The organism is Acidovorax sp. GW823-FHT01C06 (assembly GCF_058798375.1).
Genome location: NZ_JBXAKN010000005.1, coordinates 1 through 55,464, shown reverse-complemented (window position 1 = coordinate 55,464; position 55,464 = coordinate 1). Strand labels below are relative to the sequence as shown.

Annotated in this window: 55 protein-coding genes and 1 pseudogene (1 of these 56 only partly in view); 28 read left to right on the top strand and 28 right to left on the bottom strand. The window is 65.7% G+C overall.

Features of this window, described 5'->3' with window-relative positions; all coding sequences use genetic code 11:
* Window positions 1-117, bottom strand: the start of a protein-coding gene (locus tag AC1RCS_RS12500) for a DMT family transporter (RefSeq protein WP_218341816.1). The gene continues 798 nt to the left of window position 1, outside the view; only the first 117 of its 915 coding nucleotides appear in the window; its start codon is at window positions 115-117; its stop codon lies off the left edge, out of view.
* Window positions 114-728 (bottom strand): LysE family translocator, encoded by a 615-nt coding sequence (locus tag AC1RCS_RS12495; protein WP_369643505.1) that lies wholly within the window; start codon window positions 726-728, stop codon window positions 114-116. The genes AC1RCS_RS12500 and AC1RCS_RS12495 overlap by 4 nt, the downstream gene beginning before the upstream one ends.
* Before the next feature lie 148 nt (window positions 729-876).
* Between AC1RCS_RS12495 and AC1RCS_RS12490 the strand changes: the two genes are divergently transcribed.
* Entirely contained in the window at window positions 877-2,364 is a 1,488-nt protein-coding gene (locus tag AC1RCS_RS12490; protein WP_218296941.1) for an aminotransferase-like domain-containing protein, read from the top strand.
* Window positions 2,365-2,573: 209 nt separating this feature from the next.
* Here the strand turns inward: AC1RCS_RS12490 and AC1RCS_RS12485 are convergent, their stop codons facing one another.
* From AC1RCS_RS12485 to flgB, 12 genes are all read right to left on the bottom strand, one after another.
* The gene (locus AC1RCS_RS12485; RefSeq protein WP_218296942.1) at window positions 2,574-3,803 is read right to left on the bottom strand and encodes an HDOD domain-containing protein; all 1,230 of its coding nucleotides are present in this window, start codon (window positions 3,801-3,803) and stop codon (window positions 2,574-2,576) included.
* A 69-nt stretch (window positions 3,804-3,872) separates the two neighbouring features.
* Entirely contained in the window at window positions 3,873-5,126 is a 1,254-nt protein-coding gene (flgL, locus tag AC1RCS_RS12480) for a flagellar hook-associated protein FlgL (protein ID WP_218296943.1), read from the bottom strand.
* A gap of 26 nt (window positions 5,127-5,152) precedes the next feature.
* The gene (gene flgK / locus AC1RCS_RS12475; protein WP_218296944.1) at window positions 5,153-7,129 is read right to left on the bottom strand and encodes a flagellar hook-associated protein FlgK; all 1,977 of its coding nucleotides are present in this window, start codon (window positions 7,127-7,129) and stop codon (window positions 5,153-5,155) included.
* Window positions 7,130-7,149: 20 nt separating this feature from the next.
* Window positions 7,150-8,073 carry a flagellar assembly peptidoglycan hydrolase FlgJ gene (flgJ, locus tag AC1RCS_RS12470; protein ID WP_369643503.1) on the bottom strand — a complete coding sequence of 308 codons (924 nt, stop codon included), beginning with the start codon at window positions 8,071-8,073 and terminating at the stop codon, window positions 7,150-7,152.
* 140 nt (window positions 8,074-8,213) lie between these two features.
* Window positions 8,214-9,356 (bottom strand): flagellar basal body P-ring protein FlgI, encoded by a 1,143-nt coding sequence (locus AC1RCS_RS12465; protein ID WP_218341819.1) that lies wholly within the window; start codon window positions 9,354-9,356, stop codon window positions 8,214-8,216.
* Between the two features lie 411 nt (window positions 9,357-9,767).
* Window positions 9,768-10,457, bottom strand: a complete 690-nt coding sequence (locus AC1RCS_RS12460; protein WP_218296947.1) for a flagellar basal body L-ring protein FlgH — start codon at window positions 10,455-10,457, stop codon at window positions 9,768-9,770.
* Window positions 10,458-10,477: 20 nt separating this feature from the next.
* Window positions 10,478-11,260: a flagellar basal-body rod protein FlgG gene (gene flgG / locus AC1RCS_RS12455; RefSeq protein WP_218296948.1), complete on the bottom strand. Its 783-nt coding sequence runs from the start codon at window positions 11,258-11,260 to the stop codon at window positions 10,478-10,480.
* 45 nt (window positions 11,261-11,305) lie between these two features.
* The gene (flgF, locus tag AC1RCS_RS12450; protein WP_218296949.1) at window positions 11,306-12,046 is read right to left on the bottom strand and encodes a flagellar basal-body rod protein FlgF; all 741 of its coding nucleotides are present in this window, start codon (window positions 12,044-12,046) and stop codon (window positions 11,306-11,308) included.
* A gap of 179 nt (window positions 12,047-12,225) precedes the next feature.
* Complete coding sequence (flgE, locus tag AC1RCS_RS12445) at window positions 12,226-13,506, bottom strand: flagellar hook protein FlgE (RefSeq protein ID WP_492245116.1); 1,281 nt, start codon at window positions 13,504-13,506, stop codon at window positions 12,226-12,228.
* Between the two features lie 42 nt (window positions 13,507-13,548).
* A complete protein-coding gene (locus tag AC1RCS_RS12440; protein WP_218296951.1) occupies window positions 13,549-14,202 on the bottom strand; it encodes a flagellar hook assembly protein FlgD in 654 nt (217 codons plus the stop codon).
* Window positions 14,203-14,220: 18 nt separating this feature from the next.
* Window positions 14,221-14,625: a flagellar basal body rod protein FlgC gene (flgC, locus tag AC1RCS_RS12435; RefSeq protein ID WP_218296952.1), complete on the bottom strand. Its 405-nt coding sequence runs from the start codon at window positions 14,623-14,625 to the stop codon at window positions 14,221-14,223.
* A gap of 37 nt (window positions 14,626-14,662) precedes the next feature.
* Window positions 14,663-15,121, bottom strand: a complete 459-nt coding sequence (gene flgB, locus AC1RCS_RS12430) for a flagellar basal body rod protein FlgB (protein ID WP_218296953.1) — start codon at window positions 15,119-15,121, stop codon at window positions 14,663-14,665.
* A gap of 213 nt (window positions 15,122-15,334) precedes the next feature.
* Here flgB and flgA point away from each other — a divergent pair, with 213 nt between their 5' ends.
* The 3 genes from flgA (at window position 15,335) to AC1RCS_RS12415 (ending at window position 16,963) form a co-directional block, all read left to right on the top strand.
* Window positions 15,335-16,126: a flagellar basal body P-ring formation chaperone FlgA gene (gene flgA / locus AC1RCS_RS12425; protein WP_218296954.1), complete on the top strand. Its 792-nt coding sequence runs from the start codon at window positions 15,335-15,337 to the stop codon at window positions 16,124-16,126.
* A 93-nt stretch (window positions 16,127-16,219) separates the two neighbouring features.
* Window positions 16,220-16,540, top strand: a complete 321-nt coding sequence (gene flgM, locus AC1RCS_RS12420; protein WP_218341822.1) for a flagellar biosynthesis anti-sigma factor FlgM — start codon at window positions 16,220-16,222, stop codon at window positions 16,538-16,540.
* A gap of 24 nt (window positions 16,541-16,564) precedes the next feature.
* On the top strand, window positions 16,565-16,963 hold the full coding sequence (locus AC1RCS_RS12415; protein WP_369643500.1) for a hypothetical protein: 399 nt from the start codon (window positions 16,565-16,567) through the stop codon (window positions 16,961-16,963).
* 282 nt (window positions 16,964-17,245) lie between these two features.
* On the opposite strand, the gene AC1RCS_RS12410 is transcribed toward AC1RCS_RS12415, so the two are convergent.
* The 10 genes from AC1RCS_RS12410 to AC1RCS_RS12365 form a co-directional block, all read right to left on the bottom strand.
* Window positions 17,246-17,962, bottom strand: a complete 717-nt coding sequence (locus tag AC1RCS_RS12410; RefSeq protein WP_218296956.1) for an RNA polymerase sigma factor FliA — start codon at window positions 17,960-17,962, stop codon at window positions 17,246-17,248.
* 4 nt (window positions 17,963-17,966) lie between these two features.
* Complete coding sequence (locus AC1RCS_RS12405) at window positions 17,967-18,764, bottom strand: hypothetical protein (RefSeq protein WP_218341823.1); 798 nt, start codon at window positions 18,762-18,764, stop codon at window positions 17,967-17,969.
* The gene (gene flhF / locus AC1RCS_RS12400; protein ID WP_492245117.1) at window positions 18,757-20,262 is read right to left on the bottom strand and encodes a flagellar biosynthesis GTPase FlhF; all 1,506 of its coding nucleotides are present in this window, start codon (window positions 20,260-20,262) and stop codon (window positions 18,757-18,759) included. The genes AC1RCS_RS12405 and flhF overlap by 8 nt, the downstream gene beginning before the upstream one ends.
* On the bottom strand, window positions 20,259-22,340 hold the full coding sequence (gene flhA / locus AC1RCS_RS12395) for a flagellar biosynthesis protein FlhA (protein ID WP_218296959.1): 2,082 nt from the start codon (window positions 22,338-22,340) through the stop codon (window positions 20,259-20,261). Before flhA ends, flhF begins: the two co-directional genes overlap by 4 nt.
* Window positions 22,337-23,491, bottom strand: a complete 1,155-nt coding sequence (locus tag AC1RCS_RS12390) for an EscU/YscU/HrcU family type III secretion system export apparatus switch protein (RefSeq protein WP_218296960.1) — start codon at window positions 23,489-23,491, stop codon at window positions 22,337-22,339. The genes flhA and AC1RCS_RS12390 overlap by 4 nt, the downstream gene beginning before the upstream one ends.
* A 159-nt stretch (window positions 23,492-23,650) precedes the next feature.
* A complete protein-coding gene (locus tag AC1RCS_RS12385) occupies window positions 23,651-24,277 on the bottom strand; it encodes a protein phosphatase CheZ (RefSeq protein WP_218296961.1) in 627 nt (208 codons plus the stop codon).
* Window positions 24,278-24,281: 4 nt separating this feature from the next.
* Entirely contained in the window at window positions 24,282-24,668 is a 387-nt protein-coding gene (cheY, locus tag AC1RCS_RS12380; protein ID WP_010466076.1) for a chemotaxis response regulator CheY, read from the bottom strand.
* Window positions 24,669-24,740: 72 nt separating this feature from the next.
* Window positions 24,741-25,673 carry a flagellar motor protein MotB gene (motB, locus tag AC1RCS_RS12375; RefSeq protein ID WP_369643498.1) on the bottom strand — a complete coding sequence of 311 codons (933 nt, stop codon included), beginning with the start codon at window positions 25,671-25,673 and terminating at the stop codon, window positions 24,741-24,743.
* A gap of 148 nt (window positions 25,674-25,821) precedes the next feature.
* Window positions 25,822-26,682 carry a flagellar motor stator protein MotA gene (gene motA / locus AC1RCS_RS12370; RefSeq protein ID WP_218296963.1) on the bottom strand — a complete coding sequence of 287 codons (861 nt, stop codon included), beginning with the start codon at window positions 26,680-26,682 and terminating at the stop codon, window positions 25,822-25,824.
* 276 nt (window positions 26,683-26,958) lie between these two features.
* Entirely contained in the window at window positions 26,959-28,434 is a 1,476-nt protein-coding gene (locus tag AC1RCS_RS12365; RefSeq protein ID WP_369643497.1) for a flagellin N-terminal helical domain-containing protein, read from the bottom strand.
* Between the two features lie 325 nt (window positions 28,435-28,759).
* Here AC1RCS_RS12365 and AC1RCS_RS12360 point away from each other — a divergent pair.
* From AC1RCS_RS12360 to AC1RCS_RS12345, 4 genes and pseudogenes are all read left to right on the top strand, one after another.
* Window positions 28,760-30,206, top strand: a pseudogene (locus AC1RCS_RS12360) (flagellin N-terminal helical domain-containing protein).
* Window positions 30,207-30,428: 222 nt separating this feature from the next.
* Window positions 30,429-31,871 (top strand): flagellar filament capping protein FliD, encoded by a 1,443-nt coding sequence (gene fliD, locus AC1RCS_RS12355; RefSeq protein WP_218296966.1) that lies wholly within the window; start codon window positions 30,429-30,431, stop codon window positions 31,869-31,871.
* A 61-nt stretch (window positions 31,872-31,932) separates the two neighbouring features.
* Complete coding sequence (gene fliS, locus AC1RCS_RS12350; protein ID WP_218296967.1) at window positions 31,933-32,379, top strand: flagellar export chaperone FliS; 447 nt, start codon at window positions 31,933-31,935, stop codon at window positions 32,377-32,379.
* Between the two features lie 3 nt (window positions 32,380-32,382).
* Complete coding sequence (locus AC1RCS_RS12345) at window positions 32,383-32,682, top strand: flagellar protein FliT (RefSeq protein ID WP_063461658.1); 300 nt, start codon at window positions 32,383-32,385, stop codon at window positions 32,680-32,682.
* 412 nt (window positions 32,683-33,094) lie between these two features.
* On the opposite strand, the gene fliE is transcribed toward AC1RCS_RS12345, so the two are convergent.
* Window positions 33,095-33,406 carry a flagellar hook-basal body complex protein FliE gene (gene fliE, locus AC1RCS_RS12340; RefSeq protein ID WP_218296968.1) on the bottom strand — a complete coding sequence of 104 codons (312 nt, stop codon included), beginning with the start codon at window positions 33,404-33,406 and terminating at the stop codon, window positions 33,095-33,097.
* A 173-nt stretch (window positions 33,407-33,579) separates the two neighbouring features.
* Here fliE and fliF point away from each other — a divergent pair, with 173 nt between their 5' ends.
* From fliF to fliR, 13 genes are all read left to right on the top strand, one after another.
* The gene (gene fliF / locus AC1RCS_RS12335) at window positions 33,580-35,271 is read left to right on the top strand and encodes a flagellar basal-body MS-ring/collar protein FliF (RefSeq protein WP_218341828.1); all 1,692 of its coding nucleotides are present in this window, start codon (window positions 33,580-33,582) and stop codon (window positions 35,269-35,271) included.
* Between the two features lie 27 nt (window positions 35,272-35,298).
* Window positions 35,299-36,294 carry a flagellar motor switch protein FliG gene (gene fliG, locus AC1RCS_RS12330; protein WP_218296970.1) on the top strand — a complete coding sequence of 332 codons (996 nt, stop codon included), beginning with the start codon at window positions 35,299-35,301 and terminating at the stop codon, window positions 36,292-36,294.
* Window positions 36,278-37,000 carry a FliH/SctL family protein gene (locus AC1RCS_RS12325; RefSeq protein WP_492245118.1) on the top strand — a complete coding sequence of 241 codons (723 nt, stop codon included), beginning with the start codon at window positions 36,278-36,280 and terminating at the stop codon, window positions 36,998-37,000. The genes fliG and AC1RCS_RS12325 overlap by 17 nt, the downstream gene beginning before the upstream one ends.
* Window positions 36,990-38,384: a flagellar protein export ATPase FliI gene (gene fliI, locus AC1RCS_RS12320; RefSeq protein WP_492245119.1), complete on the top strand. Its 1,395-nt coding sequence runs from the start codon at window positions 36,990-36,992 to the stop codon at window positions 38,382-38,384. The genes AC1RCS_RS12325 and fliI overlap by 11 nt, the downstream gene beginning before the upstream one ends.
* Before the next feature lie 19 nt (window positions 38,385-38,403).
* Window positions 38,404-38,865 (top strand): flagellar export protein FliJ, encoded by a 462-nt coding sequence (gene fliJ, locus AC1RCS_RS12315; RefSeq protein ID WP_218296973.1) that lies wholly within the window; start codon window positions 38,404-38,406, stop codon window positions 38,863-38,865.
* Between the two features lie 5 nt (window positions 38,866-38,870).
* Window positions 38,871-40,232 carry a flagellar hook-length control protein FliK gene (locus AC1RCS_RS12310; protein ID WP_492245120.1) on the top strand — a complete coding sequence of 454 codons (1,362 nt, stop codon included), beginning with the start codon at window positions 38,871-38,873 and terminating at the stop codon, window positions 40,230-40,232.
* A 236-nt stretch (window positions 40,233-40,468) separates the two neighbouring features.
* Window positions 40,469-41,044 (top strand): flagellar basal body-associated FliL family protein, encoded by a 576-nt coding sequence (locus AC1RCS_RS12305; protein ID WP_218296974.1) that lies wholly within the window; start codon window positions 40,469-40,471, stop codon window positions 41,042-41,044.
* A gap of 18 nt (window positions 41,045-41,062) precedes the next feature.
* Complete coding sequence (gene fliM, locus AC1RCS_RS12300; protein ID WP_010466026.1) at window positions 41,063-42,067, top strand: flagellar motor switch protein FliM; 1,005 nt, start codon at window positions 41,063-41,065, stop codon at window positions 42,065-42,067.
* A complete protein-coding gene (gene fliN, locus AC1RCS_RS12295; protein WP_218296975.1) occupies window positions 42,057-42,494 on the top strand; it encodes a flagellar motor switch protein FliN in 438 nt (145 codons plus the stop codon). Before fliM ends, fliN begins: the two co-directional genes overlap by 11 nt.
* Window positions 42,495-42,501: 7 nt before the next feature.
* Window positions 42,502-42,858, top strand: a complete 357-nt coding sequence (locus tag AC1RCS_RS12290) for a FliO/MopB family protein (RefSeq protein WP_369643493.1) — start codon at window positions 42,502-42,504, stop codon at window positions 42,856-42,858.
* Entirely contained in the window at window positions 42,851-43,621 is a 771-nt protein-coding gene (fliP, locus tag AC1RCS_RS12285) for a flagellar type III secretion system pore protein FliP (protein WP_369643492.1), read from the top strand. The genes AC1RCS_RS12290 and fliP overlap by 8 nt, the downstream gene beginning before the upstream one ends.
* 11 nt (window positions 43,622-43,632) lie before the next feature.
* On the top strand, window positions 43,633-43,902 hold the full coding sequence (gene fliQ / locus AC1RCS_RS12280) for a flagellar biosynthesis protein FliQ (protein ID WP_218296978.1): 270 nt from the start codon (window positions 43,633-43,635) through the stop codon (window positions 43,900-43,902).
* 76 nt (window positions 43,903-43,978) lie between these two features.
* On the top strand, window positions 43,979-44,749 hold the full coding sequence (fliR, locus tag AC1RCS_RS12275) for a flagellar biosynthetic protein FliR (RefSeq protein WP_218296979.1): 771 nt from the start codon (window positions 43,979-43,981) through the stop codon (window positions 44,747-44,749).
* A 29-nt stretch (window positions 44,750-44,778) separates the two neighbouring features.
* Here the strand turns inward: fliR and AC1RCS_RS12270 are convergent, their stop codons facing one another.
* Window positions 44,779-45,408 (bottom strand): response regulator, encoded by a 630-nt coding sequence (locus AC1RCS_RS12270; RefSeq protein ID WP_218296980.1) that lies wholly within the window; start codon window positions 45,406-45,408, stop codon window positions 44,779-44,781.
* Complete coding sequence (locus AC1RCS_RS12265) at window positions 45,405-46,514, bottom strand: hybrid sensor histidine kinase/response regulator (protein ID WP_218296981.1); 1,110 nt, start codon at window positions 46,512-46,514, stop codon at window positions 45,405-45,407. The genes AC1RCS_RS12270 and AC1RCS_RS12265 overlap by 4 nt, the downstream gene beginning before the upstream one ends.
* Window positions 46,515-46,701: 187 nt before the next feature.
* Here AC1RCS_RS12265 and AC1RCS_RS12260 point away from each other — a divergent pair, with 187 nt between their 5' ends.
* The 7 genes from AC1RCS_RS12260 (at window position 46,702) to AC1RCS_RS12230 (ending at window position 53,198) form a co-directional block, all read left to right on the top strand.
* Window positions 46,702-47,148, top strand: coding sequence for a hypothetical protein (locus AC1RCS_RS12260; protein WP_218296982.1), 447 nt, complete (start codon window positions 46,702-46,704; stop codon window positions 47,146-47,148).
* A 49-nt stretch (window positions 47,149-47,197) separates the two neighbouring features.
* Window positions 47,198-47,560, top strand: coding sequence for a response regulator (locus AC1RCS_RS12255; RefSeq protein WP_056173069.1), 363 nt, complete (start codon window positions 47,198-47,200; stop codon window positions 47,558-47,560).
* Window positions 47,561-47,605: 45 nt separating this feature from the next.
* On the top strand, window positions 47,606-49,735 hold the full coding sequence (locus AC1RCS_RS12250) for a chemotaxis protein CheA (protein WP_218296983.1): 2,130 nt from the start codon (window positions 47,606-47,608) through the stop codon (window positions 49,733-49,735).
* A gap of 54 nt (window positions 49,736-49,789) precedes the next feature.
* Complete coding sequence (locus AC1RCS_RS12245; RefSeq protein ID WP_218296984.1) at window positions 49,790-50,278, top strand: chemotaxis protein CheW; 489 nt, start codon at window positions 49,790-49,792, stop codon at window positions 50,276-50,278.
* A gap of 113 nt (window positions 50,279-50,391) precedes the next feature.
* Window positions 50,392-51,297 carry a CheR family methyltransferase gene (locus AC1RCS_RS12240; protein WP_255594838.1) on the top strand — a complete coding sequence of 302 codons (906 nt, stop codon included), beginning with the start codon at window positions 50,392-50,394 and terminating at the stop codon, window positions 51,295-51,297.
* A gap of 29 nt (window positions 51,298-51,326) precedes the next feature.
* Window positions 51,327-52,076, top strand: a complete 750-nt coding sequence (gene cheD, locus AC1RCS_RS12235) for a chemoreceptor glutamine deamidase CheD (RefSeq protein ID WP_218296985.1) — start codon at window positions 51,327-51,329, stop codon at window positions 52,074-52,076.
* 15 nt (window positions 52,077-52,091) lie between these two features.
* Complete coding sequence (locus tag AC1RCS_RS12230; protein ID WP_218296986.1) at window positions 52,092-53,198, top strand: protein-glutamate methylesterase/protein-glutamine glutaminase; 1,107 nt, start codon at window positions 52,092-52,094, stop codon at window positions 53,196-53,198.
* 83 nt (window positions 53,199-53,281) lie between these two features.
* On the opposite strand, the gene AC1RCS_RS12225 is transcribed toward AC1RCS_RS12230, so the two are convergent.
* On the bottom strand, window positions 53,282-55,180 hold the full coding sequence (locus AC1RCS_RS12225; protein WP_218296987.1) for an ATP-binding cassette domain-containing protein: 1,899 nt from the start codon (window positions 55,178-55,180) through the stop codon (window positions 53,282-53,284).
* Window positions 55,181-55,464: the final 284 nt, after the last annotated feature.

Below are 55,464 nucleotides of genomic sequence, written 5' to 3'. Positions count from 1 at the left end.
AAGCTGGGGGGCGTCCACGGGGCCCACCGCCAGGCGGGTCATCGGCAGGGTGGCGGCAAACAAGGTGACGCCCACCAGGCCCCAGACCAGCGCTTCGCGTTCCTGTGCGCGGTTCATAGGGTGAGCATCCACACGGCCGTGGCCACCAGCACCAGGGCCAGCGCGCGGTTGAACCAGAGCAGGCGGCTGCCCTGCGCCAGCCACTGGCGCAGCAGCGAGCCGACCAGCGCATAGACGAAATTGCTCGTGAACGCGAACACCATCATCACGGCGCAGATGATCGCCAGGCGCTCGCCGGGGTTGGCCGCCGGCTGCCCGGCCGCATTCACCACCCAGCCCGCGCTGAGCGTGAGCGCCAGCATCCAGGCCTTGATGTTCACGAACTGCAGGCCCACGCCCTGCCAGAAGGTCACGGAGAGGCGGGTGCTGTCCACTTCGGCCAGCTGGCCTGCGCGGCTGAGCTTCCAGGCCAGCCAGAGCATGTAGGCCACGCCCAGCAGGGTCACCGCCCAGCGCAGGGCCGGCACGCCCGTGATCAGCGCGCCCAGGCCCAGGCCGCTGCCCAGCATCAGCAGCGTCCAGCCCGCCGGAACCGCCAGGCAAAAGCGCAGGGCGCGCCGCAGGCCCAGGTTGGCGGCCAGCGCGGTGGACAAGGTGGTGTTGGGCCCCGGCGAGAAACTCATCGCGGTGCAGAACAGCAGCAGGGCAGTCAGTTCGGGGGCGCTCATGGTGCGGGGATAGGCGGGGCTCAGTGGGGGGAACTTGTCAACGCTGAGGCTTCAATGTAATCTTCCAGCCCAGTACACAACCAATACAGTTCAGCAGCGCAGTTCGTGATCTGTATTGGCCGCGATAACAGTACACAAGGACACCGCCATGCTGATGAAAACCTCCACCCAGTCGCTGACCGAGCAGCTGTCGGCGCGTTTTGGCGAGCGCATCCGCAACCGGCTGCTGGCGCCGGGCGCGCGCCTGCCGTCGGTGCGGCAGTGCGCGCAGCAGCACGGCGTGAGCCCCTCCACCGTGGTGGCCGCCTATGACCAGCTGCTGGCGCAGGGCCTGGTGGAGGCGCGCAAGAACCGGGGTTTCTTCGTGCGGGAGATGGCCACCGCGCTGCTGGAGCGGGCGCCGGAGGACGACGCGGCCGCGCAAGAGGTCGAGCGCGGCATGGGCAACTGGAGCACGGCGCACTGGTTCGCGGCCCGGGGCGCTGGGCGCGGCGCGGCGCGCGGGGCGCCGCCCGTCAATGCCACGGCGCTCATCCGCGGCATGTTCCACAAGGTGAGCGACAAGCCGCAGCCCGGCATGGGCGTGTTTCCGCCCGACTGGCTGGAGTCCACCTTCATGCCCGCCGCCGTGCGCAAGGTGACCAACACGCGCGCGCTGCAGGACTTCTCGCTGCAATACGGCGAGCCGCTGGGCGACACGGGGCTGCGCCGGGTGTTGTCCAAGAAGCTGGCCACGCTCAGCGTGCACGCGGCGCCCGAGAACATCATCACCACCGTGGGCGCCACGCACGCGCTCGACATCGTGAGCCGCACGCTGCTGCGCCCGGGCGACCCGGTGATGGTGGAGGAGCCGGGCTGGGCCGTGGAGTTCGCGCGCCTGGCCGCCCTGGGCATGCACATCCTGCCGGTGCCGCGCCGCGCCGACGGGCCCGACCTGGAGGTCATGGCGAAGTACTGCGAGGTGCACCAGCCCAAGCTCTACGTGAGCGTGAGCGTGTTCCACAACCCCACGGGCTACTGCCTGTCGCCCGGCAGTGCCCACCGCATCCTGCAGCTGGCCAACCAGTACAACTTCCACGTGGTGGAGGACGACACCTACAGCCACATCGCGCCCGAGCATGCCACGCGGCTCACGGCGCTGGACGGGCTGCAGCGCACCATCTACGTGAGCGGCTTCGCCAAGATCCTCGCTCCCAACTGGCGCATCGGCTTCCTCGCAGCGCACCCCTCGCTGATCGAGCAGCTGCTGGACACCAAGCTGCTCGCGACCCTCACCACGCCCGCGCTGCTGGAGAAGGCGCTGGCACTGTGCATCGAGCAGGGCCAGCTGCGCCGCCACGCCGAGCGCATCCGCACGCGGCTCGACGCGGCACGCGCGCGCAGCGTGAAGCTGGCGCTCGGGGCCGGCTGCACCTTCGCGGCCGAGCCCGTGGGACTGTTCGGCTGGGTGGAGACGGGCGTGGATACCGACGCGCTGGCGCAGCGCATGCTGGACGAGGGCTATCTGCTGGCGCCCGGGGCGCTGTTCCACGCCGAGCGCAAGCCCAGCACCCTCATGCGCATCAACTTCGCCACCACGCAGGAGGCGGCGTTCTGGAAGACTTTCGCGCGCGTGCGCGATGAGCAAGGGCGGTAGGCAGATACCGTCTGGCTCCAGACCGGGGTTGCTCCCACTGGACGCGTCTTCGTCGCGCCGTCAGCGGCCCCCGCGCACCTCACCCCAGCTGGCCGTTGCGCAGTGCGCGGCCCCGCCAGCGCCACCGTGGAGCCGGCTTTGCCGGGCCGCGGGTGGCGTCCCCCTGGGGGGAAGACGCGCAGCGGCTCAGGGGGGCTTCCGTGGGAGGTTTACTTCCTGTCGACCACCAGGTCTGACAGCACGCGCAGCAGGGCGCGGTTGACCTCTTCCAGGTCGAGCTCATAGGTCTCGCACAGCTGGCGGATGGCGCTGGCGTCGTCCGTCTCCAGCGCGCAGGCCATCTGCAGGCCTTCGGTGTAGGGCCCGGTGCGCAGCACCGTGGCATCGTAGATGCGCTCGGACAGGGGCAGGCGCCGCAGGATCGTGCCCAGGGATTCACCCAGCAGCTCGTCGATCTGCGAGAGCAGGCCGCACAGGTAGATCTCGCGGCGCAAATCGTTTTCCACGCCCGCGTCCAGCAACTGCGCGGTCAGGCGGGCGCGCATCACCATGGCCTCGCGCACCGGGTGCATGTTGGGGTCCGTGCTCGCGTGGGGCAGCTGGTCGGACAGCCAGCGCTTGATGGAGCCGTAGCCCATCATCACCAGGCCCCGGCGCAGCGAGTCGATGCCGGTGCGCAGGCCGAGCGCGGCCGAGTTGGTGTACACCATGAAGCGGTAGGCCAGCAGCGGGTCCTCGCCCATGATGGCCTCGAAGGTCTCGAGCGATTGCTCGTCGTCGATGGCCTTCATGAGCTTGAAGATCACCGCGTGCGAGGGTTGCTGGGGGTGGTGGCGCAGGCTGTAGAGCACGTCCTCCGACGGCCAGCCGGCCAGCGCCAGCGCGTTGTTCTGGTCCAGGCAATGCTCCATGAGCGCGCGGCTGGCGACGTTTTCGTACATCTGCCCGGCCAGCACCGGGCTGGCGGCGCGCAGCGGCTGCGCGGGCGCGCCGGGACGGGCGGGTGCGGCCTGCAGCGCCGCCACGGCGTCTTCGGGGCGCAGGGTGAGCAGGCTGTTGTCGAAGCACTGGGCTATGTCGGGTTCTGGCAGCTTGCCCAGTTCACCCCGCCACACCAGCTTGAGGCCCCGCTGGTGCGCGGACCTGACGCGCGTGTAGATGGCGGAATCGGCCAGCCAGCCGCCCCGCACCTCGATCCACGGGGTGCCGCGCGGCGCGTGCTCGAGCATGTCGCACAGCAGCTGGCGGCTCTGGGGCGACAGCAGGATCGGCGGGGAACTGGCCGACCAGAGCTCCTGCAGCGTGCGCAGCAGATGGGCGGCATCGACCAGGGCCGTTGCCTCGCTGTGCACGTAGAGCTGGATGCCGGCGAGTTTGCGGGCGCGGCTCCACAAGGGGCGATAGCCCAGAATCAGGCTGCCAAGGACAGATTGGACCATGTGCTCTCAGGCAAATGTACGGGGGCCTGTTCCCGGGTGGGGGCATCCCCTCCACCGCGTGAGCAGGTCCTAGCTAATGAAGTTGAACAGAGACAGCTTCTGGACCTGGGCATAGGACTTGAGCGCAGCCTCATAGCCCACCTGCTGGTTCTGGAAGTCCGAAATTCCCTGGATCATATCGAGATCCTCGGCGCGTGAGCGGTCGCTTTCGAGCTGGATGGAGCGCTTTTCCTGGTCGCCCGTGATGCGGTCCGCGCGGTTGAGCAATTCACCCGCATAGCCGCGCATGTTGTGCATGCGCTCCAGGCCGATGTCCATGTTGCCCAGCGCCTGCCCCACGGCCTGCGCCGCCGCATTGCTGTTGGGTGCGTTGCGGATGCCGTTGATCGCGCTGTCCATGGTGCTGAACATGCTGGGGCTGGGCTGCAGGGTGATGGTGTCCCCGTTGGCCGGATTGCCCTTGATGTCGAAGGTCAGCCCCGGAATGCCGGTGACGGCAATGGTCACCGGCTTGTCCGATGGAAAGTCGGGCACCACCACGGCAGGGGAGACGGCGCCGGTGGTGGTGTTGGTGAGGGTGTAGGTGGCGGTCGTGGTGCCGGGCGTGGCTCCGGGGCCGACGGCGCTGAACGTGATGGTGTAGTTGTCGCCGGTCACCAGGCTCGGGTCCACGGGCGTGATGGCCGTGGTGTTGAGGATGCGCCCGGTGGGAATGGCGCTGATGCCGGCGGTGTAGACGCCGTCGCGCTGCGGATCGAACATGAAGGCGGCTTCGCCGTCCAGCGCGCCGGGAATGGTCACGCCGGAGCTGGCCGCCTGCCCGGGCAGCCCGTCGAAGCTGTAGTCCGGCGAGCTGCTCAGCGGGCCGAGGAACGGCGCGAGCGCGCTGCCCAGCGCGCCCAGCAGCGGAATGCCGTTGGTGTCCTTGCGGTTGGCCACTTCCACCAGCTGTTCGCGCAGGCCCTGCAGCTGGTTGGCGATGGTGGTGCGCTCGTTGGGGGTGAGGGCGGCATTGCCGGCGCTCACCACCAGTTCGCGGAAGTTCTGTACCAGATTCACGGCATCGCCCAGGGCCGATTCGGCCTGCGCGATGGCGTTGCGCTGGGTTTCCAGCGCGCGCTGCTCGGTCTGGATGCGGGCCAGGCGGTTGATGGCGCGCTCGGCCTGCGCGGCCGACACCGGGTCGTCGCTCGCCCGCACCACGCGCTTGCCCGAGGTCAGGTTTTCCTGCAGGTTCGACAGGCTGGTCTGCCGCGTGCCCAGATTGCGCAGGGCGTTGTCATACATGTTGGCGGTGCCAAGGCGGTAGATGCTATTGCTCATGTCGAACTCCTAACTCCTGTCCGCATTCAGCGGCCCAGGCCCTGCAGCAGCGAGTCAAAGATGTTTTGCGCGATCTGGATCATCTTGGAAGATGCCTGGTAGGCCTGCTGGTATTGGATCAGCCTTGCGGCCTCTTCGTCCAGATTCACCCCCGAGATCGCGGTGCGGTCCCGCTCCAGGTTGGACGCGATGGTGGTGGACAGCTCGGCGGCGAACAGCGCGCTCTGCGTGCGGGTGCCCACCTGGGCGATGGCGCCCGCGTAGCCGTCGCTGAGCGTGGAGTCGTCGAACATCTTCACGTCGCGCAGGCCCATGAGGGCGCTGGCGTTGCCCGAGTTGCGGGTGAACGTGTCGCCGTACTGGGGGTCGGCGGCGTTGCCGATGACGACCGTGTCGCCGGTGTTCGGCGAGCCCTGCAGCTTGATCTCCCAGCCGTTGATGGAGATGGCCGCGCCGGGCGTGTAGGGCTGTGCGGCGGCGATCGTCGTGGGGGGCGCCGTGCCGCGGTCCAGCACGTCGTAGGTGGTCGGCGGGCCGGCGGTGAAGCGCAGCTGCACCCCGCCCAGGATCGGCGGCACCGCGGCCGGGTTCGCATTGGCCGGCAGCACCAGCCCCGGCGGGTTGGGCAGGCCCGTGGCCTTGAGCCCCGACAGCTGCAGCGTTCCGCCGTTGGACGTGCCCATGGCCGCGTTGACCGGATTGGCCACCGCCAGGTCGCGTGGCGAGTACACCAGGGACTGGATGTTGGCCGCCGCCGTGCTGAACGGTTTGAACAGCATGCGCTCGCCGGGGTTGCCGGGCGTGGTCAGGTTGAAGTTCAGGCCGTCGATCTGCAGCGTGGCGAGGTTGGCCGCGTCGGTGAAGGGGGTGGACTTGCCGTCCGACAGCCGCACCACCTGCCCGGCCGTGCCGGTGGTGAAGCGGATCTCGTAGTCCGACGCCGCGAACTGCGTGGGGCCGGTGAACGACACCGTGCCGACGCCCGCGCCGTTGGTGTGGCCCGGCATGCTGGTGGGTACCGCGAACAGGTCCTTGCCCAGCGCGCCGTCGAGCGTGAGGCCCAGGTTGTGCTGGTCGTTCATGGTCATGCCGATGGCCATCGCCATGCGGCCCAGCAGGTTGCGGCCTTCGCTCAGGTCGTTGTTGTTGAAGCGCAGCAGGCCGGACATCGACCCGCCGCCCAGCACGTTCTCGTCCATTTCCACGGCCGGTGCGCCGGGCCGGTTGAAGAACAGCTTGAGCTGACCGCTGCCGGGAAAGGCCGTCGCATCCCCGACCGACAGGCTGGTCGCCGTGGTGCCCAGCACCAGGGGCTGGCTGCCCGCCACGAACAGGCCCACGGTGCCGTCGTCGGCCGGGATCTGCGTGGTCTGCACGTACTGGTTGATGTCGCGGATGATCTGGTCGCGCTGGTCCAGCAGGTCGTTGGGCGTCTGGCCGTTGCCCTTGGCGCGCGCGATCTGCTCGTTCACGCTGGCCATCTGCTGGGCCAGGCTGTTGACGGCCGTCACGCTGCTCTGCAGCTGTTCGGTGACGGTGTACTGGATCTCGTTGATGCGGTCGGCGGCCGAGCGCATGCGCGAGGCCGTTTCGTCCATGCGCGTGAGCACCACGGTGCGCGCCGTGATGTCGGTGGGGGCGCTCACCACGTCCGAGAACGCATTCATCATGTCGTTGATGGCGGCACCCAGCCCCGCCGTGCCGCCGCTGAAGACCTCCTGCAACTGGCGCAGGCGCTCGGCCCGCACGATGTCGGACGACTGCACCGAGCCCGCCGTGGCCGACTGGCGCGTGAGCAGCTCGCTCTGGTTGCGCAGGATAGTCTGCACGTCCACGCCCTGGCCGATGTAGCCGCCGCCGGTGAACTGGCCCTGCACGGTCTGCAGCACCACCGTCTGGCGCGAATAGCCAGGCGTATTGACGTTGGCGATGTTGTGGCCCGCCGTCTGCAGGGCCACCTGGTTGGCCAGCAGGGCGCGGGCGCCGACGTTGAGAAGACTCATGGCTTACCTCGGCTTTCTCATCACGCCTGGGCGCGCTGTACGCGCAATGCGCTGTTGATGGCGCCGCTGAGCTTTCGGGCGTATTCGGGGTCGGTGGCGTAGCCCGCCTTTTGCAGTTCGGCCGCATAGGCCACGGCGGAGCCGCTCTTGGCGGTGGCCTGCGCCTTTTCGTAGCGGGGGTTGTCCGTGATCAGGCGGGCGTAGTCCCGGAACGAATCCTCGTACGAGTCGTAGGCGCGGAATTTGGCCGTCACCTTCTGGGGCTTGCCGTTGATGTATTCGGTGGTGGTGATCTCGGCCACCTTGCCGGTCCAGCCCTTGCCGGCCTTGATGCCGAACAGGTTGAACGAGTTGGAGCCGTCCTTGTTCCGGATCTCGCTCTTGCCCCAGCCGGTTTCATGGCCGGCCTGGCCCAGCATGAAGCTGGCGGGAATGCCGCTGTCCTGGGCCACGCGCTCGGCGGTGCCCGAGAGGTGCTGCACGAAACCCTCGCGGCCCTTGGGGGCCTGCAGGGTGGCCTCCGCGGGGGCTGCCGTGGCCGGCGCGGCGGCGCGGGGCAGCGCCTGCTGCTGCAGGCTCAGGGTGGAGGGCACGGAGAAGTTGGCGTCGGCGCCCCCCATCTGGCGCGACAGCTGGCGGGCGATCGCCTCGGACAGCCCGCCCTGCATGCCGGACATGCTGACCGACAGCTGCTGGTCCAGCATGTCCTGTCCCAGGTTGGCCTGCTCACCTTCCATGAGGCCGGATTTCATCGTGGCGTCGCGCATGCTCTTGATCAGCTCGCGCATGAACAGCGACTCGAACTGCTTGGCCACCTCGCGCGTGGTCTGGGCGCTGCTGGCCGTGCCCGCGTCGTACTTGAGGGAATTGAGCGAGCGGATGTCCACCGCCAGCGCGTTCGACGTGCTGGTGGTGCTACCGGACGAAGGGAGTGTGAGGGCCATGGTCAAGCCTCCTGCGCTGGGCTACCCACAGACAGTGAATTTGGCGCTGCCCAGGCCAGTGCACCTGTGGAACGGGCTTCGCCAGGCCACCGGGTGCGTCCCCCTTTGGGGGAAGGCGCGAAGCGACTCAGGGGGAGCATTTAGATCACTTCCAGCTCGGCGTTGAGCGCGCCGGCAGCCTTGATGGCCTGCAGGATGGCCAGCAGGTCTTGGGGTGTGGCGCCCAGTGTGTTGAGCGCCTTCACCACGTCCGCGAGCTGGGGCGAGGGCGGCATCTGGATGATGTTGCCCGGCTCCTGGTTGATGCGGATGTCGCTTTGCTGCGCCACCACGGTCTGCCCTTGCGAGAGCGGTGCGGGCTGGCTGATGATGGGCGTGGAGCTGATGGTGATCGACAGGTTGCCGTGCGCGATGGCGCAGGGGCCCAGCGTGACCGCCTGGTTGAGCACCACCGAGCCGGTGCGCGCATTGATGACGACCTTGGCCGAGGGCGTGGACGATTCCAGCGCCAGCTCTTCCAGGTCGGCGATGAAGCCCACGCGGGCGCCGGGGTCGAGCGGCGCGCGCACCTGTACCGTGCGGCCGTCCAGCGCCGTGGCCAGGCCGCTGCCCAGCTTGGTGTTGATGGCCTGCGCCACGCGCCGCGCGGTCTGGAAGTCGGAGGCGTTGAGCCCGAGGTTGATGGTGTCGCCCTCGTTGAGCGGCGTGGGCACGGCGCGCTCGACCTGCGCGCCCTGGGGAATGCGGCCCGCGCTCAGGTGGTTGATCTGGACCTTGCTGCCGCCGGCCGAGGCACCCGCGCCGCCGACCACCACGTTGCCCTGGGCGAGTGCATAGATCTCGCCATCGGCGCCGCGCAGCGGCGTGACGATCAGCGTGCCGCCCTTGAGCGACTTGGCGTTGCCCATGGAAGAGACGTTGATGTCGATCATCTGGCCGGGCTGGGCGAACGCGGGCAACTGCGCCGTGACGATCACCGCCGCCACGTTCTTGAGCTGCAGCTGATTGGCCGAGCCGGGTGGCAGGCTGATGCCCATCTGCTGCAGGTAGTTGGACATGGCCTGCGTGGTGTAGGGCATCTGCGTGGTCTGGTCGCCCGTCCCGTCCAGTCCCACCACTAGGCCGTAGCCCGTGAGCTGGTTGGTGCGCACGCCCTGCACCGCCGCCACTTCCTTGATGCGCAACGCGTGCACGGGCATGGCCAGGCAGGCGGCCACGAGGGCCAGCAGCAGCCACAGCGCGCGCGCGGAGCGTGGCAGGAGGGAATGGGACAAGGCTTTCATGGCATCCATTGTGGGCGGCCCCGCCAGGAACTAAAACCCAAAAAGAAGCGGGTTCACCGGCTTATTGCATGGGTTCCCGGGCGGGTGGGGAGCGGCCAGTGGTGCGTGGAAAACCAGGCAGGCGCTGGTGCCGCGCTACCGGAGAAAGTATGAATAAAAACAGCCTCTACCGCTTTATGGGTAAGCGTTAGAAGCTATAAATTATGTAGCAAACTGGGGCGAGGATTTTTCACAACGGTCAGACATCCCGAAGCCTCAAAACCCCAGGCTTGGTGCCCCCGGCGCATCCAGAAACCACACCCGTAAAAACTGGCGCGGCCAAAGGCCAGCGCCACCGCGGATCCGGCTTTGCCGGGCCGGGGGTGGCGTTCCCCCTCAGGGGGGAAGGCGCGCAGCGACTCAGGGGGGAATCTAGAACGGCGTGATGGTATTGAAGAACCGCCCCATCCAGCCCATGGCCTGGGCCTCGCCCTGCGCGCCTCGGCCACGGGATTCCACCCGCACGTTGGCCACCTGGGTCGAGTTGACGATGCTGCCCGGCTGCAGCGCGCGCGGATCGATGGTGCCCGAGAAGCGCAGCACGTCCACGTTCTGGTTGACGCCGATCTGCTTCTCGCCCGTCACGACCAGGTGGCCGTTGGGCAGCACGTCCACCACCGTGGTGGTGATCGACCCCGTGAAGGTATTGGCGCTTTCGGTGCCGCCCTTGCCGGAGAAGGTGTTTTCCGAGGCCGCGCCCAGCGTGGTGCGGTCGGCCAGCGATTTCTTCACGAAGGGCAGGTTGGTGATGCCGGCCGAGGCCTCGGAGGTGCGGTCCACCGTGGAGGAGGATTTCTGGCTGGCCGTCACGTTCTCGACGATCATGACCGTCACGTTGTCGCCCACCATGCGCGCGCGGCGGTCTTCGAAGGCGGGGCGGTAGCTGGCCTGGTGGAACAGGCCGCCCGTGACCGGTGGCGGCGTGCGCGGGGCGGCGGCCAGCGGAGGGGGCGTGGTGGGAAGGATGTCCACCGGCGGGGGCGGCGACATGGTGGCGCAGCCCGTGAGCAGCAGGGCGCCCGCGGCGGCGGCCAGGGCTGGGAGGCGTGTGGAGTGCAGCATGGCGAAAGGTCCTGTCGTCGTCACAGCTGGCTGAGCTTGGCCAGCATCTGGTCAGAGGTCTGGATGGCCTTGGAATTCATTTCGTAGGCGCGCTGGGTCTGGATCATGGTGACCAGCTCTTCCACCACGTTGACGTTCGAGGCTTCCAGGAAGCCCTGCTTGAGAATGCCCAGCCCGTTGGTGCCCGGCGTGCCCTGCTGCGGCTGGCCGGAGGCGGCCGATTCCTTGAACAGGTTCTGCCCGATGGGCTCCAGGCCAGCCGGGTTCACGAAGGCCGACATGGCCAGGTTCCCCAGCGGCTGGGGCTGGGTGTTGCCCTGCACCGTGGCGGACACCACGCCGTCGGCGCTGATGCTCACGCTCGTGGCGTTGGGAGGCACGGTGATGCCGTTGGCCACGGGCAGGCCGCTGGAGGTGACGAGGCGGCCCTGCGCATCCACCTGGAACGAGCCATCGCGTGTGTAGCCCAGGGTGCCGTCCGGCATGGTCACTTCAAAGAAGCCGTTGCCGTTGATGGCCACGTCCAGGTTGTTCTTGGACTCCTGCAGGCTGCCCTGCACGAAGTTGCGGCTGGTGGCCACCGTGCGCACGCCCAGGCCCAGGTGCAGGCCGGTGGGCAGCTGGTTCTGTTCGGTGGTGTTGGCGCCCACCTGGCGCAGGTTCTGGTAGATCAGGTCCTCGAACACCGCGTTGTTGCGCTTGTAGCCGGTGGTGGAGACGTTGGCCAGGTTGTGCGAGATGACGTCAAGCTGGGTCTGCTGGGCAGACATGCCGGTCTTGGCGATCCAGAGGGAGTTGATCATGGTGTGCTTCCTTCCTTGGGCGATGCGGGCGTGGGTGGTGCCGCGTCAACCGTTCATGCCCAGCAGCTGGCTGGCGGTCTTGTCATTGGTCTCGGCCGTCTGCAGCAGGCGCATCTGCTGTTCGAACTGGCGCGATGCGGCGATCATCCCGACCATGCTCTCGACCGGGTTCACGTTGGAGCCTTCGACGGCCCCCGCGAGCATGCGGGCGTTGGCATCGTTCGCGATGGGATCGCCGGACGTGGTGCGAAACAGGCCGTCATCGCCGCGCTTGAGCGGGTCTTCCAGCGTGGGGGTGGCGAGCTTGAGCCGGCCGATGGCCTGCGCGGGCTGGCCCGCGGCCTTGGCGGTGACCGTGCCGTCCGAGCCCAGCGTGACCTCGGCGCCCGGCGGGACGTCAATGGGCGCTCCGCCATCGGAGAGCACCGGCAGCCCGGTGGGCGTGAGCAGCTGGCCCGTGGCCGACAGCTCGAAGGTGCCCGCGCGGGTGTAGGCCTCGGTGCCGTCCAGGCCCTGCACGGCAAACCAGGCGTTGCCCGCGGCCATGGCATCGAGATTGCGGCCGGTGCGCTGCACGGGCCCGGGCGTGTTCACATGGCCGGAGGTGGCTTCGAGCGCGAACACGCGGGTCTTGGAGCCGTCGCCCTGCAGCGGCACCGAGCGGAAGGTGGAAAGCTCCGCGCGAAACCCCTGGGTGGATGCGTTGGCGAGGTTGTTGGACAGCACGGCCTGCCGGTGGGCGGCGGCGTTCGCGCCCGTCATCGAGGTGTAGATGATGCGGTCCATGGTGCGATGCTCCTTTCAGTACCCTGCAGTGCTGCGTGCCGTGCGCAGCGTGTGCAACCGGCGCGGCCCCGGCGCGGGCAGCCGCGCAAGGGCCGCCCCGCCGCGCTGGCTGCGTCCCCCTCCCGGAGCGCACAGCGCGCCGAGAGAGGGGGAAGGCGCGAAGCGACTCAGGGGGTGTTTCATCTCAGGTTCACCAGGGTGGACATCACCTGGTCTTGCGTCTTGATCGTCTGGGCGTTGGCCTGGTAGGCACGCTGCGCGGTCATCATGTTCACGAGTTCGGCCGTGAGATCGACGTTGGAGTCTTCCAGGGCGCCCGAGCGCAGGGCGCCGAAGTTGCCGTCCGTCGCGGTGCCCACCACGGGCTGGCCGGATTCAAAGGTGGCCACCCAGTTGTTGCCGCCCACAGAGGCCAGGCCCTGCGTGTTGCGGAAGCTCGACAGCGCGAGCTGCCCTTCCGCGCGGGTCACGCCGTTGGAGTAACGGGTCATGATCATCCCGTTGTTCTCGATGTTGATGCCGGTGAGCTCGCCCGTCGTGTAGCCGTCCTGGCTCAGGTTCGAGACCGCGAACTTGCTGCCGCTCTGGGAGACCTTGTCCAGGCTCACGTCAACGGTGAACGTGGGCAGGTTGTTCGGGTTGGGCGGCGTCGGATTGACGGTGAGCGGCAGCGAAAAGCCTGTGGCGGGCGGCGTGGCTGCAGGGCCGGTGATGACGCCGTTGTTGTCGAACGTGATCTGGCCGATGGGGGTGGCCACCACGGGAGGAATCGCGGTCGGATCGTCGAGCGCGTCGTACACGTCCCAGGTGTTGTCCGTCGAGGTCTTCTGGAAGTACAGGCTCACGGGCTTGGCCACGCCCTGGCTGTCGAACACGTTGATGGAGGTGCCGTAGGTGGCGCGCGGCGTGGCCGGGATGGGCGGCGTGGCGGCGGGGTCGCCGGCCGCGTCGGTGGCGGTGGCGGGCAGGTTGAAGGCCGCGGTGATCTTCGTCGTCTGCTTGGCCGGGATCGGCTCGGAGGTGGGGAAGACCATGGGGATGGGGTCGGTGCCCGAGCGCAGGCCGGTCACGGGGTCCACGGGGTAGCCCATCACGTTCGCGTTGTCGTTCGTGATCATGTTGCCCTCCTTGTCCAGCTTGAAGTTGCCGGAGCGGGTGTAGGCGGGCGTGCCGTCGGGCAGGGTCAGCGTGAAGAAGCCATTGCCGTTGATGGCCACGTCCAGGCTGTTGCCCGTGATCGTGAGGTTGCCCTGGGTGAACTGCTGCGAGACGGCGCCGACCTCGACGCCGATGCCCGCGTTGGTGCCGCCGGCCGAGCCGATGGCGGAAGCGACCATTTCAGCGAATTCCGCCCGCGAGGCCTTGAACCCGACGGTGTTGGAGTTGGCAATGTTGTGTCCGATGACGTCGAGGTTCTTGCTGGCGGCATTCAAGCCCGAGAGGCCTTGCTGAAAACTCATGGTGTTCTCCTGATAGAGGCGAAGAAAGGGTTTGGGCCGGCGTTAGACCAGGGCCTTGATCTGGCTGTAGCTGATGGTCTTGCCGTTCGCGAGCGTCAGCTTGAGCTGGCCGTCCTCGGCGCCCGCGGCGGTGACCTTGGACAGGGACAGCGGCGTGCTCGACAGCTTGGCCGAGCCGTTGACGGCGCTGACGCGGAACTGCAGCGCATCGGTGGCGCCGGTGTATTTGCTGGCATCCCACTCGAACGTGTGGCGGCCCGCGGCCTTGGCGCCCAGGTCGATGGTGTCCACCACCTGGCCGCCCGCGGTGGTGACCTCGATCTTCACGTTCGTGGCGGCCGAGGGCAGCTCGAAGCCGCCCTTGCCGACCTTGTCGGCCACGGCGACGCTCGAGCCTTCGGTCATCACGTTGCGGCCGATCAGCGCCGTGCCCTGCATCACCTGCAGCGAGTTGAACTGCTCGGACATGCTCTGCATGGTCTGGTTGAGCTGCTGGATGCCGGTCACCGTGTTGATCTGCGCGATCTGCGAGGTCATCTGCGCGTTGTCCAGCGGGTTCATCGGGTCCTGGTTGTTCAGCTGCGCGACGAGCAGCTTCAGGAACCGGTCCTGCGCGGCGGCGGGGTCGGTGGCGGCGTTGGCTTTCGTGCCGGTCGCATCCGTCACGGAAGGGGCGTTGGTGGCGCTGAGGATCATGGTGGGGTCTCCCGGAAATTACTGGCCCATCTGCAGGGTCTTGAGAAGCAGCGACTTGGCCGTGTTCATGACCTCGACGTTGTTCTGGTACGAACGGGAGGCGGAGATCATGTTGACCATTTCCTCCACGGCGTTGACGTTGGAGTGCGTCACGTAGCCCTGCTCGTCGGCCGAGGGGTGGGCGGGGTCGTGCACGCGGCGCCCGGGGGTGTTGCTTTCGCTGATGGCGCTCACCCGCACGCCGGCGGAGCTGTCGGCGCCCATCGGCGCGGTCTGGAACACCACCTGGCGCGCCTTGTACGCCTGGCCGTCGGGGCCGGCCACCGCATCGACGTTGGCCAGATTGCTGGCCACCACGTTGAGCCGCTGCGACTGCGCGCTGACGGCGCTGCCCGACACGCTGAAGATGGAGAACATGGACATGGGGTGACTCGCTTTCTGCGCTGCAATGCGGTGGGCTTTACTGGCCCTGGATCGCGCTGAGCATGGTTTTGGCGTTGCCGTTGATGAAGCGCAGCGTGGCTTCGTAGCGCACCGCGTTGTCGACAAAGTTCGCGCGTTCCCGGTCCAGGTCCACCGTGTTGTTGTCCAGGCTCGGCTGCGCCTGCACGGAATAGCCCAGTGCGCCGGGTGCGCCAGTGCCCGTGCTGGCCGCGGGCAGTGGAATGTGGCGGGGGTCTGTGGCGCCCTTGGCCCCCAGGTTGCCCGTGGTGCCCACGGAGCCTGCGGTGGCGAGGCGGGTTACGCCCGATCCGGACCCCGTGGCTTCGCGCATCGCGTCGCCAAAGCTGAAATCGCGTGCCACGTAGCCCGGGGTGTCGGCGTTGGCGATGTTGCTGGCGATGGCGCGCTGGCGCTCGGCACGCAGCGTCAGCGCGTTGCCGTGAAAGTCCAGCCGGTTGGTCATCTTGTCAAGCATGGTTGCCTCACACCCTGGGTTGCAATGGCGCCGGGCAGGGGGCTTTCCGGCGTGGCTTGATTATGGAAACCGTGGCTTTTTTCTAAAGCGCGAAGAACGAGGAAATGGGCGCGCAGTTTCGGGTTTTGCGCTGTGCCCGGCTGCCTATAGTTCCAGTCGTGAAATAGTCTTTGCCGCCCTGCGCGGGAAGACGCGCGACGCCCAGGAGGCCCCATGCCATCGATCTTTTCTTCCCGTTTCGTCCGAGCCTGCGCGCAGGCTGTGTCCTTGCGCGGGCAGGTGGCCGCGCACCGCGCCCTGGCGGGCGTGGCGCTGGCGGCCGCTGTGGCCGGCGGCAGCGGCGCCGCGTTCGCGCAGGCCGCCGCCGATCCCGCGGCCGACCTGGGGCCGCTGACCCAGCGCTGGCTGGACGATGCGATGTCGCGCAACCAGCCTGCGGGGCTCCCCTTGCGGATGGAAGTGAGCGTTGGCTCACTGGATTCCAGGCTGCGGCTGGCGCCGTGTGCGCGGGTTGAGCCCTATCTGCCGGCCGGCGCGCGGCTGTGGGGGCGTACGCGCCTGGGACTGCGCTGCGTGGAGGGGCAGACCGCATGGAACGTGTATCTTCCGGTGACCGTCAAGGCCTTTGGCCCCGCCTGGGTGCTGATCAACCCCGTGGCTCCTGGCGCCATCCTCACGGCCAACGATGCGACGCAGGCCGAGGTGGACTGGGCCGAGGAGTCGGCGGCCGTCATGGCCAATCCGGAGCTGTGGGTCGGGCAGGTGGCCGCCCGCCAGCTGGTCGCTGGGCAGACTTTGCGCCAGACCATGGTGCGGGCCCCGCATCTTTTCCGGGCAGGGGCCCAGGTCAAGGTGGTCGCGCAGGGGCCGGGCTATGCTGTGACATCGGCCGGCCAGGCAATGTCGGCAGGGGCAGCGGGGCAGATTGTTCGCATCCGCATGGACAATGGCCGCGTTGTCAGTGGAACTGTGAATGAGACTGGGACAGTGGTCGTGGCTCTTTGATGACGCTGTGGCGATAAATGGCTAAAGTCCGGGCCAAAAGGGTCGAAAACATTGCTACTGTGCCCCACATCAAGCGGGGTGGTGGAGAGAGCGATGAAGATTGGTCAAAAACCGGAACTCCCGGGCGCCTTGGCGCAGACGGGGCCTGCCAAGCAGGCCAAAAGTCCTGCCAGCGCTGCTGAAGGAGCCGCCAAGGACGCAGCGGCCGTGTCAACCGCCGGTGTGCCCGTCACGGTGTCCACCGCAGCCCGCGCACTGGACCAGACGGCCCGTTCCACGGGCGATTTCGATGCCGGCAAGGTCAAGGCCGTGCGCACGGCCATCGAAAAAGGCACGTTCTCGGTGGATGCCGAGGCCATTGCCGACAAGATGCTCACCAACGCCCAGGAAATCCTCTCCCGCTCCCGCGGCTGATCCCACAGCTCGCTTGGCAGCCAGATGCCATCCAGCGCACAATGGGCCATGTCGCTGGAAGAATCCCTCTCGGCTGTTGAACAGCTGATCGAAAAAGTCTCCGCCGCCCTTCTTGCGGCAGATCCCCCATCCCTTGAGAAAAACAGCATGGCCCTGCGGGATGCTGCGGCCCAGTTCGCGCGCGTCCTGGAGCAGGCGGCGGCCCGGGGCCTGCCTTTGCCCGCGCAGTTGCAAAAGAGGGTGGATGCCATCGGCGACATGCTCGCCAATCACCGCGAGGGCCTCGCCCGCCTGTCCGCCAACGCCGACCGCCAGGTTGCCAGCCTGCTGCCCCAGGCCGGCTCCCCCGCCACCTATGGCGACGGCCGCGGCGCCCAGCCCGGCAAGCCCGGCGTGGCACGGATCTACAAGTCGGCGGGCTGAGTCGAGTCGCAACTCAAAAAAGATAGCTACCAGCGCTTGAGCTACCTGCGTTTGAATGGCCAAACCGGCTTGATCCAACGCAAGTCAAGCGCAAGCAGCTATCCCATCGATAGCGAACCGGGGTCCGTACGTCGGAGTTCGGCCTTGCGCAATGGCCGTCGAAACGGTCGCAGCCCAATACCAGTGCCACCGTGGATCTGGCTTCGCCAGTCCAGGGGTGGCGTCCCCCTCAGGGGGAAGGCGCCGCAGGCGACTCAGGGGGAGCCATGGCCTCAGGGAGCCCTAATGCGCCCGCATCTTGGCACGCAAGCGGGCGATGGACTGGCTGTGCAGCTGGCACACCCGTGACTCGGTAACCCCCAGCACGGCCGCGATCTCTTTGAGATTCATGTCGTGCTCGTAGTACATGCCCATGATGTGCTGCTCGCGCTCGGGCAGGCTCTTGATGGCGTTGACCAGGGACATCTTGAGCCGCTGGTCGCGCAGCAATTCCATGGGGTCGGCATCGCCGTCGGCAACATGGCGGTCCAGGAAACCGTCGTCGTCCTCGTTGCCGTGTGTCATGTCTTCCAGGTACACCAGCTGCGTGCCCCGCACCTTGCCCAGCAGGTTCTGGTAGTCCGCCAGGTTCATGCCCATTTCACTGGCGATCTCGGATTCGAGCGGGCTGCGACCGAGTTTCTGCTCCAGCCGTTGCACGGCGTGCTCGATGTCTTTCTGGCTCTTGCGCGAGCTGCGGGACATCCAGTCGCCCTCGCGCAACTCGTCGAGCATGGCGCCGCGGATGCGCTGGGTCGCGAAGGTCTCGAACTGCACGCCCTGGGCGGCTTCGTAGCGCGAGAGTGCTTCCGCCAGGCCCATCATGCCGACCTGGATCAAATCGTCCAGCTCCACGTTGGGCGGCAGCTTGGCGATCATGTGGTGCGCAATCCTTCGCACCAGCGGGACGTGCTGGCGGATCAGCGCATCACGATCGAGCTGGCCTTTGGCGGTGTACATCAGATCAGTGGCTCCGGACAAAATGCGCAGGCATGCCTGTCAAGTTGCTGGGTGGCAGCGCAGTCAGCGATTCACTGATAGTGCCCGCATTTTCCAGTAGTTGCAAGGCCAGGCGCTGGAGGTCCTGGGGGTTCTGCGTGGCGATGGTGGTCGTGCGCACCGGGCCACCCAGGTGGCGCTCCGCGCAGTCCTGCAGGGTCAGCAGCGCGTGCTGTGTCTTGCGCCGTTCGGCGGCGGTGTCGCCGCGCAGCAAGGCCGCCACCATGCAGGGCAGGGTCGTGTGCAGGGCGATCTGCTTGAGGCTCTTGTAGCTGGTCAGCACGCCGGCCGATCCGTCGCCCATCACCACCAGCGGTATGGTGGACGTGTGCGTCAGCAGCGGCCCGAGCGTGGCCGCAGGCGCGTGCAGCACGATCAACCCGTAGGTCCGGAAATAGGGCAGCAGGCTGGGCAGGGGTGCCGTTTCATTGCGGCTGGCTTCCCGGCTGATGCGCAGAAGGCCCTTCGCCGCCGGAATCACCGCCAGCGAGGAGGCCATGGCCCCCATGTTCAGGCTGACACCCTCGTTCCAGGGCGCCTGTTGCAGCAGGTGCAGCAGCCCTGGGCTGTCGTCCGTCTCCTGGGCGGTGCCATCGAGCACCACCACCGGGTAGCCCAGGCGCTGCAGGCTCGCGCAGATCTGCCACAGCGTCTCCAGCCCGGTGCCCGCGTTGTCCTGGCTGGCGACCGCCACCACCCGCAGTTCCGATTGCGGGGTGAAGCTGTGCAGGCCTGCCGCCTGGTGAAAGCCGATATCAAGCATCGACCAGCCCCCGTTCGTTCATGGTGTCGGGCGAATGCGAGAAGAAGAAGTTCAGGTCGGTTGCCTTGGGGTCGAAAGCCGACTTGGCGGGAGCGCGCATGGAGGTGCTGATGAGCTTGTGTGCATCGGCGCGCTCCCAGTCTTCCGGCACGCGCTGGCCGTTGGTCACGCCGCGCAGCACCATCTGGTGGCGGATCAGTGCGTCGATGGCCGGGCCGAGTTTCACGGCTTCGTCCACCTTGGACAGGATGGCCTGCTGGGAGCCTTCGGTCTTGAACGCCGTGAGCACATCGTCGAGCGTGTCGCCATGGCAGCCCGCGTTGAGCACCAGCAGGCGGTTCACATGGGGCAGGTCCAGCACGTCGAGCATGTCGCGCTTGCGCGGGTCGCGCGGGGCCACGCCCGTGGTGTCGATGAGCACCATCTTCTTGCCCGACAGCAGGCCCAGCAGGTCCTGCAGCGCGGCGCGGTCGTGGGCCAGGTGGGCGACGATGCCCAGCATGCGGCCGTAGGTGCGCAGCTGCTCGTGGGCTCCCACACGGTAGGTGTCCAGCGTGATCAGGCCCACGCTGCCGGGGCCGTGGATGCGCGCGCACATCGCGGCCAGCTTGGCGGTGGTGGTGGTCTTGCCGACGCCGGTGGAGCCCACCAGCGCGAAGATGCCGCCTTGTTCGTACAGCGGGGGTTCGGCCAGGTCGGTCCTGAGGTTGCGCTCCAGCACCTCCATGAGCCAGCGCACGGATTCGGCGGCCGACAGCTCCTCGGGCATGCGCTCCAGCACGGCACGGGCGAGGGAAGGGGAGTAGCCTGCGCGGATCATCTTGAGCATGAGGTTGGACTGGATGGGGTTCTGCCGCGCCTGCCCCAGCCACGCCAGGGTGTTGAAACGGTCCTCGATCAGTTCCTTCATCGCGTGCAGCTCGCTCATCACGCTCTGCTGGTTGGCGGCCGACTGCACGGCGCTGCTCACGGCGGGCTCCTGCCGGCGGCGTGGCGGCTCGGGCGGGATGTCCATGGGGATGGTGCGCAGCGGGTTGTGGCGCGCCACGGCGGGCGCGGGCATGCGTTCGCGCTCCGGTTCCTGGTCGCGGCTGCGCTCCGACAGGGTTTGCGGTTCGGCCGGGCCATTGAGCGCCTCGTGGCGGCGGCGCAGCATGCGCTCGCGCACATAGTCCTGGAACGACAGCGTGCTCATCGCCAGCTGCTCGGTGTCTTCCTCCACCGGGTTGCGGCCCAGGGTGCTGGCGGCGGCTGCTGCTGCCTGGCTTGCGCGCTGGGGCGCGCTGCGCGCCGGTGTGGGGGCCAGCAAGGGCGGGTTGGCGGACGGGCCCGCGCCACCACCGTCCAGCGCCGAGAGCGTGTCCTCGGCCGTGGCCACGACTTCGACGCCGTTGGCCGTGGGGCGGTTGGACAGGATCAATGTGCCGTCACCAAAGGCCATGCGCGCTTTGGCCAGAGCCTCCCGGGATGTGGGAGCGTGGAAGCGTTTGATGTTCATGCTGATGCACCTCTAAGGATCGGCCCAATGCGGATGGTGTGGGTCTCGGGGATTTCACTGTGGGCAAGCACCTGCAGCCGGGGCGCGACGCGGCGCACCAGGCGGGAGATGGCATTGCGGATCTGGTCTGGCACCAGCAGGCAGGCGGGCAGGCCCATCTCTTCCTGCTTGAGGGCCACCTCGGCGGCCTTTTGCGTGAGGATGTCGGCCACGCCAGGGTCCAGGGCGGGGCCGGCCGTGTTGCCCAGCGCCTGCACCAGCAGGCGTTCGAGGCCTGGTTCGATGGCGATGACGTTGAGTTCGCGGGTGGGGCCGTAGATCTGCTGCACGATGGCGGGCGACAGCGCGATGCGCACGCGGCGGGCCAGCTCGACCGGGTCGGAGATGCCGCCGGCAAACTCGGCCAGCGTTTCGATGATGGTGCGGATATCGCGGATGTGCACAGACTCTTCCAGCAGCAGCTGGAGGACTTTCTGGAACGTTGCGATGGAGACCATTTTCGGGACCACTTCTTCGATGAGCTTGGGAGCCAGCTTGGCCACGTGCTCCACGAGTTGCTGCGTTTCCGTGCGACTGAGGAGCTTGGCGGCTTGCACTTGCATCAAGTGTGACAAATGGGTGGCCATCACGGTTTCGGAATCAACGACCGTAAAACCCGCCATTTGTGCGGCTTCCTTCTGGCGGTCGTCGATCCAGTGTGCTGGGAGGCCGAACGCGGGGTCGGTGGTGGGGGTGCCGATCAGGGGCGTGGTGATGCCGCCCGGGTTGATGGCCAGGAACATGCCGGGGAAGGCCTCGCCTTCGCCGACCACCACGCCACGCAGCGTGATGCGGTAGCCGCTGGGCTTCAATTCGAGGTTGTCGCGCACGTGCACGGCGGGCGGCAGAAAGCCGACTTCCTGCGCAAACTTGCGGCGCACGCCCTTGATGCGCGTGAGCAGGTCGCCCTGGCGGCTCTTGTCCACCAGGCTGATCAGGCGGTAGCCCAGCTCCAGGCCCAGCAGGTCCACGGGCTGCAGGTCGTCCCAGGTGGCTTCGCCGTCGCTCACGGGGGCGGGCGGGGCCTCGACTTCGGGCGGCACCTTCTGCCGTTCATGCAGCACCCAGGCGCCATAGGCGAGCAGGCCACCCATGGTCAGAAACACCACGTGGGGCATGCCCGGAATCAGGCCCAGCAGCAGCAGGATGCCGGCGGTCACGCCCAGCACGCGGGGCGACATGAAGAGCTGCTGCACGATCTGGCGGCCCATGTCGTGGTCCTTGCCCACGCGCGAGATCACCATGGCCGCAGCCACCGAGATCAGCAGGCCGGGAATCTGCGCCACCAGCGCATCACCAATGGCCAGCAGGATGTAGCTATCAGCCGCCTGCTTGGCCGACAGGTCGTGCTGCAAGACCCCGATGGCGAAGCCGCCGATGATGTTGATCAGCAGAATCAGGATGCCGGCGACCGCATCGCCGCGCACGAACTTGGAGGCACCGTCCATGGACCCGAAGAAGTTGGCTTCTTCGGCCACTTCGGCGCGGCGGCGCTTGGCTTCCTTCTCGTCGATCAGGCCGGCGTTCAGGTCGGCATCCACCGCCATCTGCTTGCCGGGCATGGCGTCCAGCGTGAAGCGGGCCGACACTTCGGCAATGCGCTCGGCGCCCTTGGTGATCACCACGAAGTTGATCACCACCAGGATCGCGAACACGATCAGCCCGACGGCAAAGTTGCCACCGATCAGGAAGTGGCCGAAGGCCTCGATCACCGCGCCGGCGGCGCCCGGACCCGTGTGGCCTTCCAGCAGCACCACGCGGGTGGAGGCCACGTTCAGCGACAGGCGCATGAGGGTGGTCAGCAGCAGCACCGAGGGAAAGGCCGCGAAATCCAGGGGGCGCAGCATGTAGGCCGCCACCATCATCACCATCAGGGCCACGGCGATGTTCAGCGTGAAGAACGCGTCGAGCAGCCACGGCGGGATGGGCAGCACCATGAGCGCCAGGATGGCCACCACGAGCAACGGGGCCGACAGCCCCTGGAGGGCGTTGGCATTGCTGCCCGCCCATTGCTGCAAAGATTTCACGGAGGTGTTCATGCGGCGGCACCTTGCACGGGCGTGCGGTTCAGCGGATCGAGTTCAGGGGGCACAAACGGCTCCACCAGGCTGTCGGGCATGCGGCCTTCGCCGCGCAGGGCGGCCTTGAGGCGGTAGACGTAGGCCAGCACCTGGGCCACGGCGGTGTAGAGCGTGGCGGGAATGGCCTGGTCCAGTTCGGCATGGGCATACAGCGCCCGGGCCAGCATGGGCGACTGCAGCACGGGCACGTTGTGCTCCTTGGCCACGTCGCGGATCTTGAGCGCGATGAGGTCGGTACCGCGCGAGATGACCTGCGGCGCGCTCATGGTCTTCTCGTCGTACTTGAGCGCCACGGCGTAGTGGGTGGGGTTCATCACCACGAAGTCGGCCTTGGGAACGGCGCCCACGCTGGCACGGTCGGCGATCTCGCGCTGCTTCTGGCGGATGCGGCCCTTGGTGTGGGGGTTGCCGTCGGATTCCTTGTGCTCCTGCTTGATTTCCTCGTGAGACATCTTCAGGCGCGCCTTGAAGAAGTAGGCCTGCAGGGGCACGTCCACCAGCGCCGCCAGGAACACCACCAGGAGCAGCAGGCTCATGCCGGACGTGAGCCAGTCGGCCAGCTGGCGGATGGCCATGGGGGAGGGCTGCAGCACCAGCATGGCCACCGTGTCGATGCTGCTGCCCATGAACTTCCAGGCCACGTAGCTCAGGACCGCGGTCATCAGCACCATCTTGGCCACGTTGGCCATCTGCTGCTTGGAAAACAGGTTGGCGAGCCCCGAGATCGGATTGAGCCGGTTGAACTGGGGCGAAATGGGCTTGAGGCTCAGAATCCAGCCGCCGGCGCCGATGGCGCTGATCAGGGCCGCGGCACCGGTGAGGATGGCGAACACCGCGCTGGCCACCAGGCCCACGACGACCATGTCCTGCAGGCGCTTGAGCATGGTGCCGGGCGCCATGACGGTGGTGGCGTCAAACGCGAGCTGCTGGCTCATCGCCCGCTGCATGTGGTCCATCAGCTGGGGGGCCAGAATGAGCAGGCAGGCCGCGCCCGCGCCCAGGATCGCCAGGTGGGAAAGATCGCGCGAGCGTGCTCCCTGGCCGTCTTCGCGCGCTTTCTGCAGCTTGCGCTCTGACGCGGGTAGGCTTTTTTCTTGGCTGGATTCCATGGTGGCATGACGGCTCGTGTCATGCCATTGTCGTGAGCGACCCGGAAATCTAAAGGCCGATAAGGAGGCTGCAGCCCCCTCTTTTCAGAGACGTAACAGGCGCCGGCGTGGCGCCTGCGGCCGCCGCAGGGCCGCGGGCGGCGTTGCGTGGCCGCAGCCTCAGAAGCCGAGGCTGGCCAGCAGGTCGTCCACCTGGGACTGGTCGGTCACCACGTCGGGAGTGTGCTCGGGGTCCACCACGGGGCCCTGCAGGTGCTGGGTGCGGGGCGGTTCGGCCACGGCGGCCACCTGTGCATTGGGGGGGGCGGTCTGGATCAGCAGCTGCACCAGCTGGTCCTCGATGGTGGCGGCGAGGTTGACCACCCGGGCGATCACCTGCCCGGTCAGGTCGTGGAAGTCCTGCGCCATCATGATTTCGGTGAGGTGCGTGTCGGCTTCCTTCGTCACCCGCTCGACATCGGTGAGGAAATTCATGATTTCCCCCTTGGCCACGGCCGCCACCGGGTCCTTGACCAGGGACGTCACCACACGGCGCGTCTCGGCGGCGATGTAGTCGTGCTGCGCCTTGGCCTGCTCGACGCGGTTGAGCACTTTCTCGGCGGCTTCCCCGGTCAGCCGGGCGATGTACGACAGGCGGCTCTGGGCGTCGGGCAGCTCGCCCATGGAGCCGCGCAGCTTGTCGGCGTAGCCCAGCTCGTTGAGCGAGTCGTGCAGCTGGCGTGTCAGCAGGCCGATCTTGTGGTGTACATCCGCAGGCGGCTGGCTGTTGTCCGGTATGTCGTCCATGGTGTCATAGCCCCATCTTTTTCAGGATCAAGGTCACTTTCTCTTCGAGTGTTGCCTTGGTGAAGGGTTTGACGATGTAGCCGGCGGCCCCGCCCTGCGCGGCGGCCACGATGTCTTCCTTGCGGGCTTCCGCGGTGACCATCAGGACGGGCAGGTGCTTGAGCTTGTCGTCCTTCTTGATTTCCGCCAGCAGCTGGAAGCCGTTCATGTTGGGCATGTTGATGTCGGTCACCACGAAGTCGAACTTGCTGTTGCGCAGCTTGTTCAGGGCGGCCACGCCATCTTCGGCCTCGTCGGCATCGGCAAAGCCGCTTTCCTTGAGCAGATTGCGCACGATGCGCCGCATGGTGGAGAAGTCGTCAACGATCAAAAAACGAAGGGCTGTGGTCACGTGGGACCCTTTCGGTCGGAAATGGCTGTAAGTATTGTCATGGGTGGCAGGGTTGGTGACAAGTCGTAACGTTTACCTGCCGAGGGGGGGATTTTCCCGCTTTTCATTCAACAGTTCTGTCGAAGTGATTTCGGGAATCCCCTTGCCCATGAGTCGTTCTTCGGCCTCCCGGGTCAGCACCGTGATGGTGATGCGCCGGTTGGCGGGTGCGCGCGGGTTCTTTGGCTCCAGCAGATCGCTGGCCGCCAGGCCCACCACACGTCCCAGTTTAGCGTCTGGCATGCCGGCCGAGACAAGCTCCCGGCGCGAGGCGTTGGCGCGGTCGGCCGAAAGCTCCCAGTTGCTGTAGCCCCGGTCGCTGTTTCCGTAGGGGACTGCATCGGTATGGCCAGCCAGGCTGATGCGGTTTTCCACCCCGCCGAGGGCGGCGCCGATCTCACGCAGGATGTCGCGCATGTAGGGTTTCACCAACGCGCTGCCGCTGTCGAACATGGGGCGGTTCTGGTCGTCGATGATCTGGATCTGCAACCCGTCGGGCGTGATGTCGATGCGGATCTGCGACTTGTATTCATTCAGGCGCGGGTTTTCCGTGATGAGCGCATCGATCTTGGCTTCCAGCGCCTTGATGCGGTCCAGGTCCTGCTTGGCCTGCTCGGCCCGGGCTGCGTCGATGCTCATGCGGCGCTGCTTGGCGGCCTCCACGTCGGAGCGCCGCACCTGGCCGTGCACCTTGGACAGGTCGTTCCCCCCGCCGGGAATCACGCTGGAACTGTTGCCGGCACCGTCGCCGCCGGTCATGGCCACCTTGAGCGGCGACGCGAAATAGGCTGCAATCCCCTGCAGCTCGCCCTTGGCGGTGGAACCCAGCAGCCACATCAGCAGGAAGAACGCCATCATCGCCGTCACGAAGTCGGCATACGCGATCTTCCAGGCGCCGCCATGCACCGCATGGCCGCCTTTCTTGATGCGCTTGATGATGATGGGCTGGAGCTTCTTTTCTGCCATGGTCAGCTATCCCGTCGGCTCCCCATGGCGCCGCGCACCACCCGCAGCCTTTGATGCCGGCGTGTCCCAAGCCAGGGCAGCAAGCCAAGGTCCGCCCCGCAGCGCCGCGAGAGCGGAGGGAAGGCGCGTTGCGCACCAGGGCGGTGTCTCATTTCTTCCCCTTCACATGCCCCTCCAGCTCGGTGAAGCTGGGGCGGACGCTGGAGAAAAGCACCTTGCGGCCAAACTCGATGGCCGTGGCCGGGTTGTAGCCCTGCATGCTGGCCAGCAGGGTGGACTTGATGCACTGCAGTTCCTTGGCGGCATCTTCGGTCTTTTGCTCGACCAGGCCGCCCAGGGGCTCGACCACGCCGTAGGCCAGCAAGATCCCGAGGAACGTGCCCACCAGCGCCGAGCCGATCATGCCGCCCAGCACCGACGGCGGCTGGCCCACCGAGCCCATGGTGTTCACCACGCCCAGCACGGCGGCCACGATCCCGAACGCGGGCAGGGCGCCGGCCAGGCGCGCCAGCGCGGCCACGGGCGCGTGGGCCTCCTGGTGGTGGGTGTCGATCTCGCTGTCCATCAACGCCTCGATCTCGTGCGAGTTGAGGTTGCCCGACACCATCATGCGCAGGTAGTCGGTGGTGAACTCGATCACGTGGTGGTCGCTGCCCACCGTGGGGTATTTCTTGAAGATCTCGGATTCGTGGGGTGCTTCCACATCCTTTTCGATCGCCATCAGCCCCTCCTTGCGGGCCTTCTGCAGGATGTCATAGAGCATCGCCATGAGCTCCATGTAGCGCGCCTTAGTGTACTTGGATCCCTTGAGCGCCATCGGGATGGCCGCCATGGTGGCCTTGATCACCTTGGGCTGGTTGTTCACCACGAAGGCGCCCAGCGCGCCCCCCAGGATGGTGATGATCTCGAAGGGCAGGGCCTTCAGGATCACGCTGATATTTCCCCCGTGCACGATGTACACGCCGAAGATGCAGCCTAGGCAAACGACGTAACCGATGATGACAAACATGCTTTGTGCGTGATGAGTTGCGGCGAGCGGGCAAACGATGCGGCGGATTCAGGGGGGCAGACAACGCGGGCGCTGTGTTCTCAAATGTATCGGATTGCAGGGGCCAGACCAACGAACGGGTTGCCTGGGACGACCTGGCGGCCGGCGTGCCGCGCAATGACGTTAGCACAACACGGCGCAAAAAAAGAGGCCAAATTGGCCTCTAGTGGTTGTGTGGTAAGCGGTAGATGCTCCTGTTTTTGAGACTTTTCGCCCACCCAGGCCTGCGTGCCACTACTACTTGAGCAAGGCCAGCACGCCCTGCGGAATCTGGTTGGCCTGGGCCACCATGGCCGTGCCAGCCTGCTGCAGGATCTGGGCGCGCGACAGGTTGGCGGTTTCTGCGGCAAAGTCGGCGTCCTGGATGCGGCCACGCGAGGCAGACATGTTTTCCGAGGACAGCTGCAGGTTCGAGATGGTGGTCTCGAATCGCGCCTGCAAGGCACCAAAGCTTGCACGCTGGCCGTTCACTGCCGCCAGGGCCGAATCGATGATCTTCAGGGCCTTGGTCGAGCCGTCGACGGTGGACACGTCGATGACGTTGACGGCGTTCAACGTGGATGCCGTCGCCGTGACCGGGGGCGTGCCCGTCAGATTGGTAATGGCGAAGCCCTTGTCCGAGCTCATCTCCAGGTACCCGGTGGCCGTCGCAAAGCCGCCGGCGGGCGCAGCGGCGACACCCGCGACAAAGGTGGGGGTGCCGGTGGAGGCCGACGTCGCGGCATCGTAGGCGCCCACGGCAATGGTGTTGCCCGCCAGGGAGTTGTTCTGAATCTGGATGTTGGCACCCGACTCATTGATGAGCACTATGCCGTCGCCGGCGTCGTTGAGTTTGGCGGTGATGCCGGTTTGCGACGACACGTCGTTGAAACCCTTGATGGCTTCCGCCAGCCCGCCCGCGGTCGCGCCGGCGGCGGATACGCTGAAAGTCACGTTGGCGGCGGTCGCGTTGTCTCCCTTCACCGCCAGCGAATAGGAGCCGCCAGCCACGAAGGTGGTCAGGTTGACCTGGTTGCGTGCAGACGCGGAGACACCGGTGGATTCGGAGAGCGCGTTGATTTTGGCGGCCGCGGTGGCCATCGTGTCGGTGGCGGTGAGCGTGACCGTCTTGGTTTGCAGCCCGGCGATGTCGAACGTGCCGGTCAGCGCCGTGGGGGCCGCCGCCGCCGTCACCACCACGGGCGCCGACTGCTTGAGCTGTGCTCCGTACGTCGTCGTGCGGAAGTTGCCGGTGGTCGCCGTGATGGTCTGGTTGGCGTTGGCGCCCACCTGGAAGGTGGCGGAGCCGAACGAGCCGTCCAGCAGCTTCTGGCCGTTGAACTCGGTGGTGACGGAAATACGGTCCAGTTCGGACAGCAGCTGGCCGACTTCGGCCTGAATGGCCTTGCGGTCGCCGGCGGAGTTGGAGGCATTGGCGGATTGCACGGACAATTCGCGCACACGCTGCAGAATATTGCTGGCGCCCGCCAGGGCGCCTTCAGCGACCTGGGCCAGGGAAATACCATCGTTGGCATTGCGCACCGCCTGGTTCAGGCCCCGGATCTGGGTGGTGAAGCGCTCGGAAATGGCCAGGCCGGCGGCGTCGTCCTTGGCGCTGTTGATGCGCAGGCCCGACGACAGGCGCTGGATGGAGGTGCTGAGCGATGCCTGGCTCATGCCCAGATTGCGCTGGGCGGTCAGGGAGCTGACGTTGGTATTGATAGTGGCTGCCATGGATATGCTCCTTAAAGGCTTGAAAAACCAAATCTGCGCCGGTAGAAGCCCCACCGTCCGGCAGACAAGACGGGAACGATGGGTGAATTGTGAAAGTCGAGCGCGGTGCGCAGTGGTGCGATAAAGCGCACAAAAACCCTGCAACTTGTGCGTTTCGCCCTAAAGTTTTCGCCGCAGCTTCCGAAAACATTTGCAACGGGACGTAAATGCCCGCCGTTCTACAGAAGGCCATGCTGGCGCTGTGAACCGTATGGCCGGGTGCCTTGCCTGGCACCAGGTTGGCGGCAACGCCATGTTCAGTCAGTTCTTTTCAGGAGATTTGCAAATGGCAGCTACCATCAACACCAACGTCAGTTCCTTGACCGCCCAGCGCAATCTGGGTATGAGCCAACTGTCGCTCAACACCTCCATCCAGCGCCTGTCGTCGGGCCTGCGCATCAACAGCGCCAAGGACGACGCCGCCGGCCTGGCCATTTCCGAGCGTTTCACCTCGCAGATCCGCGGCCTGAACCAGGCAGTGCGCAATGCCAACGACGGCATTTCGCTGGCGCAAACCGCTGAAGGCGCGCTCAAGGCCTCTGGCGACATCCTGCAACGTGTGCGTGAACTGTCCGTGCAGTCCGCCAATGCCACCAACTCCGCCGGCGACCGCAAGGCCATCCAGGCTGAAGTCGGCCAGCTGCTGTCCGAACTGGACCGCATCTCCACCACGACCGAATTCAATGGCCAGAAGCTGCTGGACGGCTCGTTCGGCTCCGCCACCTTCCAGGTGGGCGCCAACGCCAACCAGACCATCACGGCGACCACCGGCAACTTCCGCACGACCACCTATGGTGCGCAGCTGAAGGCCTCGGCCAGCGTTCCTGCGGCTGCCGCCGCCCCCGCCGCCGCCGCCGCGACCGTTATCGTGAACGGCCTGCAAAGCAAGACGGTGAACGTCGACGCTGCCGACACGGCTTCGAAAATTGCCGCAGCGGTCAACGCAGCGGCCGAGACCACCGGCGTGACGGCTTCGGCTCGCAATCTGTCCGAGTTCAAGATCACCACGGCAGGTGCCGTGTCCCTGGCGATCAAGGGTGACAACACCACGACCGCCGCCAACATCACCTTCAGCGCGACCTCGGCAACCGACTTGGGCGAAGCCGTCAAGGCATTCAATGACGTGGCATCGCAGACCGGCATCACCGCCAAGCTCAACAGCGCCGGCGATGGCATCCTGCTGACCAATGATGCGGGCTCGGACATCAATATCGTCAACAACTCGACGGTGGCCGTGACCACCCTGGCATCGCAAAACGCGACGGCCGCTACGCTGACCTTCTCTGCCGCGCAGTCTATGGCAGTCGCTGGCGGCACGGCCAACTCGCGTGGCACGGTGGAGTTCAGCTCCGACAAGGGCTTCTCTCTGGGCGGCACCTCCGCGTACGTGGCAGCCGGTGCTTCGACGCTGAATTCCGTCAACACCATCGACGTGTCGACTGTCGACTGTCGACGGTTCGACCAAGGCCCTGAAGATCATCGATTCGGCCCTGTCCGCCGTCAACGGCCAGCGCGCCAGCTTCGGTGCCCTGCAGTCGCGCTTCGAGACCACGGTGAACAACCTGCAAAGCACGTCCGAAAACATGTCTGCCTCGCGTGGCCGCATCCAGGACGCCGACTTTGCCGCAGAAACCGCCAACCTGTCGCGCGCCCAGATCCTGCAGCAGGCTGGCACGGCCATGGTGGCCCAGGCCAACCAGCTGCCACAAGGTGTTCTGGCCCTGCTGCGCTGATCATCTTTGGCAGAGGGTTGAACAGGCGGGGCGGGTTTGTGAAACAAGCCCGCTCCTCACAAGGCGGAGGCGACCTGGTCGCCGCCGCTTTCCGCTTTTTGCCAATCGGGCTGCAACGCGGTAGATTGGTGGCTTTCTTGGGTGCTTATCGGCTGGATGCAACAAGCCAAAGGCCTGGATAATTCTGGCGATTCAACCCGACACGGATTCAGGAGGTGGGATATGGCTAGCTTTTCATCGATAGGCATCGGCCTGGGCGGCAACGTGGACGTCAATGGGCTGATCAAGGCTTCGGTCGACGCCGTGAAGATCCCCATCACCAAGACCAACGGCCTGAACCAGCAGGCGGCCATCACGAATGCGAAGGTGTCTGCCTTCGGCCAGTTCAAATCCCTGGTCTCCACGCTGGCCGATGCCGCCAGCAAGCTCGCCAGCGTCACGGGCTGGAACGGGGTGAGCGCGACCTCCGCCAAACCGGAAGCCGTGTCGGTCTCCGCCGTGGGCGGCGCCGCGGCGACGTCATTCAATGTGCAGGTGCAGAACCTGGCCAAGGCGCAGTCCTCCATATCCGTGGCGTTGTCGCCCGTCAAGCAGGCTGTCGGGGCGGGCACGCTGACCTTTGAAACGGGCAAGTGGTCCGGCGAGCCCAAGGTCTTCACGATGGGCAGCGCGGGCGCGGTCAATGTGGAAGTCAGCGCCACGGATACGCTGGCGGACGTCGCCAGCAAGATCAATGGCTCGAAGGCCGGCGTGACGGCCACCGTGCTGAGCGATGCCTCCGGCGAGCGCCTGATGCTGCGCAGCAAGACAACGGGCGAGGATGCCGGCTACCGGATGAGCGCGGCGGACGCCGACGGCAACCTGGCGGACGGTGCGGGCCTGTCGCGGCTCGTGGTGGGCGGCGTGACGGAGTATGCGGCGAACGCGAACGCGACCGTCAACGGCGTTGCCGTCACTTCGGCAACGAATGCCTTTGCCGATACCGTGTCGGGCGTGACGTTCACGGCGCTGCAGGTCACCACGGGCGACGTGGCGGTGACGGTGGCCAAGGACAACTCTGCCGTGAAGAAGAACATCGAGGCCTTCGTGAGCGCATACAACGCCATCAATCAGGCGTTGAATGAGGTCACCAAGTACGACCAGGGCACCAAAACGGCGGGGTTGCTGCAGGGGGATAGCGCGGCGGTGACCTTGCAAAACACCTTGCGCATGGCGCTGCAGTCCGTGAACAGCTCGGGCGCGCTGCGCAATCTGTCTGCCGTGGGAGTGGTCTCGGAGGGCGGGCTCGGCAACGTGGCACCCACCGGCAACCTGACGCTCGACGCGACCAAGTTCAACAAGGCCATGGAAAACGCCGACGACGTCAAGGCTTTCTTCCGGGGGCCGGAGGGCGGCAGCGTGGAGGACGGGTTCGCCGGAAAATTCAAGGCGGTCACGACCAAGCTGCTCGCAAACGACGGGTTCTTCGCCAGCAAGGCAAAAATCTACGAGCAATCCCTCAAGCTCAATGCCAAGGACGTGGAGACGATCAACGATCGTGCGGACCGCCTGGAAAAGAGCCTGACGGCGCGTTACACCGCCCTTGATACAAAGATGTCGAGCCTGAATGCGCTCAATGCGTATATCTCGCAGCAGGTGACCACCTGGAATAAATCCTCGGGCTGACCGCTTCAGTTTTTCTGGCTGTAGCCGATAACTAAAGTAATACATCGCAAGGATTGCCAGCATGTTCAGCGCCTATAGCCCCCGTGCAGCCAACGCTTATCAGCGTATCAATGTAGAAACCAGCATGCACACGATGGACCAGCACCAGCTGGTCAGCCTGCTGTATGAAGGTGTCCTGAACTCCATCGCCACGGCGCGGGGTGCCATGGCGCGCGGCGACGTGCTGGGCAAGGTCAACAATATCTCCAAGGCCGTCCGCATCATTGAAGAGGGGCTGAGCACGGCGCTCGACAAGGTGGATGGCGGGGAGCTGGCCCAGAACCTGGGAGCCCTGTATGACTACTGCCTGCACCGCCTGATCCTGGCGAATGCCCGCAACGACGATGCCATGATGCAGGAGGTCATGCGCCTGATCGAGCCGGTGGCGCAGGGCTGGAGCCAGATCAAGCAATCGGGCGCCGTCGCGGAGGCCGCCACCCCGGGGCAGCCAGCACTGGTGGAGGCCTGAACCATGTCCCACATGCTGATTGACTACTACAAGGCGATCGAAGACAGCAGCGCCAAGATGCTGGAGGCCGCCAGGCTCAAGGACTGGGATGGCGTGGTGCGCTATGAAGGAGCCTGTGCCGTGCTGATCGAGCAACTGCGCTTCAAGTCGCAGGAACACGAACTGCTGCCAGAGCACCGGCGCGAAAAGACCCGCATCATGCAGCGCATCCTGCGCAACGATGCCCAGATCCGTTGCCTGGCTGAGCCCTGGCTGGCGCAGTTCGAACACCTGTTCGAAGGCCAGCCGCAGATGATGCATTGAGGCATGCGCCAAGCCCCAGACAAAGCCGACCCCGCGAGGTCGGTTTTTTCATGGATGAAATACGGCGCTACCGCTTGTCCATCAGGCGCAAGCAGCTATTAAGTTGAGAGCAGCTGATTCCTGACGCTTGTCACGAAGCTGCCACGGCCAGCGATGCGTCGCGGAGCTCCCTGGCTGAGAGTGTGGCGTGTCTTTTACGGAATAAAAAGTGCCTGTAGCGCTTATCCATAAAGCGCAAGCAGCTATAAAATCAGGAGTAAGCGCAGACCTGCGCTGCCAGATACCGGCGCGCCCCCCGCGAGGGATGTCCAGCAAGGGCCGCCCCGCAGCGAGGGCATCGTCCCCTTGCTCACAGCGCGCAGCGCTGTGAGAGCGAGGGGAAGGCGCGCAGCGCCTCAGGGGAGCGCCCCTGCTATACCTGCATGTTCATGATGTCGGTATAGGCCTGCACCATCCGGTTGCGCACGTGCAGCGTGGCCTGGAATCCGATCTGGGCCTTCTGGATCGCCACCATGGTTTCCTCGAGGCTGACGGAGGGGTTCTCCATCTGGACTTCCGTCTGCAGGTCGCTGGCACGGTTCTGGGCCGCACTGACCGACTGGAGCGCGCCTTTGAGCGCCCCTGAAAAACCCACTTCATTGGCGTCGTTTTGCGGCGCCGCAGCACGGCGCGCCACGCCAGCGCCCGTGAGCGGGGCGGTAGAGCTTGAGATGCGAAGGTCCATGGCGGTGTCCGTGGGAATGGGGGTATGCTGCGTATCCTAGCCATCGCGCCCCCGCCCATCGCTCTGAATTGATGGCCAAACGCGCGGCTTATCCAGCGAACATTTTGAGGGCGTGGCCGAATAATCGACCCCACGCTTTGGTCCTTGTCGGGCCTGCCCTACTGGAAAGCAAGATGTCTGCAGTTGCTGAAGTTCCTCTCACTCCCCCTGCCGGCCCGAACTGGCTGCAGCGGCTGTCTGCCCTGGACAGGGCGCAGCGCATGCGGCTGGGCGTGGGTGCGGCACTCCTGGTGGCGGCGGCCATTGCGGCCATCGTGCTGGGGCGCCAGCCCGACTACCGGGTGCTGTTCGCCAACCTGAACGACAAGGATGGCGGTGCCATCGTCGCCCAGCTGTCGCAGATGAACGTGCCCTACAAGCATGCCGACGGCGGCGGTGCGATCCTGATCCCCGCGGACCGCGTGCATGACGTGCGCCTGCGCCTGGCCACCCAGGGCCTGCCCAAGGGTTCCGTGGCGGGCTTCGAGCTGATGGAGTCCAGCAAATTCGGAATGACGCAGTTTCAGGAACGCCTGAACTTCCAGCGGGGCCTGGAGGGTGAACTCACCCGCTCCATCCAGGCGCTGTCGTCCGTGCAGGGCGCGCGCGTGCACCTGGCGCTTCCCAACCAGAATGGCTTTTTCCGGGAGCAGCAAAAACCCTCGGCCTCCGTGCTGGTGAGCCTGCATCCCGGCCGCGTGCTCGACCGTGCCCAGCTGGCGGGCATCGTGCACCTGGTCGCCTCCAGCGTGCCGGAACTGGCGCCCTCCGCCGTGAGCGTGCTGGACGACACGGGCAAGCTGCTGTCCCAATCGCCCGATGGCGCCGCCGGAACCGGGGTCGACGCGCAGCAACTGCTGTATGTGCAGCAGATCGAACAGCAGTACACCCGCCGGATCCTGGACATCCTGGAACCCGTGGTGGGCCGCAACAACGTCAAGGCGCAGGTGACGGCCGAGGTGGACTTCACCCAGACCGAATCCACGTCCGAGCAGCACCGCCCCAACCTCGCCACCGATGCCAGCGCCATCCGCAGCCAGCAGATCGTGGAAAGCTCCGGTCCGCAGGGCAATCCGCTGCCCACGGGCGTGCCTGGCGCCACGACCAACCAGCCTCCCGCTCCTGCTGCGGCGCCCATCAACGGCGCCAATCCGGCACCCACGGCGGCGGGCCAGCAGGCCCAGGGTGCGCAGGCAGCGGCGAGCAAGCGCGAATCCATCACCAATTACGAAGTGGACAAGACCGTGCGCGTGACGCGTGGCGGCAGCGGCGCCCTCAAGCGGGTGAGTGCGGCGGTGGTCGTGAACTACCAGTCCGCCGAGGACAAGGGCAAGACGGTATCCAAGGCGCTCACGCCAGAGCAGCTCGAGCAGATGACCGCCCTGGTGCGCGAAACCATTGGCTTCAACCGGGATCGTGGCGACTCGGTCAACCTCATGAACACCCCGTTCCAGGTGGACGCGACGCCCGCCAACGACGTTCCGCTGTGGAAACAGCCTGAAGTGATCGAACTGGCCAAGACCTTCGCCTGGCCAGTGGGTGCGGTTCTGTTCGCGGCCCTGGTGCTGCTGGGCCTGGTGCGGCCGGCGCTCAAGGGCGGCGCCGCTGCCAAGCCCCGCGCCATCCCGGTGGCCGGCGGCCAGCTCGACGCCGTGGAGTCCGAAACACCCGAGCGCCCCGCGCTGCCTGCGCCCGCCGCGAAGAACGAAGTGCTTCCCGCCACGCCGGAGCAGCTGCGCCTGGAAGAGGCGCGGGTGCTGGCCAAGGAGAACCCTGTGGCCGTGGCCAATATCCTGAAGACCTGGCTCAACGGCGAGCCAGTCTGACCGCCGACATCACGGACGACGACCACCATGGACGACCAAGGACTCAACGACGCAGCCATCATGCTGATGTCCCTCGGCGAGGAAGAGGCGGCCGAAGTGTTCAAGCATTTCTCGCCCAAGGAAGTGCAGAAGCTCGGCGAAACCATTGCGCGCATGCGCTCCGTGTCGCGCGACAAGGTGGACGAGGTCATCAACAAGTTCTCCAACGCGGCGGCGGCGCAGAGCCTTCTGGTGTCGGATACCGGCAACTACGTGCGCGCCGTGCTGCGGCGTGCGCTGGGGGATGACAAGGCCGGGCTGCTCATCGACCGCATCCTGCAGGGGGGCGACGTCTCGGGCATCGAAAGCCTGAAGTGGATGGACCCGCTGTCCGTGGCCGAGTTGCTGCGCAACGAACATCCCCAGATCGTCGCGGCCATCCTGGTGCACCTGGACAGCGACCAGGCATCGGGCATCCTGATGCACCTCACGGACCGCCAGCGCAGTGAAATTCTGTTGCGCGTGGCCACGCTCGAAGGCATACAGCCGACGGCGCTCAAGGACCTCAACGAGGTGCTGTTCAAGGTGCTAGCCGGCGGCGACAAGATCCGCAAGAGCTCGCTCGGCGGCGTCAAGGCAGCGGCCGAGATCATCAACCTGCTGGGCGGCAACATGGATGCCGTGGTGCTGGAGTCCATCCGCGGCTACGACCCCGACCTGGCCCAGAAGATCATGGACAAGATGTTCGTGTTCGAGGACGTGCTCAAGCTCGACGACAAGGCGATCCAGACCGTGCTCAAGGAAGTGGCTTCCGAAACGCTCATCGTTGCGCTCAAGGGAGCGGTGCCGGAGTTGCGCGAGAAGTTCCTCTCGAACATGTCCTCGCGTGCTTCCGAAGCGCTGCGCGAAGACCTCGAATCGCGCGGCCCGATGCGGCTGTCCGAAGTCGAGGCCCAGCAGAAGGAAATTCTCAAGACCGTGCGTCGCCTGTCCGACGAGGGTCAGATCGTGATTGGATCCGGCGGTGATGATGCCTTCGTCTAGCCAGCGTTCGTACTCGCGCTTCATCCCCAGCGAGGAAGTCGGCGATTTCACCCAGTGGAAGTTTGGCGCCGTGGATGGCTCCGACCTCGTCGAGCCAGAACCAGAGCCCGTGGCCGAGATTCCGGTCGAAATAGACGAGGCCGCGCAGCAGGCGCTGGTCCAGCAGGCGTGTGACGACGCGTATGCCGAGGGCTTTGCCCAGGGCCAGGCCCAAACGGCACTGGAGTGGCAGCGCCGCATGGATGACTACATCGCGCAGCAAGGGAACGAAGCCGCCCTGCGCCTTCAGGGTGTGATGCAGACGCTGGACGCGAGCCTGATCGACATGCAGCAGCAGATGGCCCAGCAGCTGCTGGAACTGGCGTGCGACATCGCACGCCAGGTGGTGCGCCAGGAGCTGTCTGTCAACCCCAATGCCCTGCAGCCCGTGGTGCGGGAGGCCGTGGGCATGCTGGTGACCGAAGGCCGGCCCGCGATGGTCCGGTTGAACCCCGCCGACATGGAGGCGATGGCCCAGCCCCTGCGCGAGGAGATGGATGCGCCGGGGGTGCAGTGGATGGCCGATGCCGCAGTACCGCCAGGCGGCTGTCTGGTCGAGTCTGCGGGCACCGTGGTGGATGGCAGCCTGGACAAGCGCTGGCAGCGCGCCATCGCGGCGCTGGGCCTCCAGTCGCCCTGGCAGGAGGAGGGCGGCGATGAGCGTTGAGGCCCCCGCCGCCTGGACACGCCTCATCGAGGATGCGCGCGAGCGTGTTGCCGAGGGCGCTCCGCTGGAAACACGCGGCACCCTGACGCGGCTGACAGGCCTGGTGCTGGAGGCCGTGGGCATCCGCGTGCCGGTGGGCTCGCAGTGCATGGTCCAGATGCCGGGCCATGCCCCGGTGCTGGCCGAGGTGGTGGGGTTCTCCGCCGATCGCGCGTTTCTGATGCCGGCGGGAGACATCCACGGGCTGTCCAGCGGCGCGAGCGTGGTGCCGGCGGCACCCTACGTTCCCATGTCGCGACTGGGCGAGCCCGCGCGGGCCATCCAGCGCGCCGGTGTGCTGCGCTTGCCCATGGGCGAGGGCCTGCTCGGACGGGTGGTGGACGCGCAGGGCCTGCCGCTGGACCATGGCGGGCCGGTGCAGGACGTGGTGTCCGAGCCCATGGGGCGCCGCCAGATCAATGCCATGGACCGCGATCCCGTGCGCGAATCTCTGGACACCGGCGTGCGCGCCATCAACGCCCTGCTCACGGTGGGGCGCGGCCAGCGCCTGGGCCTGTTCGCAGGCTCTGGGGTGGGCAAGAGCGTCCTGCTGGGCATGATGGCCCGCTACACCCGCGCCGACGTGATCGTGGTGGGGCTGATCGGCGAGCGGGGGCGCGAAGTCAAGGAATTCGTCGAGGACATCCTGGGCGAAGACGGCCGCGCGCGCTCGGTCGTGGTGGCCGCTCCGGCGGACGCACCCCCCCTGCTGCGCATGCAGGGCGCGGCCTATGCCACGGCCGTGGCCGAGCATTTCCGCGACAAGGGCAAGCATGTGCTGCTGCTCATGGATTCATTGACCCGCTATGCGATGGCCCAGCGCGAAATCGCGCTGGCCATTGGCGAACCCCCTGCCACCAAGGGCTATCCGCCCTCCTGTTTCGCCAAGCTCCCTCAACTCGTGGAGCGCAGCGGCAACGGACTGCATGGCGTCGGGTCCATCACGGCCTTCTATACAGTGCTCTCGGAAGGGGATGACCAGCAGGACCCCATCGCCGACGCGGCGCGCGCCATCCTGGATGGCCACATCGTGCTCTCGCGCGCGCTGGCCGAGACGGGCCATTTCCCCGCCATCGACATCGAGCAATCCGCGTCGCGCGTGATGCACAACGTGGTGTCGCGCGGGCATTTCGACCTGGCGCGGCGCTTTCGGGCGGTGTATTCGCGCTACCAGAAAAGCCGCGATCTGGTGCAGGTGGGCGCCTATATGAGCGGCTCCGATCCGGCGCTGGACGAGGCCATCCGTCTGCAGCCGCAGATGGCGGGGTTCCTGCAGCAGGACATGTTCGAGGCGGCCTCCATGGACCAGAGCGTCGCGGGCATGGCGGCGGTGCTGGACCACTGAACACAGCGGATCGCCAGCCATGTCCAGCCTCAATTCCCTGTCCGTCGCCGTCGAGGTGGCGTCCCGCAAGCGGGACGACGCGCGCAAGGTGCTGCAGGACACGCAGGCAGCGCAGCAGGCGGCACGCGCCCAGCTCGACCAGCTCGAAGACTATGCCCGTGAAACGCAAGCGCGGTGGGGCATGAAGGCCGACACCACGATGAAGCCCGAGGTGATGTACCACCACTACCAGTTCATGGACCGTTTGGGACATGCGGCGGGTGTCCAGACCGGGGTGGTGGGTGACCATGCCAACCGGGTGGAGGCGGCCCGGCGCAGCCTGCTGGAGGCGGAACTGCGGCTGGCCAGCCTGCGCAAGGTCATGGAGAAGCGGCGCCACGACCTGGAGCGGGCTGAAATGCGAAGAGATCAGAAACAAACCGATGAACGGGCTGCCCTGCAGTACCGAAGTGCGATGCAAGGCTCTGCGGGCCGGGAGTAGTGACAATGGAACAAGCAAGAATTTCTTCTCCCCAGGGCACCCAGCCGGCCCACGCCGCGCGGACCCGGTCCACGGCGCAGGCGCCGGACGACGCCCACAGTGCCGCCCCCAGCGGTTTTCTGGCCCTGCTGGCAGCGCTCGGGGATGCTGCTGCCCCGGGGGACGCCGGGCCGCTGGACCTGCCGTCCGCCGGCGCGGCGCCGGCCGATGGGTTGCCCGCCGATGCCGCGAAGGATGCCCTGGATGCTTCGGCCCTGGCGGCATGGCAGGGATTGCTGGCGCCCGACGCCGCTGTGCGGGGCGGTGCCGCCGGGGCGGCGGCGGGGCAGGGCACCGGCCTTCGCATTGCAGTGCAAGATGGAACGGCGGCAGGCTCGGGGATGCCCGGCGCGGGCGCCCAGGCAGGGGCGAACCCGTTGGCGGCTGGTGTGCCGGGCGTGGACGGCCTGCCACAGGGCATGGTGGCCGAAACGGCCATGCTCGACGCTTCCGCGGACCTCAAGGGCGGGGCACCACAGGCCGGTGCCGCAGCGTTCGGCCGGGCTTTCTCGCGCATGCAAACTGCATTGGCCCAAAGGGCGGATTCCGCAGAAATGTCCCTGGGCCGGGCCCGGGCGGGCGATGTGGCGCTGCCGACGCAAGGGCACCACATGGCGGCCGTGGCGACGGTGCAGGCCGCCAGCGAGCGCATGGCGGCGGGCCTGCCGGTTGCGGGCGCCGCCGATCGGAGCGCGGCTGCCGGGGCCGGCGACCTGGTGGCCAACGGCGCAGCGATGGCGGGCGACCTGCTGGCGGCTGCAGCGCCCGCACGGGGTGGGGAGGCCGCCGGCAATGGCGGCCGCCCTGGCGAAGGGCGGGGGGATGCCGGCGCATGGTTCGACAATGGCGGGGGCGTGGCGCCCGTGGAGCCAGGAGCGGCCGTCGATGGCGCCGCGGCGTTTGGCGATCCTGCCCAGGCCGGCATGGAGGACCAGGTCGCCGAGCAGGTGACGTACTGGATCAACCAGAAGACTCAGAATGCGGAGCTGACGCTCAACCGCGACGGGCAGCCCGTCGAGGTGTCGGTGTCGCTGTCGGGCAATGAGGCCCATGTGACTTTCCGCAGCGACCAGCCGCAGACCCGCGACATGCTGGACCGGAGCATGGCGCAATTGAGCGAGTTGCTGCGCAGCGAGGGGCTGGTGCTCTCGGGCATGTCGGTCGGCACGTCGGCCGGACAACGTGAAAATGCGGCCGACCCCGAACGGCAGGGCCGCCGCGATGGGTCACGCCAGGCGCGGGTGGTGGCCGCCACGCCGGTGGGCATGGCCTCGCCGCTGCGCGGCGGTGGCGGCGCGCCAGACCGTGCCGTGGACATCTTTGTGTGAGTCCGCATGGCGGCGGGAACCTTCGGCCCGCCCCGCATGCGCCGCGCCGTGGGCGCATTGCCGGCTCACGGCTCCTGGCGGGTGACCTGCAATCGGGATAGCGCTGCGAATGCCATGGTTTTGGGCTTTTATTCTGGCTATTATTGGTCGCAGCATCGCCCAATAATGGGCCATCCGGTCTTGTCCGCCCATTGATTGCGTGGGTACGGCCCGTCTCCCACCAAGGAATCCGCATCGTGTCAGCCAATACCCCCGCAGCGGCTCCGGCCAAAAGCAAGAAGATGCTCATCATCATCATCGGCGTTGTGGCGGTGCTGGTGATTGGCGGCGGGGTGGCGGCCTGGCTGATTTCCAGCCGCTCCCACGCCGAAGACGAGGAAGGGGCTGCGCCGGCCCGCAAGGAGGCCCCCAAGGTGGCTCCCACCTTCCTGCCCATGGAGAACATGGTGGTGAACCTGGCGGACCCCGGTGGCGACCGGTTTGCACAGATCGGCATTACCCTGGAGTTGGAAGATGCCAAGACGGCGGAACAGGTGAAGCTGTACCTGCCCACCATCCGCAGTGGCATCCTGATGCTGATTTCCCAGCGGACCTCCGCCGAATTGCTGCAAAGGGAAGGCAAGGAAAAACTGGCCTCCGATATCCTGCGCGAAGTCTCGCGTCCCCTGGGCTATCCGGTTGCCACGGAACGCGACCGCGCGCGTGCCGCGGCGGCCGACAAGGACGGCGACGAAGATGAACGCCCCGCGCGCCGGCGCACGGAGCGCAACCCGGTGCACCGGGTGCTTTTCTCCAGCTTCATCATCCAGTGACCCGGGCAAGGACCAGTCATGAGTGATTCATTTCTTTCGCAGGAAGAGGTCGATGCCCTTCTCGAAGGGGTTACTGGCGAGAGCCAGAAATCGGTCGAGGAAGTGGCGGAGGCGGGTTCCGTACGCAACTACGACATTTCCAGCCAGGAGCGCATCGTCCGTGGACGGATGCCGACGATGGAAATCGTCAATGAGCGGTTCGCGCGCAACTTCCGCATCGGCCTGTTCAATTTCATCCGCCGCAGCCCCGAGATCTCGGTGGGCACCGTGTCCGTGCAGCGCTACAGCGCCTTCCTGCGGGAGCTTGCGGTCCCCACGAATTTCAACATCGTGGCCATCCGTCCGCTGCGCGGCAGCGGGCTGATCGTGTGCGAACCCTCGCTCGTGTTCGGCATCATCGACACGCTGTACGGCGGCGTGGGCAAGTTCCAGACTCGGATCGAGGGGCGGGACTTCTCGCCCACGGAGCAACGGGTCATCAACCGCCTGGTGGATGTGATCTGCGCCGAATACAAGAAGGCGTGGCAGGGGATCTACCCCCTGGAGCTCGAATACCAGCGCTCGGAAATGCAGCCGCAGTTCGCCAACATCGCCACGCCCAGCGAAATCGTCGTGTCCACGGCCTTTCAGCTGGAAATCGGCGACCTTTCGGGGGCGATCCATATCTGCATGCCCTACGCGACGCTGGAGCCCATCCGCGACGTGCTGTATTCGTCCACACAGGGCGATTCCATCGAGGTGGATCGCCGCTGGGTGCGCGTGCTGACCCGGGAAATCCAGGCCGCCGAAGTGACGCTGGTGGCTGAACTGGCCCGCGCCGATGCCACGGTGGAGCAATTGTTGGCCATGAAGCCTGGCGATTTCATCGAGCTCGACCGCGAGCCCCGCATCCGCGCGTCGATCGGGGGCGTGCCTATTTTTGAATGCCAGTACGGAACGCACAATTCCAAGTACGCCATTCGTATCGAAGAATGCCTGCGCAATGCCGACATGAGCTGGCTGGGAGAAAAAGATGTCAACTGAAGAAGATAACAAGGACGGCGCGGCGGATGACCCCTTTGCGGGTTGGGCCGAGGCGCTCGAGGAGCAAAAGCGGACTGAGGACAAGCCCGGCGATGCCGAGCAGGGCGGCCCGCTCTCCGGCGACCCCGTGCGCCCTTTCTCTGGCGGCGGGGATGGCACGGTCAACGACATCAACATGGTGCTGGACATTCCGGTCCAGCTGTCGGTGGAGCTCGGGCGCACCAAGGTGCCGATCAAGTACATCCTTCAGCTGGCCCAAGGCTCGGTGGTGGAGCTCGACGCGCTCGCGGGCGAGCCCATGGACGTCCTGGTGAATGGCTATCTCATCGCGCAGGGCGAGGTCGTCGTGGTCAATGACAAGTTCGGTATCCGCCTCACGGACGTGGTGACCCCTTCCGAGCGCCTTCGGCGGGTCAGCCGTGGATAGTGGCAGCATGACCCAGACGCTGGTGGTGGTCGTCCTTTTCGTGGGCGCCATGGCGTTGCTGCCCTGGCTGGTCCGCCGGCTGCAGCAGCGCCACGCCACCGCCGGCCTGGGGGCTGGAGCGGCTTCCCGCGTGCTCTCCGCCGTGGCCGTGGGTCCCCAGCAGCGCGTGGTCACCGTGGAGGTGGGGCCGGAACACGCGCGGACCTGGCTGGTTCTTGGCGTGACCGCGCAGCAGGTGAGCTGCCTGCACGTGCTGCCGGCCGTTGCCGCCAGCACGCCTTCCGCGGCGCCCAAGGCGGAACCATCTTTCGCGCACGCGGTTGCGTCGGCCGTCAACGCGCCTGGAAGTCCTTCCCATGGCTGAGGCTTCACGGGTGCGTCATGTGCTGCTGCTGGCTGCGGTGGCCGCCCTGGGCGCCATGGTGCATGGCACGGCCGCCGCGCAGGCCTCCGCGGGCGCACTGCCATTGGTGGTGGGCAGCGGCCCTTCGGGCAACAGCTATTCGGTGCCCATCCAGACCCTGCTGTTCTTCACGGCCCTGTCCTTCCTGCCGGCGGTGCTGCTCATGATGACGGGCTTCACGCGCATCGTGATCGTTTTGTCTCTCCTGCGCCAGGCGCTGGGTACCCAGTCGGCGCCGCCCAACCAGGTCATCATCGGACTGTCGCTGTTTCTCACCTTCTTCGTGATGGGGCCCACCCTGGACCGGGTGTACCAGGACGCCTATGTGCCTTACACCAACAACACCATCAGCTTCGAACAGGCCCTGGTCAAGGCCGAGGCGCCGATGCGCAGCTTCATGCTCAAGCAGACCCGGCAATCCGATTTCGCCCTCTTTTCCCGGCTGGCGCGCCTGGATGCGAGCGTGACGGCGGAAACCGCGCCGCTGCGGGTGCTGGTGCCAGCCTTTGTCACCAGCGAACTGAAATCGGCATTTCAGATCGGCTTCATGATCTTCATCCCGTTTCTGGTGATCGACATGGTGGTGTCGAGCATCCTCATGTCCTTGGGCATGATGATGCTGTCTCCGGTGCTGGTGGCACTGCCGTTCAAGCTCATGCTGTTTGTGCTGGCGGACGGCTGGAATTTGCTGATCGGCTCGCTGGCTGCCAGTTTTGTTCCCTGAAGGAGTGGGCGATGACTTCGCAAATGGTGCTGACCATCGGGCGCGACGCCTTGACGCTGCTGCTGATGATTTCGATGCCGGTGCTCGGTGCCGTGATGGCGGTGGGGCTGATCGTGAGCATTTTCCAGGCGGTCACGCAGATCCATGAGGCGACACTGGCCTTTGTTCCCAAGCTGATCGCCGCGATGGTGGTTTTTGCGATCGCGGGGCCCTGGATGCTCAGTACCCTGGTGGACTTTATCCGCCGGACGATCGAGTCCATTCCGTCGATGATCGGCTAGTGCGGGGCACGGCCTTGCGCTTCGCGCCGCACCCTTTGTTCGCCAGCCCCATTTCTGGCTGCCCATCGGGGATCGCGTGATCACTTTCTCCGAAGCCCAGCTGATGGCCTGGCTGTCTCCCATCCTGTGGCCATTCTTGCGCGTGCTCGCCGTCTTCTCGGTCGCGCCAGTGTTTTCCATGCGGACGATACCCATGCGCGTCAAGATCGGACTGGCGTTCCTGGTGGCGCTGTGCGCCCAGGGCGTGCTGGTCAATCAACCGGTCATCAGCGTCAACGGGCGCGAGGCATTCGGAGCCGTGGCCCAGCAAGTGGCCGTGGGGCTTGCGATCGGGTTTTCCGTCCGGCTGGTGTTTGCGGCCGTGGAGCTGGCGGGCGAAATCATCGGGTTGCAGATGGGGTTGAATTTCGCATCATTTTTCGACCCCTCTTCGAATGCGCAGATCAGTGCGGTAGCCCGCTTTTTTGGACACATGTCCATGCTGCTCTTTGTGGTGATCAATGGCCATCTGCTGATCTTGATGGCCGTGGTGAAGAGTTTTGACCGCTTTCCGGTCGATGGCAACTTCCTGCAGGCCCTTGGGCAGATGCGCATTTACGAGCTGGGTTCGTCCCTGTTTTCCAGTGCGCTGTGGATCGCGCTGCCCATGATCGCGCTCCTGCTGTTCGTCAACTTGACGCTGGGCATCATTTCGCGGGTGGCGCCGCAGATGAACATCTATGCCGTGGGGTTCCCGGTGACGTTGACCGTGGGCATGCTGGGCATCGTGGCCACGCTCCCGCTGCTGGAGCAACCGGTGCTGGCGCTGATGCAGCAGGCGGTCGATCTCTTTGCCACGCAGCGATAGTGGGGAAAGAGGGGGGTGTGCAGGCCGTCTCAGACCAGCTGGTTGCGGATGGCGTAGACGGTGAGTTCCGCGTTGTTCGAGAGCTTCAGCTTCTCCAGCACGCGCGAACGGTACACGCTCACGGTCTTGGGGCTGAGCATCAACTCCTCGGCGATGTCCGACAGCCTGCGGCCGGAGGCAATCTTGACCAGTGTCTGCAACTCCCGCTCGGACAGCGCCGCATGCGGCGCCTCCGGCGTGGGCTGTGCCAGGCTGTCCGCCAGCATCTGGGCAACCTCTGCCGTGAGGTACTTGCGCCCCTGCATGACGGTGCGCACGGCCGCAATCAATTCGACCGGATCCCCTGCCTTGTTGGCGTATCCCTGGGCGCCGGCCTTCAGGCAGCGCAGGGCGTACTGGTCTTCCGGGTACATGGACACCACCAGCACCTTGATGGCGGAGTGCGTCTCGCGCAGGCTGGCCAGCACCTCAAGGCCGCTGCGCCCCGGCATGTTCAGGTCCAGCAGCAGCACATCGCAGGCTGCCGAGCGCAGCACCTCGCGCAGCTCGGAATATCCCCCGGCCTCTCCAGTCACCTGGATATCGGGGGCGTCGGCCAGCGTGTCGCGTATTCCGCGCCGCAGAACGGCATGGTCATCGCACAGGACCACATGAATCACTGCACATCTCCTGGGGCTGGTGATGGGTGCGATGTTAGCGGTATGGAAAGGATCACGGAGGTGCCCTGGCCGGGCCGGCTGCTGATATCCAGCCACCCCCCGACAGTCCGGGCGCGTTCATGCAGGCCCTTGAGCCCGAAGGCCTTGGGCTTGTCGAGCATTTGCGGATCGATGCCCCGGCCATCGTCGGTGACCTCCAGCGTCAGGACGCCCTCCTTGTCGGAGAGATCGATACGCACAGTGCCTGGATGGGCATGTTTGGAAATATTGGTCAGCGCTTCCTGCGCGGTGCGGTAGGCCGCCAGCTGGATATCCGGCGGAGCGTGGATGGTCTCGCTGCTGGTCACGACCGGAGCCGGTATGCCCGAGCGGCGCTCGAAGCCGGCGGCAAGCCACTGAACGGCTGCCACCAGCCCCTGTTCGAGGATCGGCGGGCGCAGGTTCATCATGATCCGCTGGCTCGCCTCGATGGCGTGCTGCAGCATCTCGGCCGCCGACGCCGCGTGTTCCTGCATCGCCGGGGCCGTGCTGTGGCGTCCGATCCATGCCACATCGAACCTCACGGCCGTCAATGCGCCGCCGATGTCGTCATGAATTTCTCGGGCGATGGATGCGCGTTCCTGCTCGATCGATGTTTGCAGGTGTTCTGTCAGTTCCGCCAGCCGGCGTTCGGACGCCTCCAGCTGCGCCACGGCCTGTTCGCGCGCCTTGCGGGCGTCGTGGACCTCCAGAGCGCGTGCGATCACATGGGGCAGGCGCTGCAGGTCGTCCTTGAGCAGGTAGTCTGCGATGCCCAGGCGGATGGCGTCCACGGCGGCTGCCTCGCCGATGGCGCCGGACAGCAGCACAAAAGGGGGGTGCTGCGGCTTTTGCGCCACATGCGTCCATGCGTCCAGCGCGGTAAAGCCTGGCAGGCGGTAATCTGCCAGGATGATGTCAAAAGCCTGGGTATCGGTCAGCCGCTGGAAGTCGGCAAGCGAGTCGACCTGATGGAGATGGCAATGGAGCCCGGACCGCCGCAGGGTCAAGGCGGTCAGCTCATGGTCCGCCAGTGAATCTTCAAGATGCAGGATGCTGAGGGTCTGGTCTGGTGCTATGGTGACCATAGGAGCGCTATCATAGGATACAAATTGGAACAAACAAGGGTGTTTGTCCGATTGGGATGGTTTCAGCGTCAGCGTCCAATGGATGCCGACACCATGGTGCGCATGCCTTTGCTTTGGGCTTTTGTGCAGATATCGTAGTCCTGGGATTTTTGCGTGCTTTGCTGCTGCGTGCTGCGATGGAGAAACGATGCAATCTACGCTAACAACGTCTGGAGGACCTGCTGTCCAGGTTCCCGTCATGGTGGCGGCAGAGCTGCAGGATTCGTTGCTGGTCGTGATGCATGACCTGCATCGCCTGGAAGGCCTGCTCAGCCATGCCACCGACAACCTGCTGGAACGTTTTGGAGAGGCCAATGCCGTGCTGACGGACGCGGCTGTGGCCGATTCTCCGGAGCTGGTGGCCGCTCGGGCCGCGCTGCGCAGCGCCGTGACCGAATTGCAGTTCCAGGATATGGCGTCCCAGTTGATCTGGCACACGACCAAGGTGCTTCAAGGATGCGCTTTCCGCTTGGCCTCCGAGGCCATGGGCAATGAAGATGGTGAAGAAGCAGCGCCATTTGCAGAGATGGCGCCGGACCGGCCCAACCCCGTCACGCAAAGCGAGATGGATGCCGGTTCCGTGGACCTGTTCTGATCTTCACGTCACTGGTTAACCTATATATTCAAGTCAGTTGGAGCCTTACATGCAATCGATCCTAGCCGTAGATGATTCACCGTCCATGCGGAAAATGGTGTCGTTCACTCTCACGGGTGCCGGCTACCACGTTGTGGAGGCGGTGGATGGGCAGGATGCCCTTGAGAAGGCCGAGAGCCATGACATTGATCTGGTCCTGGCCGACCAGAACATGCCGCGCCTGGACGGTATCGGATTGACGCGCAAACTGCGCGAGAACCCCAAATTCAAGACCATCCCGATCCTGATCCTCACCACCGAGTCGAGCGATCAGATGAAGCAGGCCGGGCGCACGGCCGGGGCGACGGGCTGGCTGGTCAAGCCTTTTGATCCCAATCGCCTGATCGAAGTCATCCAGAAAGTGATCCGCTGAGCCGGATTGGATTGGCCCGGACCACCAAGTACACAGGAGCCCACGATGGCGGAAACCTACCAAGAAGGATCGGGAGCAGGCGCTGACTTCGACCTGAGCCAGTTCTATCAGATCTTTTTCGAGGAAGCGGGCGAAAACCTGGACCAGATGGAGCAGATGCTCCTGGATCTGGATCTGAGCAGCGCCAATGATGAAGAGCTCAACGGCATCTTCCGGTGCGCCCATTCCATCAAGGGTGGCTCGGCCACCTTTGGTTTTTCGGACGTGGCGGAGCTGACGCACCAGATGGAGTCCTTGCTGGACCGGTTGCGCCGCCATGAGCTGCAACCCGTTCCCCAGATGGTGGACGTGCTGCTGGAGTCCGCCGATGCATCCCGCAGCTTGCTGGCCCGCCATCAGGCCGGAGGCCAGGGAGAGGCTGTCTCCACCACGTCGCTGGTGCGCCGCATCAGTGAGCTTGCTGCGGGGCTCGTCCCCAGCGACGCGCCCGCCGTGGCACCACCGCCACCTGCGCCAGCCCCGCAGGTAGCGGCTCCAGCGCCCAAGGCGGTGACGCCCGCAGTCGCCGGACAGGCGCGTGCACTGGAAATCCAGATCGGCCCGCTGGAGCGGCCGCAGCAGGCCGATGCCATCAAGGAACTGTTCCGGGATATTCCCGGGCTCGGTGCCATCCGGGACATGGAAAGCACCCAGCCCAACACGCGGCTGTTCGCGGTGGAGACCACCTCCACCAACGATGATCTGCTCGACCTGTTCGCCTTCCATGTGTCCAAGGAGCAGGTCCTCATCCGTGAGGCCGCTGCAGCAGCGGCTGCAGCCCCGGAGGACGCGGACGACGATGTCGTGGTCGCCGCGGATGCCGCCGGAGGCGAGGCTTACGGCTTCTTCAGCGATGCGCCGGGTGCTCCCGGCACCGATGCGCCCCGGGCGGCAGCGCAGGCCCCCGCACAAGCGCCCAAGGCTGCGGCCCCCAAGGCTGCGGAGCCCAAGGTCGCCATGCAGGCGCAGATGGAGTCCACGACGATTCGCGTGGACGTGAAAAAGGTCGACCAGCTCATCAACCTGGTGGGTGAACTTGTGATCACCCAGGCGATGCTCGCGCAGAACAGCCGGGGGCTGGATGCAGGCGCCTACCAGCAGCTGCTGGCGGGCCTGGCCGACCTGGATCGCAACACGCGCGACCTGCAGGAATCGGTCATGTCGATCCGCATGATTCCGATGTCCATCGTCTTCAGCCGCTTCCCCCGCATGCTGCGGGACTTGGCGAACAAGCTGGGCAAGAAGGTCGAACTGGTGACGCTGGGCGAGGCCACCGAACTGGACAAGGGGCTGGTCGAGAAGATCACCGATCCGCTGACACACCTGGTGCGCAACAGCTGCGACCACGGGATCGAGATGCCGGCGGACCGCTTGGCCAAGGGCAAGTCGGAACACGGGACCATCACGCTGTCGGCCTCGCACCAGGGTGGATCGATCGTGATCGAGGTGCGCGACGATGGCCGTGGCCTCTCGCGCGAGAAGATCCTCAGCAAGGCGCAGGAGCGCGGCATCGAAGTGTCCGAGCAGATGAGCGATGCGGAAGTCTGGCAGCTGATCTTTGCACCAGGCTTTTCCACCGCCGACGAGGTGACTGACGTGTCCGGGCGCGGCGTGGGCATGGACGTTGTCAAGCGCAATATCGCGGCGCTCAACGGGTCGGTGGAGATTGACTCGGCCGAGGGTTACGGAATGAAGGTTTCCGTGCGCCTGCCGTTGACGCTGGCCATCATGGATGGCATGTCCGTGGGCGTGAGCGACGAGGTCTACATCCTGCCGCTGTCTTCCGTCGTGGAGTCCTTCCAGGTCAACGCGGACGATGTGAGCACCGTGGCACAGGGATCGCAACTGGTGAAGGTGCGCGACGAATACATGCCGGTGATCGCGCTGGAAAAGATCTTCCAGGTGCCGCGTTTTGACCCCAACAAGTCCAGCAACATCATGGTGGTCGTGGAAGCGGATGGCAGCCGTGTTGCGCTGCTGGTGGATGAGCTGCTGGGCCAGCACCAGGTGGTGGTCAAGAACCTGGAATCGAACTACCGCAAGGTCCCCAACGTGTCGGGCGCCACCATTCTGGGCGACGGCACGGTGGCGCTCATCCTGGATACGGGCGGGCTGGTGCGGCGGGCGCGCCACTAGATTTGAGCAGCCGTGCCCGAAGGGCAGGGCGCTGTCACGAAAGGAGAATTCACCATGAGTGTGATGGGTAAAACCGCAGAGGCGGTGCCAACGGGCACCCGCGAATATCTGACGTTCCGCCTCGACCAGGAAGAGTACGGCATCGATATCCTGAAGGTGCAGGAGATCCGTGGCTATGAGCCACCGACACGGATTGCGAACGCCCCCAGTTTCATCAAGGGCGTCGTGAACCTGCGCGGCACGATCGTGCCCATTGTCGACATGCGCCTCAAGTTCAATTGCGCGCAGGCGGACTACAACAGCTTCACGGTGGTCATCATCTTGAACCTCCGCAACCGGGTGGTCGGAATCGTGGTGGACTCCGTCAGCGATGTGATGGAACTGACGCCCGAGAGCATTCGCTCTGCACCGGATATTGAAAGCGCCATCGACAACAGCTGCATCCTCGGGCTCGGGTCGGTGGGTGAGCGCATGCTGATTCTGCTGGACATCGAGAAACTCATGTCCGGCGTGGACATGGGGCTGGTGACCGCCAACGAATAGGGCGAATAGGGCGCAACCGTCACACCAGTGGTGGATCCAGCACCTGCCAGCAGATGGCGGGTGTGGCTAGCAGGTCTCTTGGAGCGAACAGGATTTCCCGTCGGACGATCAATATGGCCCAACCCACCAGTGCATTCCCCACGGCCCGGCCCACCACCGCCAGGGTGGATCCGGTCTATGCCGCCGCGGCTGCCCCCTCGGGGCCGCTGGCCCAGGGGCGCGAGTTTGTCTGGACCAATGCGGATTTCGCGCGGGTGCAGGCGCTGATCTATCAGCGCGCGGGCATCAGCTTGCACGACGGCAAGCACGCCATGGTGTACAGCCGCCTTTCGCGCCGTTTGCGTGACACGGGGCACAACAGTTTTCACGACTATCTCGGATGGCTTGAGACGCATGACGGCCCGGAGTGGCAGGAGTTCATCAATGCGCTCACCACCAACCTCACGGCCTTCTTCCGCGAACAGCACCATTTCGAGATCTTCGCCTCGCATCTGCGCAGCAAGCCATCGACTGGCTGGCGGGTCTGGTGCAATGCCGCCTCTACCGGAGAAGAACCCTATTCCATCGTGATGACGGCGTTCGAGGCGCTGGGGGCCAACGCGTCTTTCAAGCTGACCGCCAGCGACATCGATTCCCGCGTGCTGGCGACGGCAGCGCAGGGGGTGTACCGCCTCGACAGCCTCAAAGGCCTGAGCCCGGAGCGCCTGCAGAAGTTCTTTCTGCGGGGCAAGGGGGCCAATCTGGGCATGGTGCGGGCCAAGCCGGAACTGCGGCGTGCCATTGATTTCATGAGTGTGAACCTCATCCGGGACGACTGGCCGTTCAAAGAGCCCTTCGATGTGGTTTTTTGCCGCAACGTGATGATCTACTTTGATGCACCCACGCAGCGGCGGGTGCTGGAGAGGATCCACAGGGTCCTCAAGCCCGGCGGCATGCTGTTTGTAGGGCATGCCGAGAACTTCAGCGAGTCCAGGGACCTGTTTACGCTGCGCGGCAAAACGGTGTACGAGCGTCGCTGACCCGCCATGTTGCCTAGCACCGAGCACACATGACCACCACTCCATCAGGCTCATCCCCTTCTTCGGCCGTTGCCGCGCCTGGCATGTCCGAGCGGCGCCGTGCTCCCCGCATCGCCCCCCTGAGCGCGGACATCTATGCCGCCGGGTCAGGGCCGGCCCGGGAGTCTTCGCTGCAGGAGCTCAAGGCGCACAGCCGCAAACCCGGGGAGGCTTCCTTCTTTTATCTGGACCATCACTTTCAGCACAATGCCGTGAAGGTCCTTCCGGGCGAATATTTTGTCGCCGACGAGAACATGGTCATCATGACCGTGCTGGGGTCATGCATTGCCGCCTGCCTGTGGGACAGCCGTGCGCGCATAGGAGGCATGAATCATTTCATGCTGCCCGATGGCGATGTGGGGGATGCTTCGGGGCGCTATGGCTCGTACGCCATGGAATTGCTGATCAACGAGATGCTCAAGCTCGGAGCCCGCCGCGAAACCATGCAGGCCAAGATTTTTGGCGGGGCGCAGGTCATGCACAACTTCACGACCATGAATGTCGGTGAGCGCAACACCAATTTTGTTTTGAACTACCTTCACACGGAGCGTATTCCCATCGTCTCCGAGGATGTGCTGGATATCTATCCGCGCAAGGTGGTTTTTTTCCCCATCACAGGGAAAGCCATGGTCAAGCGGTTGGCGCACGCACATCCCGAGGCCCTGGTGGCCCAGGAAGTGCGCGGCAATGCCGCCACCGTGGCCAAGACCACCTCGGGCGGTTCTGTCGATCTGTTTTGAGGAAGGCGTGAGTTAATGAGCAGGAAAATCCGGGTGATCGTGGTGGACGATTCGGCGTTGGTCCGCAGTCTGCTGTCCGAGATCATCAACCGGCAGCGGGACATGGAGTGCATCGGCACGGCCAATGATCCCTTGGTGGCGCGCGAGATGATCCGCGAGCTCAACCCCGATGTCATCACACTGGATGTCGAGATGCCGCGCATGGACGGCATCGACTTCCTGGGGCGGTTGATGCGCTTGCGACCGATGCCGGTGGTGATGATTTCCACGCTGACGGAGCGGGGCGCTGAAGTGACGATGAAGGCTCTGGAACTGGGCGCGGTGGATTTTGTGGCCAAGCCCCGTGTCGGTCTGGCCAGCGGCCTCAACGATCTGGCCACCCAGATCGTGGACAAGATCCGCGTGGCCGCGGTGGCGCAGGTTCGCCGCGCGCCCGCTCGCGAAACCACCGCCGCTGGCGGTGCGGGGAGTGGTGCAGGTGCAGCGCCTGCCATGCCCGCGTCGGCGCTCCTGGGGCGCCTGTCCACCGAAAAACTGATTTGCATCGGGGCATCCACCGGCGGTACCGAGGCCATCAAGGAGGTGCTGGTGCAGATGCCGGCGGATTCGCCCGCCATTGTCATCACCCAGCATATGCCCCCGGGTTTCACCACCAGCTTCGCGGCCCGCCTCAATGGCTTGTGCCAGATCACGGTCAAGGAAGCCGTGAACGGGGAACGCATCCTGCCTGGCCATGCCTACATCGCTCCGGGGGGAACCCAGTTCCACGTGGCCCGCAGTGGTGCCAACTATGTTGCCGTGGTGGATGATGGCCCGCCGGTGAATCGCCACAAGCCCTCGGTCGAGGTGCTGTTCAAGTCGGCCGCTGCCGTGGTGGGGCGCAATGCCTTCGGCATCATGCTCACCGGAATGGGCAACGATGGCGCGGCCGCGATGAAAGAGATGAAGGATGCCGGCAGCTACAACTACGTGCAGGATGAAGCCAGCTGCATCGTATTTGGCATGCCGCGCGAAGCCATTGCCCACGGCGCCGCGGATGAGGTTCTGCCGCTGGGGCAGATCGCCTCCGCATTGATTACGCGTTTGCGGGGCGCGACGGATCGGCTGCACCACCGGATCTGATGGCCGGGCACGGCCTGCGTTGCAGGCCGCGCATTTTGGCGACAGAGCAGCGCGGTCCTGCTTGTGCCCGGTGCCTTGGTGCCTCAGGCGGACAGGGCCGTCCAGCGTTCCAGTGCAGCCATCAACTCTTCCTCGATGGCCCCGGCCCGCGTGGTCATGGCGGCGGCCCGTGCGGGGTCGGCGCTGTACAGGGTGCCATCCGCCAGAGCATCCTGCAGTTCCTGCTGCTCTGCTTCGAGTCCGGCGATCTGTGCAGGCAACTGGTCGAGCTCACGCTGTTCCTTGTAGCTAAGCTTCTTTTTTGATAGCGGCTCGCGCTTGCTGGATGAGGCCTGAGCCGGATTTTCGCTCAAATTCTCTCGGCCAGCCTTCTGGCCGGGCGCGGGGGAGGCCTGGAGTGCCCGGCTGCGCTTGGATTGCTGCAACCAGTCCTGCACGCCACCTTCATATTCCCGCCACAGGCCGTCGCCCTCGAAGGCGATGGTGCTGGTGACCACGTTGTCGAGAAAAGTCCGGTCATGGCTGACGAGGAACACGGTACCTTCGTAGTTCTCCAGCAGCTCCTCCAGAAGATCGAGGGTGTCGATGTCCAGGTCATTGGTGGGCTCATCCAGTACCAGGACATTCGCGGGACGCGCGAACAGCCGGGCCAGCAGCAGCCGGTTACGCTCGCCGCCCGACAGCGAGCGGACAGGGGAATGCGCGCGGGCCGGAGAGAACAGGAAGTCGCTCAGGTAGCTCTTGACATGCTTGCGCTGGTTGCCGATTTCGATCCATTCGCTGCCTGGGCTGATGAAGTCCTCCAGCGTGGCATCCAGGTTGACGGCATGGCGCATCTGGTCGAAATACGCGACCTGCAGATTGGCGCCTTGGCGGATGGTGCCTTCGTCGGGTGCCAGCTCCCCGAGAATCATCTTGAGCAAGGTGGTTTTGCCTGCGCCGTTGGGTCCTATCAAGCCCACCTTGTCGCCGCGCAGGATCGTTCCGGTGAAGTTGCGCACAATGGTCTTGTCGCCGAAGGATTTGCCCACACCGTTGAGCTCCGCGACGATCTTGCCCTGATACCCGCTGGAACTGCCGGTCGCCACGTCCATGCGAACGCTGCCCACCACTTCCCGGCGGGCCTCGCGGCGCGCGCGCAGGTGCTCCAGGCGGCTGATGCGGCTCTGACTGCGGGTGCGGCGCGCCTCGACGCCGCGGCGAATCCAGACTTCCTCCTGGGCGAGGAGTTTGTCGGCCTTGGCCGAAATGACGGCTTCCTGGGCCAGCTGATCCTCCTTTTGTATCTGGTATTGCGCGAAGTTGCCGGGGTAGGAGCGCAACTGCCCACGATCAAGCTCCACGATGCGGGTGGCAACGCGGTCCAGGAACGACCGGTCATGGGTGATGGTGACCACACTGCCTGGAAAATCAAGCAGAAGGTCTTCAAGCCATTCGATAGAGTCGAGGTCCAGATGGTTGGTGGGCTCATCCAGCAACAGGACGTCCGGGCGGGCTACCAGCGCTTGTGCGAGTGCCACACGCTTCTTGGTCCCCCCTGACAACGTGCCCACAACGGCATCCGGATCCAGATGCAGGCGCTGCAGTGTTTCCTCTACCCGCTGCTCCCAGTTCCAGGCGTCGTAGGCTTCAATTTCGGATTGCAGGGCATCGAGGTCCAGGCCTTCCGCACCCGACAGGTACTGGTCACGGATGGCAATGACGCGCTGCAGTCCTTCGGACGCGGACTTGAAGATGGTGGCGGTGGAATCCAGAGAGGGTTCCTGGGCCACGAAGGCAATGCGCACGCCCTGTTGTACCTGCAGTGAGCCGTCGTCTGGTTTGGCCAGCCCCCCGAGAATCTTGAGCAGCGAGGACTTGCCCGCGCCATTGCGCCCGATCAGTCCCACGCGCTCGGCAGTCTCCAGGGAAAAGCCGGCGTGGTCCAGCAGTGCAACATGCCCAAATGCGAGTTGGGCGTCCAGTAAGGTGATAAGTGCCATAAGGGCAGGATTATCGGGGGGAGGGTGGTGTTGCCGGCGATGGGGCAGAACTGGGCGGGGCGCTCGCACCCCCACTGGATGTGTTTTCTCACCCTTTAGTAGAGGACCGCAAGGAGGCGCAGTGGTCGTGGCGTGGCCGACGCCTGCATGGAGCGCAGGTTGGAGGAGGCCTTCAGGAAAGAAATGATCAACTTTCTTTTCGCCCTTCGAACTCATGCTATAGTCGAGGGCTTCGCTACTGAGGCGGTGCTGCAGAGATGCGGGGCGCTGGAGGTTCGGGTGAT

Coding starts and splice junctions, on each gene's coding strand:
- flgJ (WP_369643503.1), bottom strand. CDS start 8,073: ATGGCCCTCACACTCCCTTCGTCCGGTAGCACCACCAGCACGTCGAAC.
- flhA (WP_218296959.1), bottom strand. CDS start 22,340: ATGAACACCTCCGTGAAATCTTTGCAGCAATGGGCGGGCAGCAATGCC.
- AC1RCS_RS12495 (WP_369643505.1), bottom strand. CDS start 728: ATGAGCGCCCCCGAACTGACTGCCCTGCTGCTGTTCTGCACCGCGATG.
- fliJ (WP_218296973.1), top strand. CDS start 38,404: ATGTCCAGCCTCAATTCCCTGTCCGTCGCCGTCGAGGTGGCGTCCCGC.
- cheD (WP_218296985.1), top strand. CDS start 51,327: ATGACCACCACTCCATCAGGCTCATCCCCTTCTTCGGCCGTTGCCGCG.
- motB (WP_369643498.1), bottom strand. CDS start 25,673: ATGGCAGAAAAGAAGCTCCAGCCCATCATCATCAAGCGCATCAAGAAA.
- AC1RCS_RS12345 (WP_063461658.1), top strand. CDS start 32,383: ATGTCCCACATGCTGATTGACTACTACAAGGCGATCGAAGACAGCAGC.
- fliD (WP_218296966.1), top strand. CDS start 30,429: ATGGCTAGCTTTTCATCGATAGGCATCGGCCTGGGCGGCAACGTGGAC.
- AC1RCS_RS12310 (WP_492245120.1), top strand. CDS start 38,871: ATGGAACAAGCAAGAATTTCTTCTCCCCAGGGCACCCAGCCGGCCCAC.
- flgK (WP_218296944.1), bottom strand. CDS start 7,129: ATGAGTCTTCTCAACGTCGGCGCCCGCGCCCTGCTGGCCAACCAGGTG.
- flgF (WP_218296949.1), bottom strand. CDS start 12,046: ATGGACCGCATCATCTACACCTCGATGACGGGCGCGAACGCCGCCGCC.
- AC1RCS_RS12240 (WP_255594838.1), top strand. CDS start 50,392: ATGGCCCAACCCACCAGTGCATTCCCCACGGCCCGGCCCACCACCGCC.
- AC1RCS_RS12405 (WP_218341823.1), bottom strand. CDS start 18,764: ATGCTTGATATCGGCTTTCACCAGGCGGCAGGCCTGCACAGCTTCACC.
- AC1RCS_RS12325 (WP_492245118.1), top strand. CDS start 36,278: ATGATGCCTTCGTCTAGCCAGCGTTCGTACTCGCGCTTCATCCCCAGC.
- AC1RCS_RS12385 (WP_218296961.1), bottom strand. CDS start 24,277: ATGGACGACATACCGGACAACAGCCAGCCGCCTGCGGATGTACACCAC.
- fliG (WP_218296970.1), top strand. CDS start 35,299: ATGGACGACCAAGGACTCAACGACGCAGCCATCATGCTGATGTCCCTC.
- AC1RCS_RS12290 (WP_369643493.1), top strand. CDS start 42,502: ATGACCCAGACGCTGGTGGTGGTCGTCCTTTTCGTGGGCGCCATGGCG.
- AC1RCS_RS12410 (WP_218296956.1), bottom strand. CDS start 17,962: ATGTACACCGCCAAAGGCCAGCTCGATCGTGATGCGCTGATCCGCCAG.
- AC1RCS_RS12230 (WP_218296986.1), top strand. CDS start 52,092: ATGAGCAGGAAAATCCGGGTGATCGTGGTGGACGATTCGGCGTTGGTC.
- AC1RCS_RS12245 (WP_218296984.1), top strand. CDS start 49,790: ATGAGTGTGATGGGTAAAACCGCAGAGGCGGTGCCAACGGGCACCCGC.
- fliM (WP_010466026.1), top strand. CDS start 41,063: ATGAGTGATTCATTTCTTTCGCAGGAAGAGGTCGATGCCCTTCTCGAA.
- AC1RCS_RS12490 (WP_218296941.1), top strand. CDS start 877: ATGCTGATGAAAACCTCCACCCAGTCGCTGACCGAGCAGCTGTCGGCG.
- AC1RCS_RS12440 (WP_218296951.1), bottom strand. CDS start 14,202: ATGATCCTCAGCGCCACCAACGCCCCTTCCGTGACGGATGCGACCGGC.
- fliE (WP_218296968.1), bottom strand. CDS start 33,406: ATGGACCTTCGCATCTCAAGCTCTACCGCCCCGCTCACGGGCGCTGGC.
- AC1RCS_RS12460 (WP_218296947.1), bottom strand. CDS start 10,457: ATGCTGCACTCCACACGCCTCCCAGCCCTGGCCGCCGCCGCGGGCGCC.
- flgB (WP_218296953.1), bottom strand. CDS start 15,121: ATGCTTGACAAGATGACCAACCGGCTGGACTTTCACGGCAACGCGCTG.
- motA (WP_218296963.1), bottom strand. CDS start 26,682: ATGTTTGTCATCATCGGTTACGTCGTTTGCCTAGGCTGCATCTTCGGC.
- flgE (WP_492245116.1), bottom strand. CDS start 13,506: ATGAGTTTTCAGCAAGGCCTCTCGGGCTTGAATGCCGCCAGCAAGAAC.
- AC1RCS_RS12250 (WP_218296983.1), top strand. CDS start 47,606: ATGGCGGAAACCTACCAAGAAGGATCGGGAGCAGGCGCTGACTTCGAC.
- flhF (WP_492245117.1), bottom strand. CDS start 20,262: ATGAACATCAAACGCTTCCACGCTCCCACATCCCGGGAGGCTCTGGCC.
- fliF (WP_218341828.1), top strand. CDS start 33,580: ATGTCTGCAGTTGCTGAAGTTCCTCTCACTCCCCCTGCCGGCCCGAAC.
- AC1RCS_RS12465 (WP_218341819.1), bottom strand. CDS start 9,356: ATGAAAGCCTTGTCCCATTCCCTCCTGCCACGCTCCGCGCGCGCGCTG.
- flgL (WP_218296943.1), bottom strand. CDS start 5,126: ATGAGCAATAGCATCTACCGCCTTGGCACCGCCAACATGTATGACAAC.
- flgC (WP_218296952.1), bottom strand. CDS start 14,625: ATGTCCATGTTCTCCATCTTCAGCGTGTCGGGCAGCGCCGTCAGCGCG.
- flgM (WP_218341822.1), top strand. CDS start 16,220: ATGAAGATTGGTCAAAAACCGGAACTCCCGGGCGCCTTGGCGCAGACG.
- AC1RCS_RS12365 (WP_369643497.1), bottom strand. CDS start 28,434: ATGGCAGCCACTATCAATACCAACGTCAGCTCCCTGACCGCCCAGCGC.
- AC1RCS_RS12225 (WP_218296987.1), bottom strand. CDS start 55,180: ATGGCACTTATCACCTTACTGGACGCCCAACTCGCATTTGGGCATGTT.
- AC1RCS_RS12265 (WP_218296981.1), bottom strand. CDS start 46,514: ATGGTCACCATAGCACCAGACCAGACCCTCAGCATCCTGCATCTTGAA.
- fliP (WP_369643492.1), top strand. CDS start 42,851: ATGGCTGAGGCTTCACGGGTGCGTCATGTGCTGCTGCTGGCTGCGGTG.
- flgG (WP_218296948.1), bottom strand. CDS start 11,260: ATGATCAACTCCCTCTGGATCGCCAAGACCGGCATGTCTGCCCAGCAG.
- fliN (WP_218296975.1), top strand. CDS start 42,057: ATGTCAACTGAAGAAGATAACAAGGACGGCGCGGCGGATGACCCCTTT.
- fliI (WP_492245119.1), top strand. CDS start 36,990: ATGAGCGTTGAGGCCCCCGCCGCCTGGACACGCCTCATCGAGGATGCG.
- AC1RCS_RS12415 (WP_369643500.1), top strand. CDS start 16,565: ATGCCATCCAGCGCACAATGGGCCATGTCGCTGGAAGAATCCCTCTCG.
- AC1RCS_RS12255 (WP_056173069.1), top strand. CDS start 47,198: ATGCAATCGATCCTAGCCGTAGATGATTCACCGTCCATGCGGAAAATG.
- fliS (WP_218296967.1), top strand. CDS start 31,933: ATGTTCAGCGCCTATAGCCCCCGTGCAGCCAACGCTTATCAGCGTATC.
- AC1RCS_RS12260 (WP_218296982.1), top strand. CDS start 46,702: ATGCAATCTACGCTAACAACGTCTGGAGGACCTGCTGTCCAGGTTCCC.
- AC1RCS_RS12390 (WP_218296960.1), bottom strand. CDS start 23,491: ATGGAATCCAGCCAAGAAAAAAGCCTACCCGCGTCAGAGCGCAAGCTG.
- flgA (WP_218296954.1), top strand. CDS start 15,335: ATGCCATCGATCTTTTCTTCCCGTTTCGTCCGAGCCTGCGCGCAGGCT.
- fliQ (WP_218296978.1), top strand. CDS start 43,633: ATGACTTCGCAAATGGTGCTGACCATCGGGCGCGACGCCTTGACGCTG.
- AC1RCS_RS12485 (WP_218296942.1), bottom strand. CDS start 3,803: ATGGTCCAATCTGTCCTTGGCAGCCTGATTCTGGGCTATCGCCCCTTG.